The following is a 55,594-nucleotide window of genomic DNA, read 5'->3' as shown; positions in this document are numbered from 1 at the left end:
GCCCAACTCTTCCTGCACTTCACGCACGATGGCCTCGCGACTGGTTTCGCCAAACTCGATGCCACCGCCGATGGGACGGTAGAAGGTTTGGTCTGCGACCGGGTCGTGGAAGCGGTTAACCAGAATTTTGCCGTTGTGCTGAAAGACACACAGTGCAAGTGCGCGGATACGCGGTTCGGCCATGGGGTGAAGTCCGTTTGCTGGATGAAAAGCCCGGCATTAGATCACACGCAACAGAGGCGCTGCTTCAGGTAATCTGCGGTGGTTTGAAAGGGAATACAGCCAATCACGGAGTCGATTATTTGAAACGTCTAGCCTGCTATCTGCTTCTACCCCTGCTCTCGGCCTGTAGCTCGGGCCCTTACCTGAATCCGCAATCGACTGTCGGTCAGAACGCGTTGCTGATCAGAACGTGCCCCGGCCCCCACCAGGCAATGAGCTACACGACCACGTCAGAAGAGCTCGATTGGGTGCATCTGTTGGTCTATGCAGCGCTGCCGGGGACGCCGACCAGGCCTGATTATCATCACAGCACCGATACCGAAGTGCGCCTGTACGCGTATCTTTATACGCCCCCGTACATGCGTAACCTGAATACACCGGAACAGTGGAAAACCGCCTACAGCACGCCGGAACCGGCCCTGTGGATCAGCGCGGCTTCGCCGATGGCCACCGTGCAACTGGCCAATGGCAAGTCGTACCAGGTCAGCATCGAACGCTTGAAAACCGGTTTCGACCCGCGTGAAAAAGAGCTGGATCTATATTCCCCCGGAACACCCCTGGGCAGCGGCGAAATGGACGATTTCATCCTGACGCTGCCGGAGCTCTTCCTGAACGGAGAGAAAATCCCGACAGCGCCGATCCATTTCAAAAAGCATGAAGAACGTTACATGCCGGTACTCAACTGCTGATCGTCAGACCGGAGAAATCGTGGCCAGAACGCCGATCATGATGGTCAACACGAGAAAGCCGCCGAGGAAAAACGCCATCTTAGCCATGAAGGCCTCCTGAATACTGAATGTCCGGCGCACCGGGCGCTTCGGAATGAAGCTCGTCGCGTGTGGCCGAACGGCAAGGGTATTTTGGGCCTATGGCTGAGACGGTTACAGATGCAGATTCAACAGGAAAAAGCGGATCAGATGGATTTGGCCCACTCATGTGTCGACATTCAGACCGGTACAGAAGGTTTCCATTACGCCGCTTTGATCTAGAGTCATGGGCGCCGCGCAAAGAACAACAAAAAATACAGGAGTGAAACCATGTCCGAGCTGAACCTGCACCCCAACGCCGCCGAATCCCTGAACCGCTGGCACGAGATGATCCGTACCGGCAACTTGAAAGCCCTGCCCGACCTGCTCGACCCCAAAGCCGTATTCCGTTCGCCGATGGCCCACACACCCTACCCCGGCGCGCCGGTGGTCGCGATGATCCTGAACACCGTGTTCGAAGTGTTTGAAGACTTCAAATACCACCGTGAACTGGCGACGGCTGATGGTTTGAATGTGGTGCTGGAATTCAGTGCCAAGGTTGGGGCGAAAGAGCTCAAGGGCATCGACATGATCCGCTTCGATGAACAGGGGAAGATTGTCGAGTTCGAGGTGATGGTGCGGCCGTTGAGTGGGTTGCAGGCGTTGGGTGAGGAAATGGGGCGTCGGTTGGGGGTCTATCTGGCCGCTGCCAAGGCCTGAAACCCGGACACAAAAAAGCCCACTGACCGTCGCCGGTTCAGTGGGCTTTGTGTGTCAGGCGTCTGAATTACAGAGCCATGTCACGTGCAGCGTTTTCTTTCGGAGCTTTAGCCTTGTCAGCCGCTTCTGCCGCCGGAGCTGCAGCCTGGCCAATCACCGGTGGGGTTGGCAGTTGCAGGATCTTGGCGGTGTAGGCCCACTCTTCAGCCACTTTGGCTGGATCGTTGTTCAGCTGGGTGCCGTAGCTTGGAACGATCTGGTGCAGTTTGGCTTGCCACTCAGGGGTAGCGACTTTGTCTTTGAAGACTTTCTGCAGCACGCTCAGCATGATCGGTGCAGCGGTCGATGCGCCTGGCGATGCGCCCAGCAGACCGGCGATGGAGCCGTCTTTCGAAGCAACGATTTCGGTGCCCAGTTTCAGCACGCCGCCAGCGGCTTCATCACGCTTGATGATTTGCACGCGTTGGCCGGCTTGCCACAGGCGCCAGTCTTCGGCTTTGGCGTTCGGGAAGTATTCCTTCAGCGCGTTCAGACGGTCTTCATCCGACAGCATCAATTGACCGGCCAGGTACTCGACCAGCGGGTATTCCTTGATGCCGACCTTGGTCATAGGCCAGATGTTGTGGGTGGTGGTGCTGGTCAGCAGGTCCAGGTACGAACCTTCCTTCAGGAACTTGGTGCTGAAGGTTGCGAACGGGCCAAACAGGATGACGCGCTTGCCGTCCAGGACACGGGTGTCCAGGTGCGGAACGGACATCGGAGGCGCGCCAACCGAAGCCTTACCGTAGGCCTTGGCCAGGTGCTGCTCGGCGATGGCCGGGTTATCGGTCACCAGGAACGAGCCGCCTACCGGGAAGCCAGCGTATTCCTTGGCTTCTTCGATACCGGACTTCTGCAGCAGGTGCAGAGCACCGCCGCCGGCGCCGATGAACACGAACTTGGCGTCGGTTTCAGTCTTGGTGCCGTCTTTCAGGTTCTTGTAGCTGACGCGCCAGGTGCCATCGGCGTTCTTGGTGATGTCCTGTACTTCGCTCGACAGCTTCATGCTGAAGTTAGGCTTGGTCTGCAGGTAACCGGCGAACTGGCGGGTGATTTCGCCGAAGTTCATGTCGGTACCCAACGGGCTCCAGGTGGCCGCGATTTTCTGGTTCGGGTCACGCCCTTCCATCATCAGCGGTACCCACTTCTTGATCACAGCCGGGTCTTCGGAGTACTGCATGCCGGCGAACAGCGGGCTCGCTTGCAGGGCTTCGTAGCGCTTTTTCAGGAACTTGATGTTGTCATCGCCCCACACGAAGCTCATGTGCGGAGTGGTGTTGATGAACGAGCGAGGGTCCTTCAGGACGCCCTGCTGAACCTGCCAGGCCCAGAACTGACGCGAGACCTGGAACGCTTCGTTGATCTCGACGGCTTTCGGGATCGACACTTTGCCGTTCTCGTCTTCCGGGGTGTAGTTCAGTTCGGCCAGTGCGGAGTGACCAGTACCGGCGTTGTTCCAGCCGTTGGAGCTCTCCAGGGCAACGCCGTCGAGGCGCTCGACCATTTCCATCGACCAGGTCGGTTCCAGCTCATTGATCCACACACCCAGGGTGGTGCTCATGATGCCGCCGCCGATCAGCAGAACGTCGACTTTCTTTGCTTCTTCGGCATTGGCAGACGACATCCCCATCGCCAAAGCCAGCCCCAGCAAGGCTGTGTTCACTTTTTTAAACATCTGTTGCACCTATGATAAAACGCCTTCCGCCCGCCGCTGTTGTACGTATGAGTTCCCCTTGTTCGCGACACTCAGGCCAGCGTCGCGGGTTCCGGCACACTTCAATTTTGACGGGTGGGCACACAAGGCCGACAGGCTGCGTCGACCTCAGTTATATGTCCCTTCTGAACTGACTTCTTATCATTATTGGCTTCAGCTACTTGAGCGACAGGGGTTCGGTCGGCCCGCCGAAAAGCGCGCCAGACTGAATTAGGTCAAACCAAGTGGGGCGAAGAATATCACGTCAGGACAAACCCGCGCGTCTGTTCCCGACTCGATAGTCTTTATCCGTTCAAGGACTTATCGGCTGCCAGCGGCCGAACATGACCCCCATCAGCGGCTCTGGCCTGAGCCTTTCAGCCGTTTGACCGCCCCTTCCAATCCAGAATCCTGACGCTCCCTTGTTACAAATAGGGTTCCCGGCACCGCCCGACTGCGCTCTCCAGAAACCTTCACAACCGAAACCGATCCACCGACTGCGCCAGCCTACCCGCCAGGCTCGACAACTCATCTGTCGTATTCGCCGTCTCGCCGATCACTTTGCTATTGCCTTCCGACATGCCCGCGATCATCTCAACCTGATGGGCAATTTCGTTGCTGGCCTGGCTCTGTTCGCCGATGGTGCGGGTGATGTCGTTGACCAGTTGCGTAGTGTTCAGGGTAGCTTCGAGGATTTCGCGGATGGCGCGTTCGACGTCGGCGGTGACCGCCATGCCCTTGTCGACCTGAGCCACACCTGCTTCCATGCTGCTGACCGCTTCGCGCGTGCTGTTCTGGATGCGGGCGACCATCGCGGCGATTTCCTGGGTTGAAGCGCTGGTGCGGGCGGCCAGGCTGCGCACTTCATCGGCGACCACTGCAAACCCCCTGCCCTGTTCACCCGCCCGGGCTGCTTCGATGGCCGCGTTGAGCGCCAGCAGGTTGGTCTGGTCGGCGATGCTCTTGATCACCTGAATGATGTTGAAGATGCCTTCGGACTCCTGATCCAGCGTGCGGATCACCTGCGCCGATTGCTGGGCGGAACGGGCGATGTCGTCCATGTCGCTGACCACCTGATGGATCACCTGACCGCCGTTTTTCGCCAGTGACTCGGCCTGACTGGCCATGTTCAGCGCCCGTTCGGCGTGGCGGGTGATCTCCTCGATGCTGGCGGTCATCTGGCTGGCGGCGGCGGCCATGGTGCCGGCGGCGGTACTTTGCTGCTGGCTGCTGTCGGCCACCTGATGGCAGCCGTGGCTCAGTTGCTCGCTCATGCCGCTGACGCCGTGGGCATTGCGGCGTACCACGTCGATCATGTCGCGCAGATCCCGCTGCATGGTCGCCAGCGTGCGGATCAGCACGCTGGCCTCGTCCTTGCCCGAAGGCTCGGCGATCGGCTCGCTGAGGTTGCCATGGGCAATGCTTTCAGCAATGCGGCTGGCGGCTTTCAATGGCCCGGTGATGCTCAGGATCACCCAGCGCCCCTGCACCAACAGCAGCAACAGGCTGGCAATCAACACGACACCAAGGGCGATATTGGCGTTGCGGATCGCCGCTTCGGTGCCCTGGCTGGTCTGCCGGGTATTGGTTTCGATCAGTTCGCTCAGGGACGCCATCTGCTCTTCGAGCTGGCTGAACGCGGCGCTGAACGTGCCGAGTTCGTGTTGCGCCGTGTCCGGGTTGTCCAGCGCCAGCCCGACAATCCGCTCGCCGGCGTTGATGTAAGTGTCGAGACTTGGCCGGATCTGCTCCAGCGCCGCCCGGATCGTGGCGTCGAGCGGCAGTTTCAGGTTCTCGCCCAGTACCTCACGAAAATGCGCGGCATGTTCTTCGACGGAACTGCGCACCTCGTCCGCCGTGCTGGTGCTTTTGCCCAACCCTACGAGCATCGCCGAATAGACGTCGGCGCGCAGGGCGTCGTGCATCATGTCGGCTTCCATGTGGTTGCGCAGCGCGCTCATGCTGACCGCGTTGTCACTGACCGCCGAAGCCATCCGCTGGTTGCCGACGTAACTGACCAGGCTCACGATCAGCGCCGTCAGCAGACTGGTCGCAATCAGCAACACCAAACGCAGTTTGATCGACACGGTAATTTTCTCCCTGGTCGCGCCGCACAGCGCTTTCAACGCTTCAGTTAAGCCTATTTCCGCGAACCCGCCGGGTTAGAGCGTCTCAACGTGTGTCGTCACATCCGGTAAAAAAGAACACTGTGCGGCAGTTCTCGGTTTGCAGCCCCGACAACTTGTTCCGGCCCATGGAACTCCCGAGCCACGCGGCACCTCTCACATTATGTGGAACTTCCTTTTCGCTTTACGCTGCTGGAGGAACACCGTCATGCGTCGTTTATTATTCGTTTCGTCTCTTGTGCTGTGCCTGCCCTTTGGATCGGCCTTCGCCCGTGTGGATGCGGGAGATGTCGCCACATCGGCGGGTGTTTCAGCGTCGCTGTACTCCACCTTCAAGGATCACAAAATGGTGATTCCGGCCCGTGACGACCTGTCCGCCTTCGTCGCCAGCGGCGGAGCCATCCGTGGCGTGTATCTGGAGTCGGTGCTGCAACAGGTTCGCCAGGACAACCCCGGTCTGAATGCCAGCGATGAAGAGCTGGCCAACGCCATCCTGGTTCATTACGAAGGCTTGTCGCAGTAAGCCGTACGCTCGACGTCGCCAGCTCTGCACTCTGCCGATGGACGGCAGGCGGGCGACCATGGGCAAAACCGTCGAACGGCCTCTATGATGGAGGCCATGACGATTTCCGCCCCGATCCGCTCCCCCTGCCCTCCCGGTGTCTGCGACTGCGGGCGCGATCCGCTGCTGGAAAATCCTGGTGCAGATATACGCATCCTGTTGCTGACCCGGCAGGAAGAAAAACGCCTGCTGGATCGCCTGGAAAACCTGCAAAGCCTGGCCGATCTCGAACGCCTGCAAGGCAGGATGTTCGAGCAGTTGGGTATTCGCGTGGAAATCGCCCCCGGTGACAACGTGGTCAAGACCATGCTCGGGATCGATATCAGGATCGACGATCTGCCGGGCCTCTGCCGCAAGACAAAACAATCCATTCCGGCCGCCATCCGCCGCGGTCTGAAAAAGCATCCGGAAGTCGCCTTCCAATTGCTCAACGCCCACGACTTGCTGCGCGACACTTGATCATTTCTTCATGCCGACCCGTTTGCGCATTTCGGCCGTGATGCTTTGCCGGGTTTTCTTCATGTCCGCCCAGGGCTCATCACCGACCTCCGCCAGTCGTTCGTGGACGTTATGCACGTTCCATTGATTGGCGCCTTTGATCTCCTTCACTTCATCGATAAACAGCGGCACCGACACCGGCAACCCTTCGCGGGTGCGCACCGCGTAGGCGCAAATGGTGGTGGCACCGAGACCGTTGCGCAGGTAATCGATGAAGATCCGCCCCACCCGGTTCTTCGGCCCGGACACTGCTGAAAACCGTTCCGGCAACAGCTTGGCCATGTGGCTGACGATGGCATGGCTGAAATCCTTGACCTCGTCCCAACCGTGCTTGCGGATCAGCGGCACCACCAGATGAATGCCTTTGCCACCGCTGGTCTTGAGGAATGCCCGCAAACCCAGTTCATCCAGCACGGTCAGGGTCAGGGCGGTGGCTTCGACCATGCTTTTCCAGGGCAGCGCGGGGTCCGGGTCGAGGTCGAGAACAAAGCGGTCGGGCTTCTCCAGGTCCACCGTGGTGGCGTTCCAGGTGTGCAGTTCGACGGTACTCATCTGCACCGCGCCGACCAGCGCTTCGGCATTGTTGATCAACATGACCGGTTGCCCGGTGACGTCCTTGTCCAGCGTGCGGATGCCCGGGATCGCAAGGTGTTCGGCGTTTTTCTGGAAGAACAGTTCACCGGCAATGCCATCCGGCGCCCGCACCAGTGCCACGGGGCGATCCTTGAGTTGCGGCAGGATCCACTCGGCGACGCTGGCGTAATACTCGGCGAGTTGCATCTTGGTGGTGCCGCTGCTGGCGTCGATCACCCGGTCGGGGTGAGTGATGCGCACCTTGCCGCTGGCCAGGCCGGGTTCTGATTCAGACTGTTTCACCGTTTTGGCCCTCTCTTGAGTGATGTCCCGGGCCGGTTTGTCCTCACGCACGCCATGAAACACCGCATGGCGCACCGAACCGTCCTGAGTCATCTCGGCAAACGCGACTTCCGCCAACAGGCTCGGTTTCAACCAGTGCACGCCTTGGACCTCGAAGCCACTCGGCGGGTTGACCACGGCCGGTTTCTTCGCCCGCAAGGGCTTCAACTGCGCGAGCAAGCTTTTCAACGTGGCCTCATTGAAACCGGTGCCGACCTTGCCGGCATAACGCAATTCACCGCTGTCGCGATCGTGCAGACCCAGCAACAACGCACCAAACGCACTGCGCGAACCCTTCGGATCGGTGTAGCCGACAATCACGAATTCCTGACGATGCTTGCACTTGAGCTTGATCCAGTCACTGCTGCGCCGCGACACGTACGGCGAGCCGAGACGCTTGCCGATCAGGCCTTCCATCTGCATCTGGCAGGCGCTGTTGAGCAACGCTTCCGGGGTTTCGTCGAAGGCTTCGGAGAAGCGCAATAGTGGATCCTTGTGCGCCTTCAATACCGTGGCCAGCGCCGCGCGCCGCTCTTCGACCGGTACTTCGCGAAGATCGACGCCGTTGAGGTAAGGCAGGTCGAACAGGTAATAAATGATGTTCGCGCTGCGGTTGGCTTCGAACGCGTTCTGCAGCGCCTGAAAATCCGGAACACCCGCCTCGTCGGCGACGACCATTTCACCGTCAAGCCAGGCCGATTCCAGCCCCAGCGCGGCGAGCGCCTGGACTTGCTCCGGCAGTTTGTGCGTCCAGTCATGACCGTTACGGGTGAACAACTGCACGTCGTCATGATCGATGCGCGCCATGATCCGGTAGCCGTCGAACTTGATTTCGTAGCTCCAGTCTCCCGCCGGCGCACTGTCCACCAACGTGGCCAGTTGCGGTTTCAACTGCGCGGGAATCCGGGCCTTGTGTGCGCCAACAAGTTTTCCTGAGGCCGGCTTGCGCGCTGGCTTTTTGAGCGGTTTGACTTGTCTGGCGTCGAGCCTGGGTTTATCGACCAAGGTACGCTCGCTGAGCACGCTGTCCGGCTCGGCGACCAGCACGTCGTAATCGCTTTGCGGCCGGGCGGCGCTGTCCTGATGCTTGATCAGAAACCATTGCTCCTGCTTGCCCGGCATGTGGGTGCGCACCAGATTCCACACCCCGCCAAGCTTCTCGCCTTGCAGTTCGAACTTGAGTTTGCCCTTGGCGTAGGCCTTCTGCGGGTCTTCCAGCGGGATCCACACGCCGCGATCCCAAACGATTACGTCCCCGGCGCCGTAATGACCCTCGGGAATATTGCCTTCGAAGGTCGCGTAATCCAGCGGATGGTCTTCGACATGCACCGCCAGCCGCTTGACCGTGGGGTCCAGCGACGGGCCTTTGGGCACCGCCCAGCTTTTGAGCGCACCGTCGAGTTCCAGGCGAAAGTCATAATGCAGGTGCGACGCGTCGTGCTTCTGGATGCAGAACTGCAACGCGTGATCGGCATCAGCCTTCTTGCCCCGCCGCTTGACCGCCGCCGGTTCAGAGGTTGCCGAGAAGTCGCGCATGCGGTTGTAGTCGTCGAGGTTCCTGTTCATGGCGGCTCCGGCTGCAATCGGGTCCTGTTATGCAGAAGAGCGACGCTGGCGGAGAAAAATTCAATCGGCATAAAAAAGCCCCGGACGGATGGAAACGTCCGGGGCTTGGGTGATGACGTGTTTCAGGCTGTGCCTTTGGCCTGCTGCTCCAGATGCACCTGCAATTCGGGATCGATCTGCAATGCCGCCGCCAGCTCATCCAGGTAATTGCGCTCGGCGTCCTGCTGGTCGTCCACCAGCATCACGCTTGCGATATACATTTCGGCGGCCACCGCCGGATCGTTGTTGGCGGCTTGCGCGACTTCGCTGGCATCCAGCGGTTTGGCGACTTCAGCGTCGAGCCATTGCTGCAGGTTCGGATCGTCGGTGTGGCGGCCGATTTCGCTGCTGATCAGGTGTTTTTCCGAATCGTCGATCCGGCCGTCTGCCTTGGCCGCCGCGATCAGCGCGCGCAGCACGGCGTGACTGTGTTCCTCGACTTGCGGGCCGGCCAACAGGTCTGCGGTCTGCGGTGTTTGTTGCGGCGCCGCCGATGCCTGACTGCGCTGCCAGGCCTGATACGCCTGGAACGCCATCATGCCCAGCGAAGCCAGTGCCGCGTAGTTGGTGCCGCCGGAACGACTCTGCGTACCGCCGCCAAGCGCCCCGCCACCCAAGGCTCCGCCACCGAGCAATCCGCCGAGCAGCCCACCCAGGCCACCCAATCCACCGGCAGGCGAACCGCCGCCGCTGTTACCGCCGCCGCCCAGCAGGCCACCCAGCAAACCGCCGAGCCCGCCCAGGCCATCGCCGGCCGAAGCGCCACTTTGTTGTCCCGCCGAGGCCTGGCCTCGCAGCAGTTGTTCGAGCAAATCACTGGTGTTCATGACATCGTCCTCAGGCAAAGGCGTAACAGCGTCAGGCAACGATAGACCTCCGCACGCGTTGCGCCAGCACCGTTTGGCTGACGCTGCTGCGGGGAAGCGATTTCGGCGTCGAAAAATTTTCCCGGCCAGCTAAGATTCATGAAGGGTGAACCTTATCCCGGCCCGACCGGTCGATAGCTGCAAACCCGACCCGGTTGGCCGCCACCCTTGTCAATCAAGCGTGATACCCGGCTCGCTTCACTTTCTGGAGAACGCCCCTGTGATATCGACCGTCCACATCGCCAGGCTCAAGGCCTGGGGCGCCCATGGTTTCACCGCGACTGGCGTGGTCACTGCCTTTCTGGCCACCCTCGCCCTGCTGGAAAACCAGCCGACCCACTGCCTGATGTGGCTGGGTGTGGCGCTGATCGTCGACGGCCTCGACGGCGCGCTGGCGCGCAAGGTCAATGTGCAGTCGGTGCTGCCGAGTTTCGACGGATCGATCCTCGATCTGGTGATCGATTACCTGACTTATGTGTTCATTCCGGCGCTGTTCATCTATCGCTACATTCCGCTGCCCGACTACACGCTGCTGCTGACGGTGTCGCTGATTCTGGTGTCGTCGCTGTTCTGCTTCTGCAACGTCAACATGAAGAGCAAGGACAACTATTTTGTCGGTTTCCCCGCTGCCTGGAACGTGGTTGCGCTGTGCCTGTACATCATCGGCCCGGGGCCGTGGCTCACCTTCCTGACCGTGATCGGCCTGGCGTTGCTGACCATCACCCGGATGAAATTCCTGCACCCGTTCCGCGTGCGGCGCTTCATGCCGATCAATATCGCGGTGACGGCGATCTGGTTGCTGTGCAGTCTGTCGCTGGTGATCAACCACCCGGTGATCAATCCACTGGTGATGGGCCTGTGGTTGCTGGCGTCGGCGTACTTTCTCGGCATCTGCATCTGGCGCACGGCGCTGGAGTGGTTTGATGCTTCGCACCTGAAATAGAAATCCCGTGGGAGCGAGCAGGCTCGCTCCCACACGGGTTTGTGCTCAGCGTTTGGTAATCACCACCTCCAGATACTCACTGGGCACCACCATCGATTCCGGTCCTGCCCGGTTCAGCCCGTCGATCAATTGCGTCAGATCGCCTTCCAGCGCCTGCCCGCTCTCCGGCGGCAACGCCGCGAACGCCTTGTGCACCGGCCCGTACCAGTGGCGGAAGATGTCGATGAAATGCGCCGCCGAGCGATAGCGGAAGTTGAAGTGACGACGAGTCACCTGCACCTGGAACTGGCGATCATCGAACTGCGAATGCAACCAGGCTTCCGCGCCCCAGTTCGACGGAGGCTGGGCACCGGGTGGCGGTGGCAGATGGCGGCCAAGGGTCTTGAACATCTGGCCGACGAAGCCTTCCGGCGTCCAGTTGGCCAAGCCGATCCGCCCGCCACGGCGGCAGACGCGCGCCAACTCCTTCGCAGCCTTGGTCTGATCCGGTGCGAACATCACACCGAAAGTCGACAGCACCGCATCGAAACTGGAATCGGCGAATGGCAGCGCTTCGGCGTCGGCCACCTGAAAGGTCACGTCCAGGTGTTCGGCTCGCGCCCGGTCCTGGCCGCGTTCCAGCAGCGCCGCGACATAGTCGGTGGACGTCACCAGACAACCACGGCGTGCCGCAGCCAGCGTGGCATTGCCATTGCCGGCGGCGACGTCCAGCACTTCTTCGTCGCAACGCAGGTCGCAGGCTTCGGCAAGGGTTTCGCCGACGATCTGCAGGGTGGTGCCGATCACGGCGTAGTCGCCGCTGGCCCAGGCGACTTTCTGGCGTTCCTTCAGGGCAGTGAGATCAACGGGGGTACTCATGAACAGGTGCTCCACGACAGGTTGGATCAGGCGTCACTCGGCGGTCGTCGGGTCGATGATGGTCGTCACCCGGGACACGCTGTTGGCCGGGAATCCCCCTTGCCGGGCGTGTTCGCGCACCAGCTCTTCGTTGGGTGCGATGTACACGCAGTAAATCTTGTCGGCAGTGACGTAACTCTGCAGCCACTGCACCTCCGGCCCGAGTTCACGCAGCACGTTGCAAGACGTTTGCGACACTGCTTTGAGTTCTTGCTCCGACAGCTTTCCGGCCCCTGGAATCTCGCGTTCAATCACGAATTTCGGCATGGCAACCTCGCTTTTCTTATGTGTGACAGGGTTCACATCACCCTGCTCCACCACTATCGCGCCGAGGCCGCCCGGCGTCCCCTCCAATCGTCTAAAGAGCCCGTAAACCGGGCTTTCGCCGATGAATGGCGGGATTTTGTAAAGGTCCCGAAACACTGCCGGGGGTTGCCAATGCGCGAGCGGATCGGCTCTCATGCGCTCCCGACCCGAGAACGGAATCCGACCATGTCCTTGCGCCTCGAATGGCTCGCCGACCACATGCAGCACAGCGACACTTACGCCGAGTGGATCCACCGCCAGTTTCACTACGAATATGCCCATCAACCATTGGCCGAATGGCAGCGGGAATTTGCCGAAGGGCAAACCAATGGTGATTGGCGCTGCCTGATCGCACTGGACGGCGAGCACTTGCTGGGTGGCGCGGCACTGGCTCGTGCAGATCTTGCGCAACGACCGGATCTGGAGCCTTGGCTGGCCTGCGTGCTGGTCAGCCCCGAATCTCGCGGTCAGGGGCTGGCAGAAAAGTTGATCGAAGGGATTGCCGAGCAAGCAAAGAAACAAGGCCTGCCGCGTTTCTACCTGCATACGCAAAACAAACAGGACTACTACGCAAAACGCGGCTGGACAGTGCTGGAGCGTTTTCAGGCCTGGGACAACGAACAATGGCTCATGGTGCGCGACCTGTGAGCCATTGATGTTCGCGGTTCAGGCTGCAGGCGCCTTGGCCTCTTTCAGCAGCTGTTGAATCATCTGCTCCTGCGCCTCATAACGCCCCTCGCCAAAGTGGGTGTAACGCACTTGGCCCTTGGCGTCGATCAGGTAGTGCGCCGGCCAGTACTGATTGTCGAAGTTGCGCCAGATCGCGTAGTTGTTGTCGATGGCCACCGGGTAGGTGATGCCGAGTTTCTTCACCTGATCCTTGACGTTGTCGATGATCCGCTCGTAACCGTATTCCGGGGTGTGCACGCCAATCACCACAAGGCCGTCCTTGCCGTACTTTTTCTCCCAGTCCTTCACGTATGGCAGCGTGTGCTGGCAGTTGATGCAGTCGTAGGTCCAGAAGTCCACCAGCACCACTTTGCCACGCAGGGATTCGGCGCTCAGTTCCGGTGAGTTCAGCCATTGCACTGCGCCGGTCAGAGACGGCATCGCGCCTTTGCCCTGCTCCTCCGCCGTCGAATCCGCCCGCACTTTGCTGATGAAGTAGTCGACCACTTTCGGCGCATTTTCCAATACGTTTTTCTCGACGCTGGCGACGCCTTCGGACGACGTGCCGGCCAGCAAGGTTTTATCCGCGCCGGTGGAGATCACGGCCGCCGCCGCCAACACCGCAACCCCCGCCCCGCGCCGGAACCAGCCGGTGAACGGGATCGACGGTTTCAACCGGTTGACCAGGCCGCGACCGGCGAAGATCAGCGTCCCCAGCGACAACGCACTGCCCGTACCGTAGGCCAGCAGCAACAGGCTGGTTTGCGCATTGGCGCCTTGCAGCATGGCGCCGGTGAGGATCACGCCGAGGATCGGGCCGGCACACGGCGCCCATAGCAACCCCGTGGCAACGCCGATCATGATCGAGCCCATGGGGCCGGCCTTCTGCCGGGTGTCCGGATCGAGACGATTGCCGAGCAATACAAACGGCCGCGCCAGCCAGTCACCAATGCGCGCGGAAATCAGCGACAAAGCGAACAGCACCATCACCACCAGGGCGATGTGCCGACCGGTGTTGTTGGCCTGAATCACCCACTCGCTGCTGACCACCGCAAGGCTCGAAATCGCCGCGAAGGTCAGGGCCATGCCGCCGAGGGTCAGCAGGATCGAAGAACGGCTGCGGTCGACGCCCGCAAACAGGAACGGCACCACCGGCAGGATGCAGGGGCTGAGGACAGTCAACAGACCGCCCAGGAAAGCGATAAGGAACATGAGGTTCACCTCTTGAAGGATGGGCGGTCTGCCGATAAAAGAGGTGTCTGCCGATGACCGACAGACACGCTCAGGGACTTAAGCGGTCTGGCTGTCCAGCCATTGGCTCTGTGGGGTTCGGCTGGCGCCGTTTTCGGCCACCGTCTGGCCTTGCGGGGTATGACTGGAGCCGTCCGCTGCAACCATCTGTCCTTGCGGCGTGTGGCTGGCGCCGTCGGCGGCGATCAGGGCATCGCTGCCCTGCTTGGCCACCGGGCTCAGTTGAAAGCAGGTGCTGCCGGCGCAGCTATTCTGTTCGACGGCACTGTTGGCGTGCGCCGCAACACCAGCAAACGAGAAGGCAATGGCGGTCAAGAAACGCGATACGTTGTTCATGGCGGTCTTCCTTTAATTGGGGGCGGATCAGTTCTGGTTGTCGCAGCCGTCGGCGAATTTGCTGTAGTCGAGAACGCGGGTCTGACCGGCCGAATCGAGGTAAGTCATGCGGGCGTCGACGATGCCGCAGGTCATCGATTTGTCCTCTTTCATCGAGATCACTTTCTGGATGTCCAGATGCGTGCCGTAGGTGTAGGTTTGCGGAGCGGCAACCGCTTCGGCGCGGGCCGACAGGGTGCAGATGTTCAGGGCAGCAAACAGGCAGGCGGCGATTACGGATTTGTTGTTCATGGCGATTTCCTCAAGGCTTCAATGGGTAGGTCGTTGATTGAGCCGAGGCGCTGTGGTGTGCCTCGATGGAGCTCATTTAAAGCTCGCGAGGTATCCCGTCTGTGTCGGGAAACGGCAGGTATAAATCGCTACGTATCTCGCCCGCCGGGGGATACACAGCGATACAAAACCCTGAAAAAATCGTGTTTTTGCGTCCCCGTGTATCCGTCGTTGCGCCAGATACACTGCAATACAAAGGCAGGCAGGCGAGCCCGCGCGGGCTCTATAGACTGCGAGGCATTCCCCCCTTGATAGAGGTTTGGCTCCATGGATCATGTCGATCACATTCTCATCGTCGACGACGACCGCGAGATTCGCGAACTGGTTGGCAATTACCTGAAGAAGAATGGTCTGCGCACCACCGTGGTCGCCGATGGCCGGCAGATGCGCAGTTTCCTGGAAGCCAACACCGTCGACCTGATCGTGCTCGACATCATGATGCCGGGCGATGACGGCCTGCTGCTGTGCCGCGAATTGCGCGCCGGCAAACACAAGGCCACGCCGGTCCTGATGCTCACCGCCCGCAATGACGAAACCGACCGCATCATCGGCCTGGAAATGGGCGCCGACGACTACCTGACCAAGCCTTTCGCCGCCCGTGAACTGCTGGCACGGATCAACGCGGTGCTGCGCCGTACACGGATGCTGCCGCCCAACCTGGTGGTCACCGAAAGCGGCCGTTTGCTGGCGTTCGGTCGCTGGCAGCTCGACACCTCGGCCCGGCATCTGCTGGACACCGACGGCACCATGGTCGCCCTGAGCGGTGCGGAATATCGCTTGCTGCGGGTGTTCCTCGATCATCCGCAACGGGTGTTGAGCCGCGATCAGTTGCTCAACCTGACCCAGGGCCGCGACGCCGATCTGTTCGACCGTTCCATCGATCTGCTGGTCAGCCGTTTGCGCCAGCGCCTGCTGGACGACGCCCGCGAACCGGCCTACATCAAGACCGTGCGCAGTGAAGGTTATGTGTTCTCGCTACCGGTCGAAATCCTCGGAGCCCCCGCATGACGTTTGCCCTGCACTGGCCGCGTACCCTGGCCTCACGGTTGTCGCTGATTTTCCTGATCGGTTTGCTGTTGGCGCAGGCGCTGTCGTTCGGTGCGCAGTATTACGAGCGCTATGAAAGCGCGAAGAACACCATGCTCGGCAACCTGGAAACCGACGTCTCGACCTCGATTGCGATCCTCGACCGCCTGCCCGCCGACGAACGCCCGATGTGGCTCGAACGTCTGGCCAGGAACAACTACGGTTACCTGTTGAGCGAAGGCGAACCGGGCACGCCGATCGGCCCGGGTGACGTGCCGATTGCCGTCACCTCGATCACCGATGCCATCGGCGAAACCTACCCGCTGACCTTCACCGATATTCCCGGGCCGAAAAAGCACTTTCAGGGCCACCTGCGCTTGAGCGACGGCAGCCCGGTGACCATCGATGTGCGACCTTCGATGGTGCCGCTGTCGCCGTGGTTACCCGTGGTGCTGCTCGGACAACTGGCGCTGATGATCGCCTGCACCTGGCTGGCAGTTCGCATCGCCATTCGCCCGCTCACCCGCCTGGCCAACGCGGTGGAAACCCTCGACCCCAACGCCCATCCGATCAATCTGGACGAAAAAGGCCCGAACGAAGTGGCCTACGCCGCCCGTGCGTTCAACACCATGCAGGCGCGGATCGCCGCGTACCTGAAGGAACGCATGCAATTGCTGGCAGCGATTTCCCACGACCTGCAAACGCCGATCACCCGTATGAAACTGCGCGCGGAGTTCATGGACGATTCGGCGGAAAAGGACAAACTGTGGAACGACCTCGGCGAGATGGAGCATCTGGTGCGTGAAGGCGTGGCCTATGCGCGCAGCATCCACGGTTCGACCGAAGAAAGTCGGCGCACCAATCTGGATTCATTCCTCGACAGCCTGGTGTTCGACTATCAGGACATGGGCAAAGAAGTGCAATTGAGCGGCAAGAGCGATGCCGTCATCGACACCCGTCCCCACGCCTTGCGCCGGGTGCTGGTCAACCTGACCGACAACGCGCTGAAGTTCGCCGGCGCTGCCGAACTGTACGTCGAACGTAAAAACACCGAACTGTCGATCAAAGTCATGGATCGCGGGCCGGGGATTGCCGAAGAAGAACTGGCGCAGGTGATGGAGCCGTTCTACCGCGTGGAAAACTCGCGCAACCGCAGTACGGGTGGCACCGGCCTGGGACTGGCGATTGCCCAGCAACTGGCGATGGCGCTGGGTGGTTCGCTGAATCTGAGCAACCGTGACGGTGGCGGGTTGTGTGCGGAGCTGAAGTTACCGCTTCATTCGTGATGGCTGTTTAAGCGACGCCGGCCTGCGGGTGTCCGGGATGACATCGCGCGAAGTCGACGGCTACATTCTTCTCGGAAATGGCCGACTGTTATTGCCCGGTGTCGAACTCTATCGTTTGATTTCCACCGCCGCGATGAGCACCGTTGGTCGCGACTGTAAGTTCTGACAGTCGCGATCGCCAACTGATTGATGTGCGATGGCCCCTCGTACAACCGTACCATGGAGCACGCATGAATCTGCTCGAATCCGTAACCCGAACCTGTCAGCGATTGGCTCCAGGTGGCTGGCATTCGCTGTTGCTGGCGCACGGCCTGGATATTCTGGCGCCTTCACTGAAGGCAGAATTGCTCAAACCACTGATCATCGACCGGACGCTCACCGGTTTCGAGGACTTTTGCCCTGACGGCAACCGCGCCATCGAGCCTGCCCTGCCCGCACAAAGCCTGCTCTACCACGCGCTCGCTTCACCGCAAGTCACGGCTGACGAGACCGGGCAGCCTCTAGGGATTTTTCCTACCCATGCCGAAATCGAGGCGGTTCTGAACTACGTGTTCGGCATCCAGCCACCCACGCTCAACGACCTGCTGCAACAGGCTCAAGGTGCACCACTGTCGGTGGCGGTGTTCGCCAGCGAGTACCGCTGCGCCGTCGACACGGTCCACGGCCAGCATGCCGATCTGTGTTTCTCCCGCACCGGGATCGCCCGAACAGGCACCGCAGGCGCCCGCTATGACGAACGACTGCGGTGTTTCCTGCCCTTCGTCGACGATGATGTCCACGGGATTCGGGTGATGCCGGTACATTACAGCGCCTACCTTGCGGTGCAACTGAAAGGCGATGACCAACGATTCGGGCCTATGGACTTTCAGTCAGGGCTGGATGACGGGCTGGATTTCCAAGTGCCCTTGCACAAGCTCTTCAGTGGAGCGGAGTGCCTGCATGGGCTGGATCTGACCCTGACGCTGGATAACTACCAGATCAACGAAAAGATCCGTCATGTCCACTTGCGCCACAGCGGCACCGGCTGGCAAGAGCCAGAGATATCCGAGCATCCATTCATCATCACCAAGGACCTTGCAGGTTGGGCAACGCAGCCTGACCTGGGACCGGGAATTCTTTCTCCTGAGCCCAAGCCGCATCTGGTCGAGCTGGCTCATTACAAGGGACAACCACTGTCTTTCATGATGCCGGCCAACACCGGCGGCATGGTCCATGGCCGGCACAAGGTGAGAGACGATGGCCAGATCGAGGATCTGAATGATCGCGAGGGAGTTGCCGAACTGGTCAAGCAAGGTGGCTATCGTGCACTGCACTATCAGGATGGCACCGCTGACGGTTTTGTCCGGGCTATCTGCCCACCCCTGACAGACAACCTGCCTTCGAAGGCTGTCTATTCGGTCATCGGCGCCACGGATTACTTTACGTTTTGCAATCCGCGCCGGCTCCTGCACTGGGTGAAAGAGGAACCTGCCTTCTCCAGCCCCGACATCTGGCATGCGCGGCTGGAAGCCTTATCGAATGTGCGCTATTGCGCGAACCTGAGTTTGAAAGATCAGCCCTTCACGCCTGAGGATCGCGGGATCACGGCCATTGTGGCGCTGCCGCGCAAGCCGAAACCGCGTCCGGTCCCCGGAACCTGGCACCCCTCGCCCCCTCGCCCGTCTTCATTGCCGGACGCTGCCGCCGGGGTCTTCGGCCCAGGCTGGGAGGTGGGCTGGGTTCGCTTGCCAGGTCCGAACGGAACCTGGATCAATGCGCTGGCCGGTTATCAGATGGCCAGCCCCTTTTGTGAAGACAAGCGCATCTGTGCCGCGCTCGGTTCCTACTGGCCAGGCGTTGCACCGGACTCCACCCGCACCTTCGAGCCACGCGACAGCCTGCACACCTTCATCCCGCTGACCGATGCGGAAACCGGTCAGGGTGATGTGGCCTGGGACAATCATCCTGCCCCGCAGGTGATACTCGACCAAGGCAAGACCTTCGTCCGTTACCACGCCTACGAGTACAGCGACTACACGGGCACGGCCCTTGCCAACGGGTTTTCGCTGAGTCTGACCGGCCAGATCACCCAACAGGCGTATCAGGACCGCGTACTCTCGATGTACCGCGTTTACACCGTGCTTGGACCCGGCGACAACCCTGCCCTGCGCAACTATTGGCCATTGCTGTCTTTTTTCCTGGTGCAACGTCCCGATGCAGAACTCGACATCGCTCAGCAACAATCCGGTGTGACGTTGAACGGATGGGTGCATCGCTACCAGATGTACAGGCGCGGCAAAGTGATCCAGCCGGCCGCCAATTTCAAGTGGCGGGATGTTGAGGTCGAGGAACAAGTGAGCCTCCTGGTCAGCGCCAAAGTCATGCTGATCAAGTACGGCAACGCTGCCTGGCAGCTCGCACTTGAATCGGTTTGACGTGCTGGTGATCGGCGCCGGCCCCGCAGGCTGCGCGGCGGCGATCGGCTGTGCGCAGCGCGGCTTGCGGGTTGCGCTGATCGAGCAGCAACGATTTCCCAGATTCCGCCCCGGAGAAAGTCTGCACCCCGGCATCGAACCGTTGCTGGAACAGCTTGGCGTGGCTGAACAACTGTGTAACCACCATGCCTTGCGTTTCGAGGGACACTGGGTCCAGTGGAATGGTCCGCTGCAGTTCATCGGATTTGGTGGCGATGACAACGGCCCCTGGCGCGGCTTTCAGATCTCCAGGGCCAAACTGGATGCGGCGCTGCTGCAACAGGCTGCTGTTCTCGGTGTCACCGTGTACCAGCCATGCCGCGCGCAACAGGTACTCATGCGGGACGATCGCGTGATCGGCGTGAACACCGACGCCGGCCTGCTGTTTGCTCCCTACCTGATCGATGGCAGTGGTGGACCGGGATGGTTGAGTCGAAAACGACAGATCGCAGTTCGACACTACTCGCCGCCGTTGGTGGCCTGTTTCGGATATCACGAGGGCAGTCTGCCCCCCGATGAAAAGGCACCTCGATTGTCAGCCGATCCTGATGGCTGGACCTGGCTCGCGCAGGTTGAGCAGCAGCGGCTGCACTGGGCGCGCCTGACTTTCGAAAAGCAGAAGTACTCTCCAGAGATGATTCCCGAGCGTCTGCGAACACTGCCACGATCGGCTCCGATTCGCGGCGCCGACGTCACTTGGCGCCTCTGCACGGCGCCCGCCGGGCCAGGTTATTTCATGGTTGGCGATGCCGCCAGCCTGCTCGACCCTGCCTCGTCACATGGCGTACTCAAAGCGTTGATGACGGGCATGCAGGCGGCAAAAACCGTGTACGACTGTCTCCGGCAACCGGCATGGCAAGGTGCCGCGCGCCAGCAATACAGCCAATGGGTGAACGAGTGGTTCGAGCGAGACTCGGCACAACTGCGCAATTTCTACAGCCTGCATCCCCATCCACCCGAATGGCTGTTACGCGATAGCTGAACCGACTACACCACGCCCAGCACACCGTCTGCATGCATCTGCCGCAACAACGCCAACCCGCTGTCCATGAACGACGCAGTTCCCGGCAACCCGGCCTCCATCGCCAGCCCTTCCAGTTGCTCACGACCGTTCAACGCAGGGAACTCGCCAATGCGCTGCAACAACCGCCAGGCCAACGGGCTCAGCTCGGAAAACTTCACACCGAAATCCACCGCACGCCGCACCAGCAACAAGGTTGGCTGGGCCGGTGGTGTAGACGGTTGATGATCCGGACTGAGGACTTGCACCGGCCACGCATACGCCAATGGCCACGCCAGCGCCGAAACCTGCAATGGCCGCTCCACCAGCAACGCGGGATCACTTGACGGCAGCGGTTCGGCGTCGGACTGCTGCAACACCATTTCCACCCACTCGTAATGCGCCAGCTCCACCAGAAACGCCGGCCACTCGCCCGCACTCAACACGGCGGGCTCCGACGCGAGGTAACCGACAAACTCCTCGGCGATCTCACCGAATTTCGGCGTCTGCGCGCGGTAGTCCCGCAGAAAGCCGCGAATCAGTGTGCGCCAGCGCTGATCGCCGATGATCCGGATCAGCACGGGAAAGGTCCCACCCAAAAGTTGCGAGACATTGTTGAACACCAGGTCGCGATAAACGTTGACCCGCGCCGCGTTCATGGCGGCCGGGGGCGCCTCGTTCTCGGGATCGCGCAGGTAGCGAGTCAGGGCCCGTTGTTGCTGCTCAAGGTTATCCACGTTGGCCTCCCTGATTCTGCAAGCGGCGAATGGTCTGTAACTCCGCCACCAACTCGGAGAAGGCCGGGAAGTTGAAGTCGCGTTCGAGCAGGGTCGGCTGGGCGCCAAAGCGTGCATAGGCGTCCGCCAGCAGCGACCAGACCACAGGTTTCACCGACGCGCCGTGGGTGTCGATCTTCAGCGTGTCGGACTCGTCGAAATGCCCGGCCACGTGCATCCCGACCACTCGCCCCGACTCGATCCCGGTCAGAAACGTCTGCGGATCAAAACCGTGGTTGATCGAGTTGACGTAGACGTTATTGACGTCCAGCAGCAGGTCGCAATCGGCCTCGCGCAGCACAGCGTTGGTGAAGGTCACCTCGTCCATGTCCTGACGGGGCGCGGCGTAATAGGAAACGTTTTCCACTGCCAGACGCCGGCCCAGAATGTCCTGGGCCTGACGAATCCGCGCAGCCACGTGGCGCACGGCTTCTTCGGTGAACGGCAATGGCAACAGATCGTAGAGATGGCCGTCGTCGCTGCAATAGCTCAAGTGTTCGCTGTACAGCGGCACGTTGTAATGATCGAGAAACACCCGGACTTCCCGGAGAAATTCGACATCCAGCGGCGCCGACCCGCCGAGCGACAACGACAAGCCGTGACAGGACAACGGATAACGCTCGGCCAGTTCACGCAGCGCGGCACCGTGGGCACCGCCGACGCCGATCCAGTTTTCCGGGGCGACTTCGAGAAAGTCGAAATCGCCGGTGCGGGCGGCTTGAAGATCTTTCATCAAGCCGCGACGCAGGCCGAGCCCGACGCTGGCCTGCAAGGTGGGGTGGGGAGTCTGCATGGGCAAGATCTCTGCAAAAGAGCCGCCGGGCGTGGCGACTGACAGACTCAGTTAAACCGGTGGGTGTATCGCCGCTGTGTGGGCAATGCGCGGGAAATAGCGAGTTTTGTATCGGCGGCGAGCCTGTACACAATGTGATACAGAACCCGCTGACTTCTTCGTGAACGACGAGTTACTAATTCATTGACGTATCCGCCAGTTTTCGTTAGCTTTGCCCCCATCGAAGCGACTGACCAGATGAGATTGAGCGCTTCCCAGCAGCGAGAGCTGTAACCGCGCAAGGCGGTTCGTAAGTGGTGTCTGGATCTGCTTTACCGAATCGAAAAAGGCGCCTTTGGCGCCTTTTTTCGTTTCTGGTGTCAGCGTTTGGTGGAGGTCGGTTGACGAAGGTAGACCTTACCGCACAGCAGCATAAATCCCATTTTCCCGAACAGCCTGGGCGGCTTTTCAGTCTGGTGGTAAGCGCTTTCCACGACCAGATTGAGATCTTGCTGCTTCTCTTCGGCAGCGCGACGCAACTCAAAAAAGACATGGTAGGGCCCGCTCGGATCCTCAATCATGATGGAGTACGCCCAGTTTCGCATCGCCGCCGTTTCACTAACTTTCGCCTGGGGATGATTCAATCCCTTGATCACTGGCGGCAGTGACAGTGAAAGGCGGTAGCGGGTCATGCAAAAGGTACGCTGCCGCTGGGCATGGTCGAACAGGATTGGCTCCCCAGCCGGATGTAAGTCTTGATCGTATCCCTTGCTGAAACAATGATTCGAAAAAGTGACATGCACGCGTAAATCACGCTTCGCCAATTGACTCTGAATCGTGAACGTAAAGGGTTCGAGATGAGAAAAGTTGTACGTTGATCCGTCTATGCACAGCGGTGGAAAGTAGGCGGTCAATTCGCTCTCCGTTGCATCCAATGCATCATTTCATTTCTGCGCTTCGGCTCGCGTGCACTATCGGTGAGTAACCCGGCAGACGACAGAGTTCATGGCTTTTAGCGGGGATGATTTCTCGGCGGATTCGATCAGCCTGTGCGAGGAAGTGGCTTCGGACTTCACAGATAAACAAAGACTTCAGCACTCAAAAGTCCTTGCCTCGACCGAGTCGATTAAGAATATGGGATAGAGTCACGTCGAAGTTGTAGGCAAAATCTGCGTGTTGCGTGAGGAAGTGCGCCTATCGTGCTTTTCAGCAGGCGTCGTCTTGCTGGCCTCTCTTTCAGCGCTGGCGTCCCTGTCAAAAAAGCGCTGGAGCAGGCTTCCGATCTGCTGGGCCTTGTTAAAGCGTATCCACGCACCGTCGAGACATACAACGATACAAGCCTCGAAATCCACGCAGCCCGCTCCCACCGGCGCCAACAGCGGCTAGACTCAAACATTACCCAGTCGAGGGGGACGCAGGCCGCTATCGGCGCCCTGCCCGTTTCCACGACCACCGCCCGGTGGTGAATGCCTCGACCCCCAACACCACCGGACTGTGATCCTTAACAGGAGCACATGACATGGACGAGGCCAGACTCAACGAGTTCATGGGCAAACTGGTCAACGACATGGGCGGCGCGGCGATGCTGGCCAATGTCATCGTCGGCGAAGAACTTGGCTTGTACAAAGCCATGGCCGACAGCCAACCGATCTCCCCGGAAACCCTCGCCGAAAAAACCGCCTGCAACTCCCGGCTGGTCCGCGAATGGCTGAGCGCCCACGCGGCGTCCGGCTACATGGAACACCTGGACGGCAAATTCCGCCTGCCGGAAGAACAGGCGATGGCCCTGGCCAAGGAAGATTCGCCGGTCTACGTGGCCGGTGGGCTCGGCGTAGTGGCGTCGTTTTTCCACGACAAGGACAAACTGGTCAAAGCCATGCGCGGCAATGGCGCCCTGCCCTGGGGTGATCACCATCCGTGCATGTTCACCGGCACTGAACGGTTCTTCCGCCCCGGCTACAAAGGACATTTGATTGCCGAATGGCTGCCGGCGCTGGAGGGCGTTGTGGTCAAACTCGAAGAAGGCGCCAAGGTCGCCGATGTCGGCTGTGGTCATGGCGCTTCCACGGTGATCATGGCCCAGGCCTATCCCAACTCGCGTTTCGTCGGATTCGACTACCACGCACCTTCGGTCACCGTTGCCACCCAGCGTGCTGAAGAAGGCGGCGTCAGCAGCCGCGCGAAGTTTTTCCAGGGCACGGCGAAAAGCTTTCCCGGCGACGACTACGACCTGATCTGCTACTTCGACTGCCTGCACGACATGGGCGACCCGGTCGGCGCGGCGCGACATGCCTACGATTGTCTGAAGGACGACGGCACGGTGTTGCTGGTTGAGCCCTTTGCCAACGACACGCTGGACGACAATATCAACCCGGTCGGGCGGCTTTTCTATGCAGCATCGACGTTCATTTGCACGCCGAACTCACTGTCCCAGGAAGTGGGCCTGGGGCTCGGTGCGCAGGCTGGCGAGATGCGCCTGCGCAAAGTGTTCAGTGAAGCCGGGTTCAAGCAGTTCCGGCGGGCGACGCAGACGCCGTTCAACCTGATTCTGGAGGCTCGCAAGTAAACGTCGGCACCGGGCGCCTCTTTAAGAGGCGCCCGACAGTGCTAACCTGCAAGGCACTCACAGCCTGCGGAGCGCTGACCATGCTCGACCGCCCCCTCCACGAACATCTCGATTACCTGCAACAGGCCATGGCCGACGGCGATTTCGTGGTGCTGACCGGCGCCGGGATCAGCACGCCGTCGGGCATCCCGGACTACCGCGATACCAACGGCGTGCGCCGGGGCCGACAGCCGATGATGTATCAGGAGTTTCTGTCAGCACCCGAATCTCGCCGCCGCTACTGGGCCCGGGCGATGCTCGGCTGGCCCCGTGTGCGTCAGGCCCAGCCAAACGCGGCTCATGAAGCGCTGGCCAGCTTGCAAAGCCACGGCCGGATCGGCGGCCTGATCACCCAGAATGTCGACACCTTGCACGATCAGGCCGGCAGCCACGACGTCATCGAACTGCACGGCAGCCTGCATCGGGTGTTGTGCCTGGATTGCGGTCAGCGCAGCGAGCGGGACTCGATTCAGCAATTGATGGAAACGCAGAACCCGTACCTGGCGGGTGTCGACGCCGTGCAGGCGCCGGACGGCGATACCCTGCTCGACCCGGCCTTCGAGGCACGTTTCCAGGTGCCGCATTGTCCGCATTGCGAAGGCGAACGGATGAAGCCGGACGTGGTGTTTTTTGGCGAGAACGTGGCGCAACCGACGGCGGCTCGGGCCATGGCGGCAGCGGAAAATGCGGCCGGGATGCTGGTGGTTGGCTCGTCGTTGATGGCGTATTCGGCGTTTCGCCTGTGCCGGGTGATTGCGGATCGGGGCAAGCCGCTGATTGCGATCAACCTGGGGAAGACGCGAGCGGATGAGTTGCTGGATTTGAAGATTGAAGCGTCCTGCGAACAGCTATTGCCACTTCTGACACAACGCCTGACTTCGTGACCTCCGAAGGTCAGTGTTCAGCCTTGAGAATGTCAAAAAGCGCCTGCGCCGCCGCCGACAATTCATTCCCGGAATCCGTCAACACGCCAATCGCCCGCTCCACCACCGGCTCATGCAACGTCAGACACCGTGCGCCCAGCTCACGCATCTGCTCGGCGCACAACGCCGGCACCGCACTGACACCCAGCCCACTGGCGACCATCCGCCCGACCGTCGCCAGTTGATGGCTTTCAAACTCCACCGGCAGTTTCATGCCCCGGGCCTGCAAGTGTTCCTCAAGCATCACTCGCACCGTTGACGGTCGTTGCAGGGTAATGAACGGTTCCTGCAGCAAGGTCTGCCAGTCGATGTCGGTGCGCTGGGCCAGCGGCGAATCCTGTGGCACCACCGCGACGAAGCGATCCCTATAAAGAGGTGTAAACGTCAGCGACGTGTTCTGCATCGGCTCGAACGCCACGCCGAGTTCGACCTGACGATCGCGGACCATTTCCAGCACTTGCTCGTTGATCACGTCGTTGACCGTCACGTTGACGTTCGGATAGCGCGCACGGAAGGTCTTGAGGATCGGCGGCAGCAGGTTGCCGGCAAACGACGGCATCGCCGCCAGCGTCACTCGCCCCCGTTGCAGGCTGAAGCGCTGGCGCATTTCGTCTTCGGCGTTGTCCCAGTCGGCGATCAGGCGCCGGGCCAGCGGCAGCAGCGATTCCCCTTCAGGGGTCAGCGCCACGTTGCGCGTATTGCGGCTGAACAGACGCCCGCCCAACCCCTCCTCCAGCGCCTTGATGGTGAGGCTCAGCGCCGATTGCGACAGGTGCAGACGCTCACAGGCCACGGCAAAGCTCAGGCTCTGGGCCACGGCGAGAAAGGCGCGCATCTGCTTGATGGTCATGGTCGTGTCGCTCCAACGGCTAAGCTGTACATCCGCCCGCCGACGACGGCGAGCATTTCTTGATCGCTCCCACGCTCCTGCGTGGGAACAGAGAACCAAGTCTATTGTTGAGCTTTATCAATCAATCAACCTTAAAAATCAACTTAACAAATATATTCCCCGGCGAGACACTCCAACCATTCGGCTAGCCAGCCGCCCGACAAACAATAAAAGAGGTGCATATGGCAGGTTTCGACAAGCGCGTGTATTCCTACGAGGAAGCCATGGCAGGCCTTGAAGACGGCATGACCGTGATCGCCGGCGGCTTCGGCCTGTGCGGCATTCCGGAAAACCTGATCGCCGAGATCAAGCGCAAAGGCACCCGCGACCTCACCGTCGTCTCCAACAACTGCGGCGTTGATGGCTTCGGCCTCGGCGTGCTGCTGACCGATCGCCAGATCAGAAAAGTGGTCGCCTCCTACGTCGGCGAAAACAAACTGTTCGAAGAGCAACTGCTCAAAGGCGACATCGAAGTCGTCCTGACCCCGCAAGGCACCCTCGCCGAAAAAATGCGCGCAGGCGGTGCCGGCATCCCTGCGTTCTTCACCGCCACCGGCGTCGGCACCCCGGTCGCCGAAGGCAAGGAAGTGCGTGAATTCCACGGTCGCAAGTACCTGATGGAAGAGTCCATCACCGGCGACTTCGCCATCGTCAAAGGCTGGAAAGCCGACCACTTCGGCAACGTCATCTACCGCCACACCGCCCAGAACTTCAACCCACTGGCCGCCACCGCCGGCAAGATCACCGTGGTCGAAGTCGAAGAAATCGTCGAACCCGGCGAACTGGATCCGGCACACATCCACACGCCCGGCATCTACGTCGACCGGGTCATTTGCGGCACGTTCGAAAAACGTATCGAACAACGCACCATCCGCAAATAATCCAGGCTGACGGAGAACAAGAACATGGCACTTACCCGCGAACAAATGGCTCAACGCGTCGCCCGCGAAATGCAGGACGGCTACTACGTGAACCTCGGCATCGGCATCCCGACCCTGGTCGCCAACTACATCCCCGAAGGCATGGAAGTCATGCTGCAATCGGAAAACGGCCTGCTCGGCATGGGCCCGTTTCCGACTGAAGACACCATCGACGCCGACATGATCAACGCCGGCAAACAAACCGTGACTGCGCGTATCGGCGCTTCGATCTTTTCCTCGGCCGAGTCCTTCGCGATGATCCGCGGCGGTCACGTCGACCTGACCGTGCTCGGCGCCTTCGAAGTGGACGTGCAAGGCAACATCGCCTCGTGGATGATCCCCGGCAAACTGGTCAAGGGCATGGGCGGTGCGATGGACCTGGTGGCCGGCGCCGACAACATCATCGTCATCATGACCCACGCGTCCAAGGACGGTGAGTCCAAGTTGCTGAGCCAATGCAGCCTGCCGCTGACCGGCGCCGGTTGCATCAAGCGCGTGCTGACTGACCTGGCGTACCTGGAAATCGAAAATGGCGCTTTTGTCCTCAAGGAACGCGCACCTGGCGTCAGCGTCGAGGAAATCGTCGCCAAAACCGCTGGTAAACTGATCGTCCCGGATCACGTACCGGAAATGCAGTTCGCTGCCGAGTGAGGAATTCGAAAATGCAAGACGTCGTCATTGTTGCCGCCACGCGTACCGCGATCGGCAGTTTCCAGGGATCGCTGGCCACCGTCTCCGCCGTGGATCTGGGCGCAGCGGTCATCCGCCAGTTGCTTGAGCAGACCGGTCTGGACGGTGCTCAGGTCGATGAAGTGATCATGGGCCAGGTGCTGACCGCCGGCGCCGGCCAGAACCCGGCGCGCCAGTCGGCGATCAAGGCCGGCCTGCCCCACGCCGTACCTGCCATGACCCTGAACAAGGTCTGCGGCTCGGGCCTCAAGGCCCTGCACCTCGGTGCCCAGGCGATTCGTTGCGGCGATGCGGACGTGATCATCGCCGGCGGCCAGGAAAACATGAGCCTGGCCAACTATGTGATGCCGGGCGCACGCACCGGTCTGCGCATGGGTCACGCGCAAATCGTCGACACCATGATCAGCGATGGCCTGTGGGACGCGTTCAACGACTACCACATGGGCATCACCGCCGAAAACCTGGTCGAGAAGTACGATATCAGCCGTGAGCAGCAGGACGCCTTCGCCGCTGCATCGCAGCAGAAAGCAGCAGCCGCCATCGAGGCCGGCCGTTTTGTCGATGAAATCACCCCGATCCTGATCCCGCAGCGCAAAGGCGATCCGGTGGCGTTCAAGGTCGACGAGCAGCCACGCGGCGACACCACCGCCGAATCCCTGGCCAAACTGCGTCCGGCCTTCAAGAAGGACGGCAGCGTCACCGCCGGCAACGCTTCGTCGCTGAACGACGGCGCGGCTGCGGTCATTCTGATGAGCGCCGAAAAAGCCAAGGCCCTGGGCCTGCCGGTACTGGCGAAAATCGCCGCTTACGCCAATGCCGGCGTCGACCCGGCGATCATGGGCATCGGCCCGGTGTCGGCCACCCGCCGTTGCCTGGACAAGGCGGGCTGGAGCATCGGCCAGCTCGACCTGATCGAAGCCAACGAAGCCTTCGCCGCGCAATCGCTGGCAGTGGCCAAAGATCTGCAATGGGATCTGGACAAGGTCAACGTCAACGGCGGCGCCATCGCCCTCGGTCACCCGATCGGTGCATCAGGCTGCCGTGTGCTGGTGACCCTGCTACACGAAATGATCAAGCGTGATGCGAAAAAGGGTCTGGCGACCCTGTGCATCGGCGGCGGTCAAGGCGTGGCCCTGGCGCTGGAACGCGCTTAAGCGCAAAAGAGGTTCAACAGCGGGCGGCGGATCCACGACATCCACTGCCTGTTGGCAACAAACCCGGTACGACTCACGTCGCACCGGGTATTTTTTTGCCCGGCCGTCAGGCGAACTTCACCAGATTCAGCACCGGCAACGGCCCGCCCGGGAACTGCACCAGTCGCGCGCCCACGCTCAACTCGCCCAGGTCGATCCCGAAGAAGCCAAGCTGATCGATCAGCGCGCCCACTTCAGCCTTGGCCTGCGCATCATCCCCGGACAGAAACAACACGCGCTTGCCACCCTCCGACGCCGGATCCGCTTCCAGCAAACGCGCCAGCAGATGGTTGAACGCCTTGACCACCCGCGCCCCAGGCACCCATTCAGCGAACACTTCGCTGGACGGCCGCCCCTGTAAATCCACCGGTTTGAACGACGGCGCTTCAATCGAGTTGTTGGCGTCAATGACGATCCGCCCGCCGAAGTCCGGCAGCCCGGCCAGCGCCATCGGCAGTCTCGACCAGTTCACTGCGACCAGCACGATGTCCTGGGCAGCGGCTTCTTCACGGGTAACGGCGCGGGCGGTCGGGCCGAGTTCTGCGACCAGTCCGGACAAGGTCTCCGGCCCGCGACTGTTGGCGATGACCAACGGGATGCCCTGACGCGACAAGGCTTTGGCAAACGCTGAACCGATGGCGCCAGCGCCGATGATTCCGATAGTGCTCATGGTGTTCTCCAGAAAGTTGGGTAAGACTCGAAACCAATCTTGCGCTTGCCATTCCTACTTGATTAGCCGGTAATGCCTTGAATGATCTTCAAGCATCGCTATCAGGTCGAAACCATGGAAACCCTCGCCAATCTTGAATCCTTCGTCCGCAGCGCCGAGACCGGCAGCTTCTCCGCCGCCGCACGGTTGCTGGCGCTGACACCGGCAGCGGTCAGCCGCAACGTGGCGATTCTTGAACGCAACCTCGGCGTTCGGCTGTTTCAGCGCTCGACCCGCAAGCTGTCGCTGACCGAGGCCGGTGAAGGTTTTCTGGCGAGCATCGGCGGCAACCTCGACGCCTTGCAGGCAGCGATTGCGACGGTGGCGACCGAGCGCGGCGAGCCGGCGGGTGTGCTCAAGATCAGCCTGCCGCCGACGTTCGGCATCGATCACATGCTGCCGCTGCTGCCGGCGTTTCTAGCGCGCTATCCGTTGATTCGCCCGGAATGGCACTTCGAGAATCGTCAGGTGGATTTGATCGCCGAGGGTTATGACGTGGCGATTGGTGGCGGGTTCGAGCTGACGCCCGGCGTGATTTCCCGGCGACTGGCGTCCGCTGAAATACTGGCAGTGGCCTCTCCGGCGTATCTGGCCGGACGCACCCTGCCCCGGCATCCGACAGACCTCGCCGACCACCAGGGCATTGTCATGCGCGGCCTGCGCACCGGGCGCATTCGCCAATGGCAGATGCACAACGGCGCCGGCGAACAGGCCAGCGCCCTGCTCAACCCGAACATCGTGCTCAACGATCCAATGGCCATGCGCAAGGCTGCGCTGCTGGGACTCGGGATAACAATGGTGGTGCTGCCCGATGTCAGCGTGCAGATCGAGCGCGGTGAACTGGTGCGGCTGTTGCCCGACTGGCAGTGCGACGCCGGGGCGATATCGCTGTACTACCCGAGCCGCACCTTGATGCCGGCCAAGACCCGGGTGTTCATTGATTTTGTGGTGGATGCCTTCGGCCGCTAGGCGGCCAGTTGCAGAATCAGCCAGGCATTGGCGCCGCTGATCACCACAAACAGTCCCCAAGCCAGAGCCCGCGTCGGCAAGCGATTCACAAACGGCCCCATCAGCTGTTTGTCGTTGGTCATGCGGATCAACGGATACAGGGCAAACGGCAGTTGCAGGCTCAACACCACCTGGCTCAGTACCAGCAACTTGCCCACCGCGCCATCGCCCATCAGCCACACGCCGATGAACGCCGGAATCAGTGCCAGCCCACGGGTAATGAGGCGCCGCTGCCAGCAGGGAATCCGCAGGTTCAGGTAGCCTTCCATGATCACTTGCCCGGCGATGGTGCCGGTGAAGGTCGAACTCTGCCCCGACGCCAGCAGCGCCACGCCGAACAACACACTGGCCAGCGCGCCGCCTACCAGCGGATCGAGCAAGTGATAGGCGTCCTGGATGTCCACCACGTCGGAATGCCCGGTTTGATGAAAGGCTGCCGCCGCGAGAATCAGGATCGCAGCGTTGACCAGCAACGCCAGCGCCAGTGAGCCGATGGTATCGATGCGCGCCAGGTTCACTGCATCCTGCTTGCTCGCCAGGTCCTGGCCGATCAGCCGCGTCTGCACGATCGAGGTGTGCAGGTACAAGTTGTGCGGCATTACCGTCGCACCAAGGATGCCGATGGCCAGGTACAGCGGCGCCGCATCGCTGATGGCCGACAACGACGGTTTGAAGCCTTGGGCGACGTCCGGCCAGTACGGTTTGATCAGTAACAGTTCGACAAAAAAGCACACGCCGATGGTGCCCACCAGCACCAGCATGATCGCTTCCAGCCGCCGAAAACCGCGATTTTGCAAGGCCAGCACCAGAAGCGTATCGAATGCGGTCAGGGCGATGCCGAACGTCAGTGAACAACCCAGCAGCAGGTGGAACGCCAGCGCGCAGCCAAGCACTTCCGCAAGGTCGGTGGCGATGATCGAGATTTCCGCCAGCACCCATTGCAGCCGCGCCGTCGGGGTGCTGTAGCGCTCGCGGGAGAGTTGCGCCAAGTCGCGCCCGGTGGCGATGCCCAGCCGCGAACACAGGCATTGCACGACCATGCCCGCCAGACTCGCCAGCAACACCACAAACAACAGACTGTAACCGAAGCGCGAACCGGCCTCGATGGCGGTGGCCCAGTTGCCCGGATCCATGTAGCCGATCGACACCAGCAAACCGGGGCCGGCAAAGCGCAGCACGCGTTTGAAGAACGAGGCATTCGGATCCACCGGGACACTGCCGGCCACTTCCGGCGGGCAGAACGGCGCGGTGGCGATTTTGGGCAAGCTGAATTTCACGCACACATCCAGAAACAAGTCGAAAGGCGCAGCTTAGACGTTTCAGTCGGCGTGCCCAAGAGCAGACGTGCTGCGCTCAGGGTTTGGCAGTGCCGAGCAATTGCTGACGCAACTCGGGACTGCGTGTGCGGGGATCAAGCCAGATGTCGAAAAACGCCCGGGCGAACAGCGGATCGTCGATCTCGTGCTGCAACTGCTGCCCCACGAAGAACCGTGCACCCTGCCCCGGCAAGTACACCCCGGTAATCCGCGTGCCGGCCTGAACGTCGACGAACGATTGCTGCATCTGGGCCTGCCACAGTGCCAGTTGCGCCGGGCTGATGGAGGATCCGGCCAGGCGCTTGATCTCATCGACGCTGGCCTTCACCAGATCTTCGCGAGACACATTGCGCCGGTAGATCAATTCCAGGGCGAAGGGCTGTCCATCGGCCAGCGGGCGCGCGGCACTCCACAACCGGGCGTTATAAATGTCGAAACCGAACACGCTGAAATCGCCGGTGCCAATGATTTGCGCGCCGGGCACCGCGTCCTGCCAACTGGCCCAGGTCGGCGTCAGCAACAGTGCCCACAAACCGATTCCGCAGCATCCACGCAACACCTTCGGTGTTCTGCTCATCGCGGCATCGACTCCGGTAAACCCTGATAGTCAGAGCATAGTTGGCTATCCCGCCCAGCACTTTGTATACATGTTTTGCATACATATGCAGCAATCCATTAACGACAATGCTAACGTGGCCCTCATTGATCCGACGGAGACACCCGCGTGCTGATCCTCAAACTGCTGCTGATTCCCGGTTTCCTGCTGCTGATTTCCCTGGCCGGCAAGCGTTGGGGGCCCAGTGTGGCCGGGTGGCTGTCGGGGTTGCCGGTGGTGGTCGGGCCGATTCTGTTCTTCCTCGCCATCGAGCAAGGGCCGGCGTTTGCCGCGCAATCGGCGGTGGCGGCGCTGTCGGCCATGTTTGCGATGATCGCGTTTTGCGTCACGTACGCGCAGGTGGCGCAGCGGGCGAACTGGCCGTTGGCGCTGGTTGTTTCTTTATCGGTCTGGGCAATATTGGCGCTGATCCTGTCGCTGATTCCGGCGTCGCTGCCCTTCTCCATCGCCGCTGCCGCGACCGCACTCCTTGCTGCGCCGTACCTGTTTCCCAAGGTTCAACCGGTGGTCAGTGGGCCGGCGCCGAAGTCGGACAAACTGATCTGGCGGATGATTGCCGGCGCGGCGTTGACGCTGGTGGTGACGATGCTGGCCAGTACGGTGGGCGAGCGCTGGAGCGGATTGCTCGCGGTGTTCCCGGTGCTGGGCAGCGTGATGGCGGTGTTTTCCCAGCAGACGCGCGGCCCGGCGTTTACCGCTGCGTTGTTGCGAGCGACGGCGACGGGAATGTATTCGTTTTCGGCGTTTTGTCTGGTGTTGGCGCTGACAGTCCCACGCCTGGGCTCCGGCGGCTTCGTGGTGGCGGTGGCCGTTTCAGTGGCGATGCTCGGAGTCACCCGGCAGTTGCTGGCCAAACCGGCGCCTGCGCCGTCGACGAACTGATCCCGCCCGGACAAACCGCTCTGGAGTGCCGGGCATGCTCCGTGGGATGATCGCCGCCCAAGCGCGACCATCCCTCGGAGATTCGAATGTCATTGCTTAGCAAGAAAGCCGTCGTCCTGTTGCTGGCGGCGGTGACCGGTTTCGGCGCCCTCAATGCTCAGGCAGCCAAGGCCAAAGAGAAGGCTGTCACCGAGAAAGTCTCGATGCTCGAAGGCAAGCTCCGTTTTGTCCTGCCCAAAGGCTTTGTCGGTGACCCGCTGCCGGCCGGCCCGACCGGTGCCAAGGGCACGATGTTCACCAACGACGCGACCAAGACGGTGGTCATCACCGCCGAAAACCAGATTCCCGAAGGCAACAACGTCAAGGATAACGACAGCGCGTTCCTCGACGGCACCGTGTCCGATTTCATCGAAGCCCAGCGCAAGGCGCTGCCGGACTTCAACAAACTCAGCGAAAAGAGCCTGACCCAGAAAGGCAACGGCCTGGGCCTGCGTCAGGTCGACAGCACCGCGACCCAGGGCGGCGGCCAGACCCTCAACACCACGCTGATCGCAGGCTCCGGCACGCACATGGCGCTGGTCCAGGTGATTTCCCGGGCCAGCGACAAGAGCGGTCACGATGCGCTGGTAAAAACCATCCTCAGCGAAAAATGATCCTCAAGGGTTGAGTTGCTGCAACCAGTCGTTCAAGTCCCGAAGCTCGGCCGCGCTGATGCTGTGGCCGACGCCGGGATAGGCATGGAACGCCGGTTTGTAATCCAGCTTCTCCAGCAGCTCTTTGGCTGCGGTGGCGCCACTGTAAGGCACCCGGTCATCCGCCGTGCCGTGGCCGATGAAGATGTCCAGCGGCGGATGTTGTTGCTCTGACGTCAGCTCACTCTTGAGCACCGGCAACACTCGCCCGCTCAACGCGGCGATGCCACCGACCACCGCTGGCTGCCGCAGCCCCACCTCATACGTCATCATCGCGCCCTGGCTGAAACCGATCAGGTACACCTTGTCCGGTCGGGCGTGATATTTCTGCGCGGCTGCGGCGATAAAGGCTCGCAGCTTCTGGCTGGCGATCTTCAGATCATCGGTCTCGCCGTTGTAGGCACCGTCACCTTTCTTGCGAAACCACTGGAAACGCCCTTCCCCCAACGCCATCGGCGCCTGCACCGACAGGTAGTTGTACTGCTTGGGCAGCTGAAATTTCATGCCGATCAGATCGGCTTCGTTACTGCCGTAGCCGTGCAGGAAAAGCACCAGCGGACGCTGTTCGGCATCCGGGTGAACCTGGGCCAGGTAGTTGAGCGGCAGATCGGTTTGCAGCGAGGTTTGAGCATGGGCGGCGCTGGACGCCAGGAGGGTCAACAGAGCAAACACCTTCAACATAAGCCTTCCTTCACACAGTGCAGGGTTCGGGGCAGAGCCTAACACTGTGATCCGGAAGATGGGGGTCGTCAGTCGTTGATCAGCTTGCCCGCCCGAATCGGCTCGCGCCCCGCCACTTTCGCCTGCCAGGTGCCCGGCTGGGTGTAGCGTCCACGGTCGATGGCAAACAACACGCCGCTGGTGCCGGCACGCACGGTGGTCACGCGGTCCTTCAGCGGATCGACCACTTCGAACAGCGCATCACCGCGCTCCACCCATTCACCGGCATTACGCAGGAAACTCACCACGCCATGGTGCGGGGCGAACAGGTATTCGGTGCCTTCGAACGGCATGCCTTCGCAGCATTCGTCTGGCGACTTCGGCCATTCCCCGCTGATGAAGCCCTGTTCGGCGAGGAAGCCCAGAATTGCCTCGCAATTGGCCTGGGCCTGATCGACGCGGGTGTCGCCCATGCTGCCCAGTTCCAGGGTGGTGGCGAGGTTGGCCGGCGGGATCGCCGCCGCCGGGAACATCCGCGCCAGGCGCAACCACGGCGTGGAGCACGATTCATCGAACGAACTGCCGCCGGAGTCTTCACACAGCAACGCTACGCCAGCCTTCAGACGTGCAGCGAGGGATTGCCATTGCGGCCAGTGTTGCGGCAGCGCGTAAATGTGGATCGCGGCGTCGAAATCGCAATGCAGGTCCAGCGTGACATCGGCATCGCACGCGTGGCGCAGCAGCAGACGGTGCAACGCTTCCAGTTGCGAGGCCGGGGCCGGCAGCTCGTCGAGTACCTGGCCCATGCTCTGGCGAATCAAGCCGATGTTGGCCAGGGCATCGCTGCCCAACTGATCGCCGATGCGCTCGGCCACCGGGGCGCTGAGTTCGACGAAGGAACGGTTGAAGTTCTTGCCGCTCGCCAGTTCGAAACGGCCCATGTGACTGCCTTGCAGGTGTTGATCGAGACCGATCGGATTGGCCACCGGCACCAGTTCGATCACGCCCTGCAACTGGCCGTTGGTTTCCAGCTCGGCCAGGCGTTTTTTCAGTTCCCACGCGGTGCGCATGCCCGGCAGCTCATCGGCGTGCAGGCTGGCCTGGATGTAGACCTTGCGCGGGCCGGCACCGTAACGAAAGACGCTGAGGGAGCGTTCGCTGCCCAAGTGGCTCCAGGGCAGTACATGATCGATGCGTTGCATGGGGAACTCCGGAAATTCTGTAGTCGCTGCTGCACAGTGACTGCATTGAAAATGTGCTGACAGGATAAATCACAGGCGAAAAAAAAGTGGCCACCGCGTCAACGGGGCCACTTTTTTCTACGGCGTATTAATGACCGTACACGTCAAAGTCGAAGTACTTGTCCTGCACTTGCTTGTACTTGCCGTTGGCGCGGATTTCGTTGATGGCAGTGTTGAATTTTTCCGCCAGCTCGGTATCGCCTTTACGCACGGCAATACCGGCGCCGCCGCCGAAGTATTTGGCGTCTTCGTAGGTCGGGCCGACGAATTCGAAGCCTTTGCCGGCGTCGGTTTTCAGGAAGCCGTCGCTCAGGTTGACCGAGTCGGCCAGCATCGCGTCGATACGACCGGACACCATGTCGAGGTTGGCTTCCTGCTGCGAGCCGTAACGCACCAGTTCGATCCCGGCCGGCACCAGCACTTCGGTGGCGTAGCGGTCGTGGGTACTGGCGCGCAGCACGCCGACTTTCTTGCCTTTGAGCTCGGTCAGCGGATCTTTCACGCCGGAGCCTGCCTTCATCACGAAGCGCGCCGGGGTGTGGTAGTACTTGATAGTGAAATCGACGTTTTTCTTGCGATCGTCAGTGATGGTCATCGAGGACAGGATCGCGTCGATCTTCTTCACTTTCAGCGCCGGGATCAGGCCGTCGAACTCTTGCTCGACCCAGGTGCATTTGACTTTCATCTGCTCACACAGCGCATCGCCGATGTCCACGTCGAAACCGGCCAGTTTGCCGTCAGGGGTTTTCATCGAGAATGGCGGGTAACCGGCTTCGATACCGATACGGATCGGTTTGGCGTCTTCGGCCACGGCGGTCAGGGACAACATCGACAGTGCCAGGGCACCGAACATAACCAGCTTTTTCATTTATTACTCCCGTGTGCGGAGGCTTTTATTGGCAGCTTTCGATTGTCAGGTTCGGCCTTGGGCTATGGAGCGCAAAGAAACCGAAGTGGCCGGCAGTCTATGGCGGCGCGCACGGGGCAAATTGTGTTTAAGCGACAAATACTTATAGAAAATCGGCGAGTGCCATCACGTGGGAAAAGTGTGCGCCAGAGCGGTGCAAGGGTTGTAGGACAAAGCCGATAAAAGCTGCCGCCCATGGCGGCAACTCACTGGGTATCAGCAATCACAGGCAATCGGATGGGTCGCCGCTCGTGGCGCTGCGACACTCAATTCGAAGCCTTCATCGAGCCAGCCGGTGACCCCGCCAATCATCTCCTTGACCGGATAACCCAGCGCTGCCAGTTTCACCGCAGCCTTGTTGGCGCCGTTGCAGTGGGGACCGGCGCAATAAACCACGAACAGCGTGGATGTCGGGTAATCCGCCAGCCTTTCGGCTGTCAGCAAACGCCCCGGAATATTGATCGCCCCCGGTACGTGGCCGCGCTCGAAGGCCAGCGGCCCGCGCACGTCCACCAGCACGAAATCGATCTCACCGGCTTCCTGGCTGCTGAAGACGTCGGAACAATCGGTTTCGAAGGTCAGACGGTTGCTGAAGTGCATCAGGGCAATCGCCGACGGGGCGGCAGGAATTTCGCGAACCAAGCTGGGCATGTTGTGTTGCTCCTACGTCTGTGAAGGGATGAACAGACTTTATCGAGCTGCCGCTTGCCGCTACAGTGGCGCACAAGACACTCACCGGGAAGTTTCCGCCAAATGCCTGAATCACCTGGATTGGTCGCGATCCTGGCCTACGACGGCCTCTGTACGTTCGAGTTCGGCATCGCTGTGGAGATCTTCGGCCTGGCCCGGCCAGAATTCGATTTCCCGTGGTACGCGCACTGCATCGCGGCGGTCGATCAGGGCCCGATGCGTGCCATGGGCGGGATTCAGGTGCTGGCCGATGGTGGTCTGGAATTGTTGGCGGATGCGCGCACCATCATCATTCCCGGCTGGCGCGACCGCAGTGCGCCGGTGCCCGAGGCATTGCTCGAAGCATTGCGCAATGCCCATTCGCGCGGCGCACGGTTGCTGTCGATCTGCTCGGGTGTCTTTGTGCTGGCAGCCAGCGGATTGCTCGACGGGCATGGCGCGACCACCCACTGGCGCTACACCTCGGAGCTGGCCGAGCGCTTCCCGGCCATTGATGTCGACCCGGACGTGCTTTACGTCGATTCCGGCCAATTGATTACTTCGGCCGGCAGCGCGGCGGGGATCGACGCCTGCCTGCACCTGGTGGCGCGGGACTTCGGCACTCAGGTGGCCAACTCGGTGGCGCGACGGCTGGTGATGTCGCCGCAACGCACCGGCGGTCAGGCGCAATTCATTCCCACCCCGGTCAGCCCGACCCCGCGCAGCGATCTGTCGCGCGTGATGCAGTGGGCCCGCGAACGCCTGCACGAACCGCTGGAAGTGCGTGATCTGGCTAGCGAAGCGGCGATGAGCGAACGCACCTTCCTGCGCAAATTCACGGAAGCCAGCGGCCAGTCCCCCAAGGCCTGGCTGCAACACGAGCGCCTGGCCCGAGCCCGAGAGCTGCTGGAAAGCACACCGCAAAACACTGATCAGATCGCCCAGCGCTGCGGTTATCGTTCGGTGGAAAGCTTTCGTGTGGCGTTTCGCAGCGTGGTCGGGGTGCCGCCGTCGGTGTATCGCGAGCGCTTTGGTCGTGAGGTCAAGGCTTGCGCAACAGATAAGTGTCCATGATCCAGCCATGCTCGGCCCGCGCAGCCTTGCGCACCCGCTCGATCTCATCCGCCACATCCTTGAGCCGGCCGCTGATAAGGATTTCGTCCGGCGTGCCGAGGTAGGCGCCCCAGTAAATCTCTGTCTCCTGATCCGCCACCCGATGGTAGGAGTCTTCGGCGTCGAGCATCACCACCAGGCTGTCGGTATCACTCACCTGCCCCGCCGCCAGGCGTCGGCCGGTGGTGATTTCAATCGAGTGGCCGATGGTGTTCAGCGGTACCTTGTGCTGCGCCGCCAGGGCCTGAACGCTGGTGATGCCCGGGATCACGTCGAATTCAAATGTGCATCGCCCCGAAGCCAGAATCGCCTGGAGAATGCGAAGGGTGCTGTCGTACAACGCCGGATCGCCCCATACCAGAAAACCGCCGCACTGCCCGTCAGCCAATTCGTCATTGATCAGGCGCTCGAAGGTTTGCTGCTTGGCGCGGTTCAGATCATCGACGCTGGCGCTGTAGTCCACATCGCCGCGCTCGCGCTCCGGGCTGTGGGCTTCGGCGAAACGATACGTACGATCTGTGATGTAGCGTTCGCAGATTTCGCGACGCAGGTCGATCAGCTTGTCCTTGCTCTGGCCCTTGTCCATGAGGAAAAACACGTCCACCTGATTCAGCGCCTTCACCGCCTGCATCGTGATGTAGTCGGGGTTGCCGGCGCCAATGCCGATGACCAGCAAGCGTTTCATGTACGGTCTCCTTCAAGGTCGATGCCGGACAAGCGTAGCCGCCAGCGCCCGAAGAAACTCAACTCGACCACCGCCAGCGGCTCGACATCGATGCTATGGAAAGCCTGGCCTTGCATGACCTGCATCAGCGCCGCTCGAATGATGAACGGATGCGTGACGGCCACGACATGACCCTGCGTGGTTTGCAGGGTCGTCAGCCATGCGGCCACTCGCTCGCCGAGTTGCACCACCGATTCCCCGCCATGGGGCGCGGCGCCGGGATCTTCGAACCAGGCTTGCAGGGCTTCCGGTTCATCTCGCTGCAGGTCTTTGATCGACTGCCCCTGCCAACGGCCCCAGTCGCAATCGCGCAGTGCTTCATCCACCTGGGCATCGTGACCGAACCATGCGGCAGTCTGACACGTGCGCAATTCCGGGCCACAGATCAAACGGCGCGGCCTCTCGAACCGAGCGGCCAGCGAGTCAGACGCAACAGCGCTTTCTTCAACAGCTTCGTTCGTAGGAAAACGCGCCAATTTTTGTGCGACGGTTCTGGCGTGACACATCAAGGTCAAACGGGTGGCTTGCACAATGAGTCACTCGGTCAGAAGGTAAAAAACACCCGGCAACGTGCCGACAGGACGGCAATTGTGCCGTAAACCGGGCGATTCCGGGGAAGCCCTTCAATCGCCCTGTCAAAACAAAGCGGCAATGTCTGACACAACAATGGGCAATGGACTACAAGATCGATCGATAGACGTGTAGCCCTTGTTACACGGGCATCTCGCCCCATTTTGGGGCTGAAATAATTGCCTGGAAAATTCACTAGACATGTAGCGTGAGTTACATAAATACTGTTTTAACGGATTGTGAAGCGAATCCAACACCCCATCCAGCAGGAGCCCGGATGCCCCCTCTCAGAGACCTGATTACTGATCCCGGCCTGGACCTTACGCCATCAGAGCGCAAAGTCGTCCGGGCCTTGCTCGATCAGTACCCGCGCAACGGGCTCGGCCCGATGGCGCGTCTGGCCGAACACGCCGGCGTCAGCGATCCGACCATCGTGCGTCTGGTAAAAAAACTCGGTTTTGGCGGTTACGCCGAATTCCAGGACGCCCTCCTCAGCGACATGGACCATCGCCTGCGCTCGCCGCGCACGCTGTTGCAACCGCGTTCGAACCTGAATCAGGACGATGCCTGGAGCCACTATCTGGCCCACAGCCACAACCTGCTGGCCGAAACCCAGGCCCTGACCCAACCCGAAGACGTGCGGATTCTCGCGCAATGGCTGCTCGATACGCGCCATCAGGTCTACTGCTTCGGCGGGCGCTTCAGCAGCCTGATGGCCACTTACCTGCTCAATCATTTGCGTCTGCTGCGCCCCGGTTGCTTTGCGCTGGAGGACAACGCGCAACTGCCGGATCGTCTGTTCGACCTGCAGCGCCAGGACGTGGTGCTGGTGTTCGACTATCGCCGCTACCAGACCCAGGCCCTGCGCGTGGCCACTGCCGCGAAGAACAACAACGCTCGCGTCGTGCTGTTCACCGACATCTATGCCTCGCCGCTGCGCGAGCTGGCCGACATGATCATCAGCGCCCCGGTGGAGTCGGCATCGCCGTTCGACACCATGGTCCCGGCGCTGGCCCAGATTGAAGCGTTGATCGCTTGCCTGACCCTGCGCAGCCCGGACCTGGCCGATCGCCTGGAAGGCATCGATGCCCTGCGCAACGACTTCGACACCCACCTGCTGGAGGATAAATAAGGATGTTCAGCCTTCCCCACCGCTCGCCGCGGGACCTGCCGTTTGTCACCGACCACACTGCGCTTTTGCTGGTGGACATGCAGCGTGCCTGGCTTGAGCCGCAGTTCGACCCGCACCTCGAAGGCCCGGACGCCGCCTACTTCCTCAACCGCACGCGCTCGCAAGTGGTGCCGAATCAGGTGCGCCTGCTCAACGCCTTCCGCGACGCACGGCAGAACGTGCTGCACACCCTGATCGAAAGCCTCACCGCCGACGGTCGCGACCGCTCGCTGGACCACAAACTGTCGGACATGCACCTGCCCAAGGGCAGCCCGCAGGCACAGGTCATCGCCGAACTGACCCCGGCGGAAAACGAAATCGTGCTGCCGAAGACTTCTTCCGGTGTCTTCAACTCGACCAACATCGACTACGTGCTGCGCAATCTGGAAACCCGGCACCTGATCATCGCCGGCATCGTCACCGACCAGTGCGTGGACATGGCCGTGCGCGACGCCGCCGACCGGGGTTATCTGGTGACACTGGTGGCGGACGCCTGCGCGACCTACACCGAAGCACGCCACGACGCGTGCCTGAACGCGATCAAGGGCTACTGCTGGATCACCGACACTGACACCGTACTCGGTCGGTTGCAGGAGATGCAGCCATGAGCGAACGCTTGTCGCCGTTGCCGATGACCACCATCGTCACCACCGACCTGATCGGCATCACCCGTGGCCGCTCGTTTCCCAGCGATGAGCTGGAACACTATCAAGCGGCCGGTTGCGGCTGGGTGCCGGCCAACAGCGCGTTGACGCCGCAGGACATCATCGCGTCGAGCAATCCGTGGGGCGCCTATGGCGATCTGCGGTTGATTCCCGATCTGGCCAGCCGCGTCACCGTCGGCAACGGCCCGGACACCGCCGCCCCGGCGCTGGATTTCATCCACGGCGACATCCGCGAAACCGACGGCCGCCCGTGGGGCGCCTGCCCGCGCACGCTGCTGAGCGATGAAATCGAGCGGTATCGCGACCAGCTCGGCTTGCAGGTCAATGCCGCGTTCGAACACGAATTCAATCTGCACGCAGGGTTTGCCGAACACCTGGCCTTCTCTCTCGAAGCACAACGCCAGGGCGCCGAGTTCGGCGGCTGGCTGCTCAGCGCGTTGCGCGCCGGCGGCGTCGAGCCGGAAATGTTCCTGCCCGAATACGGCAAGCATCAATACGAAATCACCTGCCGCCCGACCCTCGGCGTGGCGGCGGCGGATCGCGCGGTGAATGTACGCGAGATCACCCGGGAAATTGCCCGGCAGATGGGCCTGGATTTGAGTTTTGCGCCGAAGACCGCTGCTGAAGCGGTGTGCAACGGCGTTCACCTGCACGTCAGCCTGCTCGACCTGGCCGGTCAGCCGATGCTGTACGACGCCGGCACCAGCAATGGCTTGTCGACCCTCGGCCAGCACTGGGCGGCGGGCGTGCTGCATTACTTGCCGGCGCTGTGTGCGTTCACCGCACCGACCCCGGTCTCATATGAACGTTTGCAGCCGCACCACTGGAGCGCGTCCTACGCCTGCCTCGGGCAGCAGAACCGTGAAGCGGCTCTGCGCATCTGCCCGACCGTGAGCCTGGGCAACAAACCCGTGGCAAAGCAGTACAACCTGGAATTCCGCGCCATGGACGCCACCGCTTCGCCGCACCTGGCGATGGCTGCGCTGCTGATCGCCGGCCGCCTGGGCATCGAACAGCGTCTGGCGCTGAACGCGATCACCGATGAAATCCCCGATTCACTCAACGACGAACAACGCGAGGCGCGGGGCATCGTTGCCCTGCCCGCCTCTTTGGCTCAGGCACTGGAATGCCTGCGTCGCAGCGAAGCGCTGATGGCAGCGATGCCGGCACCGTTGCTAGACACGTATTTCGCCCTTAAAACCGAGGAACTGGCGCTGACGGAACAGCTCTCGCCCGCTGACCTGTGTGAGCACTATGCACGCCTGTACTGAATCCGCCGAGCTTGGGTTGTACACCCGACCGGTCTACAACCTGATCCGTGAAGATTCGACGCACCCGCTGATCCTGGTGTGCGAGCACGCCAGCCGCTACATCCCCGACGCCCTGAACAACCTGGGCCTGGATGACACGGCTGCGCGTGAACACATTGCCTGGGACATCGGTGCGCTGGAGCTGGCCGAGCAACTGTCGGAAAAGATCGGCGCCACGCTGCTGAGCGCCAATTATTCGCGACTGTTGATCGACCTCAACCGGCCCCGACATGCCCCGGACAGCATTCCGGCGCAGAGCGAGATCTATCAGGTGCCGGGCAATCGCGAGCTCGATGAAGCCACCCGCGAATACCGTCGCCAGTGCCTGTTCAAGCCGTTTCACACCCGGCTGCAACAACTGATCGACGAACGCCTGGCCGATGGCCGGCCAGTGCGGGTGGTGGGGATTCACAGTTTCACCCCGGTGTACTACGGCCAGCCACGGGAACTGGAAGTCGGCGTGCTGTTCGGTCAGTCCAAAGCCTATGCCCAGCGCCTGCTCGACGGTCTCGACCGGCATCCGCTGAAAGTCGCCGGCAACCAGCCGTACAAGATCGACCCACTGGGCGACATGACCGTGCCGGTGCACGGCGATGCCCGTGGTCTGGAGTCGGTGTTGATCGAAGTGCGCAACGACCTGCTGCGCAACCCGGAAGCGGTGACCCGCTGGGCAAATTATCTGGCACCCCTGCTGTAAAGATTGTTGTAACCACTGCTGACGCTGTAAACGACGGACCGATATAACAACTAAAACGACCGATTGGCTGACAAGGAGTTGCGCTTCATGGAAATAGAAGAGTTCGGCTACAAACAGGAGTTGAAACGTAGCCTGACACTGACCGACCTGGTGGTGTACGGGATGATCTTCATGATCCCCATCGCCCCGTTTGGCGTGTATGGCTACGTCAACGCGGAGGCACCGGGGATGGTGCCCTTGGCGTACATCATCGGCATGGTGGCGATGGTCTTCACCGCGCTGAGCTACGGCAGCATGGCCCGGGCCTTTCCGATTGCCGGCTCGGTGTATTCCTACGCACAACGAGGTCTGAATCAACACGTCGGTTTCATCGCCGGCTGGCTGATGCTGCTCGACTATCTGCTGATTCCGCCGCTGCTCTACGTCTACGCGGCGATGGCGCTCAACCATTTGTACCCGGACATCCCGAAAGTCGGCTTCATCCTGGCGTTCCTGGTCAGCGCCACGTTCGTCAACCTGCGCGGCATCACTTTCACCGCCCGCATGAACATCGTGTTCCTGCTGGCACAGCTGGTTGTGCTGGGGATTTTCCTGTTCTACGCCTGGAATGCCCTGCACAACGGTGGCGGCAACGGCCAGTTGACCCTGGCGCCGCTGTATCACCCGGAAACCTTCAACTTCGCCCTGCTGATGCAAGCGGTGTCGATTGCGGTGCTGTCATTCCTCGGTTTCGATGCGATCTCCACGCTCGCCGAAGAGATCAAGGGCGATCCGGGCCGCAGCGTCGGCAAAGCGGCGTTGATCACCCTGGTGGTGATGGGCGCGATTTTCGTCGTACAGACCTGGATCGCCACCGACCTGGCCGCCGGTATGGGCTTCAAGTCCGCCGACACCGCGTTCTATGAAATCGCCGAAATTGCCGCCGGCAGCTGGCTCGCCACCCTGACCGGCGTTGCCACGGCCCTGGCCTGGGGCGTGGCGGTGGCGATCACTTCGCAAGCCGCCGTCTCGCGCCTGCTGTTCGGCATGGCCCGCGACGGCAAGCTGCCGAAAGTGCTGGCCAAGGTCCACCCGAAACACAACACGCCGTACCTGAGCATCTATCTGGTGGCCGTGCTGTCGCTGGTGATCTGCTACCTGTTCATCAACTCGGTGGACACCCTGACCTCGCTGGTCAACTTCGGCGCCTTGAGCGGCTTCATGCTGCTGCACCTGACCGTGATCAATTACTACTGGCGCCGGCAGAAGTCCGGCCAAGTGATCCGTCACCTGATCTGCCCGGTGATCGGCTTCATCATCGTCGCGGCCATCATGTACAACATGGGCGTCGATGCACAGAAACTCGGCCTGATCTGGATCGCCCTGGGTCTGGTGTACCTGTTCTTCCTGAACAAGCTCGGCGCCAGTACCGCGCTGCCTGACCCGAGCAATGGCTGACAAGAAAAAGAGCGGCGTCTGACAACAAATCAGGCGTCCGCCGCTTTAACGCGTGGAAACCGACAGTGATAGTCAGGTTCGGCGAATGGGCCGAACCTTTTGATACAGGAGTGCATCCATGCTGGTCTTACGCCCAGTCGAGCCAAACGACCTGCCTCAATTGCAACAACTGGCTCGCGACAGCCTGGTGGGCGTCACGTCCCTGCCGGACGACAGCCAGCGCCTGAGCGAAAAAATCGCCGCGTCCTGCGCCTCGTTCGACAGCGACGCCGCGGCTCAGGGCCCGGAGAATTACTTCTTCGTGCTGGAAGATCTGGACAGCCGCCGTCTGGTCGGCTGCTCGGAGATTCTCGCCACGGCCGGCCATAACGAGCCGTTCTACAGTCTGCGCAATCGCCATTTCACCAGCGCTTCGCGGGAACTGAACATCGAACATGGCGTTCCGGCACTGTCGCTGTGCCACGACCTCAGCGGCCACACGCTGCTGCGCGGTTTTCACATCGACACGGCGCTGGTACGCACACCCTTCTCGGAATTGCTGTCGCGGGCACGACTGCTGTTCATCGCCGCCCACGGGACACGTTTTGCCGAAGCGGTGATCACCGAAATCGTCGGCTACAGCGACGAGCAAGGCAACTCGCCGTTCTGGGACGCGCTGGGCAAACATTTCTTCGACCTGCCCTACGTCGAGGCCGAACGCCTGTGCGGCTTGCAGAGCCGTACGTTTCTTGCCGAACTGATGCCGCAATACCCGATCTACGTGCCGATGCTGCCGCTGGCGGCACAGGAGTGCATCGGTCGCATCCACCCGGACGGTCAGGAAGCCTTCGACATCCTTGAACGCGAGGGTTTTGAAACCAACAGCTACATCGACCTGTTCGATGCCGGCCCGACCTTGTATGCACGCACCGCCAACATCCGTTCGATCGCCCAGAGCCAGACCGCCACGGTTCAAACGGAACCACTGATCGATGCCCGCGGTCGTTATCTGGTGAGTAACGATGCACTGCATGGCTTTCGGGCGGTGGTCGCCGAGCTGGATTACCAGCCCGGTCAGCCCTTGGCGCTTACGCCGGCGATTTGTGCAGCACTGAATGTCAGCGCTGGCAGCAAGATCCGGGTGATTGCCCTGTGAACCGCGCCCTCACCCAACGACAGTGCCCGAGCAGGCGCGCAAAAGGAGTTGCAGCATGATTGTCCGTCCGGTCCAAGTCAGCGACCTGCCAGCGTTGATGACGCTGGTGCAACAGGCCGGGCCAGGGTTCACCACCCTGCCCGCCAACGAAGATCGCCTGGCCCACCGGGTACGCTGGGCGCAGCGCGCCTTCGCCGAGCAGGTCGAACGGGCCGATGCCGACTATCTTTTTGTGCTCGAGGACGACGAGCAGCGGGTGGTCGGGGTCAGCGCCCTGGCCGGGGCTGTCGGCCTGCGTGAGCCCTGGTACAACTATCGGGTCGGGCTGACTGTCAGCTCGGCGCCGGACCTCGGTATCCAGCGGCAGATCCCGACGCTGTTCCTCAACAATGAACTGACCGGCCAATCGGAACTGTGCTCGCTGTTCCTGCGCCACGATCAGCGCCACGGCAGCAATGGACGCCTGCTGTCATTGGGGCGTTTGCTGTTTGTCGCTGAATTCCCGCACCTGTTCGGCGAGAAGATGATCGCCGAACTGCGCGGCAGTGCCGACGAGCAAGGCTGTTCGCCGTTCTGGGACAGCCTCGGCCGGCACTTCTTCCAGATGGACTTCAGCCACGCCGACCACCTGTCCGGGCTGGGCAACAAGGCCTTCATCGCCGAACTGATGCCGCGCCAGCCGCTGTACACCTGCTTGCTCACCGAACAGGCTCAGGCCGTGATCGGTCAGGCCCACCCCAACACCGAGCCGGCACTGAAAATCCTCCAGTCCGAGGGTTTCGCCCACAAAGGCTACATCGACATCTTCGACGGCGGCCCGGTCATCGAGGCGCCGATCCGCAGTATCCGCACGGTACGCGACAGCCTGGAACTGACCCTGAGCATTGGCGCGCCGGACGATCAGGCGCCGCTGTGGCTGATCCACAACCGGCGTCTGGAAAACTGCCGCATCACCGTCGCTCCGGGGCGCCGGGTCGGCAGCACTCTGGTAATCGACCGTCTCACCGCCAAACGCCTGCAATTGCAGCCGGGCAACTCGGTGCGGGCAGTGCCGCTGCCCAATCAACAGCAGCAGGCGGTGGCGGCCTGAGCGCCTCTGCCTGCTGCAAGAAAGCCTGAACAGGTTTTTCCTGGTTAACTTCCTCGTTAATTCGTCATGATCCTTGACCCATTGGCGTGATAGCCTTTTCACCTTCGGCGTTGACACCTTTGCTCAAGCCTTTCCATTCCTTTGTATTGGTGGAACTCGTATGACCAGGCTTTCTCATCAAGATTTGCGCCGTAACTTCCGTCAGCTGCTGGCTTCCGACACCTGCTATCACACCGCCTCGGTGTTCGATCCGATGTCCGCCCGCATCGCCGCTGACCTGGGATTTGAAGTAGGGATTCTCGGTGGCTCGGTCGCCTCGTTGCAGGTTCTGGGCGCTCCGGACTTTGCCCTGATCACCCTCAGCGAATTCGCTGAACAGGCCACCCGAATCGGCCGCGTCGCCCAATTGCCGGTGATCGCCGACGCCGACCACGGCTACGGCAACGCCCTGAACGTGATGCGCACCATCGTCGAACTGGAACGCGCCGGCGTCGCCGCGCTGACCATCGAAGACACCCTGCTGCCGGCACAATTCGGCCGTAAATCCACCGACCTGATCTCGGTCGCCGAAGGCGTCGGCAAGATCCGCGCGGCACTGGAAGCCCGAGTCGACTCGGAAATGGCGATCATCGCCCGGACCAACGCCGGCATCCTGCCGAATCAGGAAATCATCAGCCGCACCCGCCAATACCAGGCCGCTGGCGCCGACGGTATCTGCATGGTCGGCATCCAGGACTTCGATCAGCTCGAGCAAATCGCCGAACACCTGACCGTCCCGTTGATGCTGGTCACCTACGGCAACCCGGCGCTACGCGACGACAAACGCCTGGCCGAACTGGGTGTGCGCGTGACCATCGACGGCCACGGTGCTTACTTCGCGGCGATCAAGGCCACTTACGACAGCCTGCGCGAACAGCGCCAGATCTTCACCCAGGCCTCGGACCTGAGCGCCACCGAACTGACCCACACCTACACCCAGCCTGAGGAATACATCCTCTGGGCCAAGGAATACATGAGCGTCAAAGAGTAACCTCGCACCCCGCTACAAAGAGGCAGAGCGGCCCGACGCCATTACGAGTCCACTCGCATGGCGCCCGCCGCGAAACCGCTAGCTGCCGTTACTGCTTCGCCAGCTCCATAATCATCCGCGACAACAGATAAATCCGCGGCGCCACACTCTCCACTTCCGCATACTCCTCCGGCGTATGAATGTTGCCGCCAACAATCCCGAACCCGTCCAGCGTCGGCGTGCCCACCCCGGCTGACAGACTCGCATCCGCCGCCCCGCCACTGCCTTCTTCGGTCAACTTGCGGCCGATTTCGCCATAAATCCCTTGGGCCATCGCCATCAAACGATCCGACTCCGCCGTCTGCGGCATCGGTGGCAAGCCGCGTTGCAGCGAAGTCTTCACTTCGGTATCGGGAATTAGCTTGTCCTGCGACACCCGCGCCAGATCCTTCTCGATCCGGTCGAACTCTTCCGGCACCGCCGCCCGCACGTCAGCCTTGGCCATGGCCTGATCCGGAATGACGTTGGTGCGGTCGCCGGCCTTGAGCACGGTGAAGTTGATCGTGGTTTTCTTGGCTTCGTCGCCGAGTTTGCCCAGTTGCAGGATCTGATGCGCCGCTTCCATCGCCGCGTTGCGCCCCAGTTCCGGCGCGACGCCGGCGTGAGCAGCCTTGCCCTTGACCTCGACCAGTGCGGTGGCGCTGCCCTTGCGCCACACCACCAAGCCATCCGCCGGGCGACCCGGTTCAAGGTTGAGGGTCACGTCGTGAAGTTTGGCGGTTTTCTTGATCAGGTCGGTGGCGACGTCCGAGCCGGTTTCTTCGCTGGCATCGAGCAGGAAGGTGATTTGCGCGTAGTCCTTGAAGTCGAGGTTCTTCAGAATTTTCAGCGCATAGATGCCGGCGACAATCCCGCCCTTGTCATCCATCACCCCCGGCCCGTAGGCGCGGCCGTCCTTGATGTGGAACGGTCGCTCGGCGGCGGAGCCTTCCTTGAACACCGTGTCCATGTGCGCCATCAGCAGGATTTTCGCCTTGCCGGTGCCTTTGAGCGTGGCGAGTACGTGGTTGGTTTTTTCCGGGGTGTTGGGCACCAACTCAATAGTGGCGCCAAGCTTTTTCAGCTCATCGATGGCGATGTCACTGACTTGTTTGAGGCCTTTTTCATCACCGGAACCGGAGTCGATATTGACCAGGCGCTCGAGCAATTTCAGGGCTTCAGGTTTGTATTGCTCGGCGTCGGCCAGCACCTGTTTGTGCGGTTCGGCGAACGCGCCAGCGGCTGCGAAAGAGAGGGTCAGGCCGAGACCGGCGGCCAGCAGGGAACGAGGGAAGTTGAACGTCATGAATCAATCCTTGTTTCGTGTCGGGTACTGAACCGTACCTGACATCGCCCCAAGGCTCTATCCCGGATGCGACACCCAATCCGTTCAAACCGAATCGAATACCTCACGCCGCGGCTTGTCATCGTTGCAGCAGATCACCCGGTTGCGCCCGCTGGCCTTGGCTTCGTAGAGCGCTTCATCGGCATCGTTCAGCCAGCGCGTTGCATCGCCGTGAGCCGGATCGAGTGCCGCCAGGCCAATGCTCAAGCTGACTTTCAGCGCCGGGCTCTGTTCGTAGACCAGAAAGGAAAAACGCTCACGCAAGGCTTCCATGGCCTGCGCTGCATTGAACAGCGGCAGGTCCGGCAGGATCACGCAAAACTCGTCGCCGCCGTAGCGCCCCGCCACATCGGCCATGCGCAGGTTCTGCTTGAGCATCTTGCTCAACTGACGCAGGACGATATCGCCGGCCACATGGCCGTAGGTGTCGTTGATCGCCTTGAAATGGTCGATGTCGATCAGCGCAATTGCCGCGCCTGTCTGCTGGCGTTTGCTGCGTTCGAATTCGATGTCCAGTTGATCCTTCCAGGCGCCGTGATTGAGCAAACCGGTCAGGCTGTCGGTACGGCTCAACGCCAGCAATTCACGCTTGTGCAGGCCAAGGGTGTAGGCCTGGCGGAAGCAGATCCAGCCCAGCGCCAGCGGATACAGCATCAACAACGGCAGGCACGCATAGAGCTGCGCCGGAGAGGTCGCGGGGATGAAGGCCGGGGCAAACACTACCAGCCCGACGCCGACGCCAAGCAACTGCGCCGCCGCCCCGGCCAGCAGAAAACGCAGGCCACCGATGGCGACATTGTTCATCGCCATCATTGAAATGGTCGTGGCACTGGGCAAGGGATTGAAGTGCATGGCGGCGACCCAGAAGCCGCCGAGAAAGGCGTCGAGCAGCAGGTTGCGGTGTTCGGCGTGGTACGGAACCTTGGCCCGTCGGGCCCATTGATACGCGAGGTGCGGCCAGACCAAGCCGTTGAACAGCATCAGCGCCCAGACCCAGGTCGGCGGATCGAGCGGGTGCATCGCAACGCTCACGCATAGAAGCCCCAGGACCAACCCGAGGGTTCGCGATGTGTAAAGCCTCCTGGCCAGTGAAAGTCCCTTTCCTCCCGTTCTTCCCATAAGGGCCTCGAGTACACCGCAAAAGGATGTGCTCGGAGTCTAACAGGGAGACGTTAAATAGCCATCACCGGCCAGCGGCCGAATACCCCGCCATTTCCATCACACGGCAGGCAAATGATTGGCTATACATGAAAGGAAGAAAATGGAAAAAAGACTCTAAGAAGGAGGCCCATGCAGACCTATCAAGTGTTGATCATCGGCAGCGGGTTTGGCGGCCAGTGCGCGGCCATCAATTTGCTCAAGGCCGGCATCGACGATTTTCGCTTGCTGGAGCGGCGGGACTTTTTCGGCGGCACCTGGTGCCAGAACACTTACCCCGGCGCGGCGGTCGATGTGCCGTCGCCCCTGTATTCACTGTCGTTCGCGCCCTACCCCTGGACGCAGATGTTCGCCGAACAGGCCGAGCTGCATCACTACACCGAACATGTGATCGAGCGTTTCGGCCTGCGCGACCGCGTGGAACTGCAAGCCAACGTCGAACGCATCGAATGGGACGAAACCGAGAAACGTTGGGCCGTACACACCGGCACAAAAGGCACGTTCTACGCACAGTTCCTGATCAACGCCACCGGGCCATTGAGCCAACCGGTCGTCCCACACTTCCCGGGACAGGATCGCTTTCAGGGCAAGACCTTTCATACAAACAGTTGGGATCACAGCTACGACTATCGCGGTAAACGCGTGGCCATCGTCGGCAGCGGCGCCAGTGCGGCGCAGGTGATACCGACGATTGCGCCGCAGGTCGAGCGACTGCACGTCTTTCAACGCACGCCGCATTGGGTGCTGCCCCGACCGGACCGCAAATTCGGGCCCTTCCAGCGTTGGCTGCTGGGTTTGAAACCGGCCTACAAACTGTTGCGCTGGATGATCTACTGGCAGTTCGAAACCCGGGTCATCGCCTTCAAATATTCGAAACCGGCGATTCACATGGTGCAGCGCCAGGCCCTGAAATTCCTCAAACACCAGGTAACGGATCCCGAACTCCAGCGAAAACTGACGCCGGACTTCACCATCGGCTGCAAACGGGTATTGGTTTCCAGCACTTATTACCCGGCGCTGACCCGGCCCAACGTCACGCTGCACAGCCGCGAGCAAGGCATCGCCAGCCTCGACGAAACCGGCATCGTCACCACGGACGGCCAGCACATCGACGTCGACCTGATCGTGTGGTCGACCGGTTACGACGCCACCGACGGCGTGATTTCCTACCCGGTCAGCGGAAAAAACGCCGTGCAACTGCGCGACGTCTGGGCGCAATACCCGCGCGCCTACCTCGGCACCAGCCTGCCGGACTTTCCCAACCTGTTTATCGTCACCGGGCCGAACACCGGCATAGGCCACACCTCGGCGCTGTTCATCATCGAATCGCAGATGAACTACATCCTCGACTGCATCCGCACCGTGCAGGCCAAAGGTCTGCGCAGCATCGAAGTTCGCCCCGAAGCAGAACGTACCTACACTCAGATGATTCACCGGGAGATGGAGCGCACGGTCTGGAAAACCGGCGGCTGCCACAGTTGGTATCAAAGCAAGAGCGGTCATGTGATCGCAATGTTCCCGGGCTTCAGTTTCAGCTATCACCGGTTGACCCGGGCGCTGAAACCGGCCGACCACATTCTGTCTTGAACAAGGAAGACGTCCGATGCTCTTGCTGTTTGTCGCCCTCGCAGTTTTCGTGGCCTGGAGCTGGTTGAGCTACCCGGCGGTCGGCCACTGGCTCTACGACCTGAGCGCGGCCCTGGAGGCCAAGCTGTACCGGTTGCACAAGATTGAAGTACCGATTGCCGAAATGACCGTGTCGACCTGGCAAGGCGGGCCCTATGAAGCGTCGAGCAGCATTCTGATGCTGCATGGCTACAGCGCGGAAAAGAACCTGTGGCTGCGCTTCGCCCGGCATTTCGTCAGTCAGTATCGAGTGATCATTCCGGACCTGGCCGGCCACGGCGAAACCGGCTTCAAGGCGGGCGGTGGCTACGACATCGCGGTGCAGGCCAAGCGCATGATCCAGTTGCTCGACGTCTGCGGGGTCGAGAAAGTCCATGTGATCGGCAACTCCATGGGCGGTTACATCGCCGCGTGGCTGGCGGCGACCTACCCCGATCGCATCGCTTCGGTGGCCTTGATCGACCCGGCCGGCGTCACGGCACCGGAGCCCAGCGACATGGAGCGCCATCTGGCACGTGGGCACAATCCGTTTTTGATCAATTCCCGGGAAGAATTCCGACGCTTCTATGCGATGACCATGGCCTCGCCGCCCTGGGTACCGGGGCTGGTGCTGGATGCCATCGCCCAGCGCTACGAACAACGCCGGGATGAACTGGAAGAGATCTTCCGGGATTTTCGCGCCAGTCCGCCGATGGAGCCGAAACTCCCGGACATCAAATGCCCGGGGCTGTTGCTCTGGGGCCGCAAGGACCGGTTGATCGATGTCAGCAGCGTGCCGGTCTGGAGCAAGGGCATCGCCAATCTGCGGGTCGATGTGTGGGACGGCGTCGGTCACATGCCGATGGTCGAGCAGCCGTCGAACACGGCACGTTTGTATCGGGAGTTCCTGGGGGAGAATTCGCGTCAGGACAGGTAAACGGTCAGTCGTTGGCAGAATGAAGTTCGTAGGATTCTTCGTTTGCCCGCGTCGGCGAAGGCTGCGATCTTTTCCCCCATCCTTTACGTGACCGTGCCAGGAATTTTTTTCATGACCGTGCAGCCTTTCGTCAGCCCCGACCTGATCCGCCAACGCTTCTCCAAAGCGATGTCCGACATGTACCGCGAAGAAGTGCCGCTGTATGGCGCCTTGATGGAACTGGTGGAACAGACCAACCTCGACGTGCTGTCGCGCGAGCCGCAGATCGCCCGTCAACTGCACAGCACCGGCGAAATCGAACGGCTGGACATGGAGCGCCATGGCGCAATCCGCGTTGGCACCGCGACCGAACTGGCCACCCTCGCCCGCCTGTTTGCGGTGATGGGCATGCAACCCGTGGGTTATTACGACCTGACCCCTGCCGGAGTGCCTGTGCACTCCACGGCGTTCCGCGCGGTGCATGAAGATGCGCTACAGGTCAGCCCGTTTCGGGTGTTCACTTCGTTGCTGCGACTGGAGTTGATCGAAGATCCCGAGCTGCGAGTCTTCGCGCAATCGGTGCTGGATCAGCGTTCGATCTTCACCCCAACCGCGTTGCGTCTGATCGAGCAGGCTGAAGCCGCTGGCGGGTTGAATGAATCCGAGGCCGGGGAATTTGTCCTGCAAGCGCTGGAGACTTTTCGCTGGCACCACAGCGCCACCGTCACCGCCGCGCAATACCAGACGCTCAGCGCCCAGCATCGTTTGATCGCCGATGTCGTCGCGTTCAAGGGCCCGCACATCAACCACCTGACACCGCGTACGCTGGACATCGACATCGTTCAGGCAAAGATGCCGCTGCACGGCATCACACCCAAAGCGGTGATCGAAGGGCCACCGCGCCGGCAGCATCCAATCCTCCTGCGCCAGACCAGTTTCAAGGCGCTGGACGAGCCGATCGCCTTCACCGACCAGACGCACACCCGCGGCAGCCACAGCGCCCGATTCGGCGAAATCGAACAACGCGGTGCAGCGCTGACCCCCAAGGGCCGGGCGCTGTACGACCGTCTGCTGAATGCGGCACGCGATGAATTGGGCGACTTCCCCAGCGAAGCCAACGCCTCACGCTACAACACGCTGATGACCCAGCACTTCAGCGAATTCCCTGACAGCCTTGAGGGCATGCGCGAGCAGGAGTTGGCGTACTTCCGTTATTTCCTGACAGACAAAGGGCTTGCGGCGGGTCGTCCGGCTGATGTTTCGCTGCAAGCGCTGTTACGCGATGGGTATGTGAAAGCCGAACCGCTGGTGTACGAAGATTTCCTGCCGGTCAGTGCGGCGGGGATTTTTCAGTCGAACCTGGGGGATGCGGCGCAGACGCACTATGGCGAGCACTCCAATCGTCAGGCGTTCGAACAGGCCTTGGGGCGTTCGACCATCGATGAATTGAGGTTGTATGCCGAGACGCAGCAGCGTTCGATAGAAGAATGCCTCACCGTGCTGACTCGGTAAGGCGACGAAGCGGCGTTTGGCCATACTGCGCAAGAAGTTGCGCAGTTGTACGTAATAAAACACCCCTTAAAACCGCTGCAAGCCACGCCGCTCATGGCCTCCAGCCAAGTGCGCAAGAAGTTGCGCAGTACTGCGCAACTT

56 protein-coding genes and 1 pseudogene (1 of these 57 cut by a window edge) are annotated in these 55,594 nt (G+C 61.2%); 31 read left to right on the top strand and 26 right to left on the bottom strand.

Features of this window, described 5'->3' with window-relative positions:
• Positions 1–183, bottom strand: partial view of an NUDIX hydrolase gene (locus AC3WRD_RS27670; protein ID WP_102619601.1) — the start only. It extends 264 nt beyond the left edge of the window; only the first 183 of its 447 coding nucleotides appear in the window; the start codon lies at positions 181–183; the stop codon falls past the left edge of the window.
• 14 nt (positions 184–197) lie between these two features.
• Between AC3WRD_RS27670 and AC3WRD_RS27665 the strand changes: the two genes are divergently transcribed.
• Together AC3WRD_RS27665 and AC3WRD_RS27660 are read left to right on the top strand one after the other, a co-directional pair.
• Complete coding sequence (locus tag AC3WRD_RS27665) at positions 198–911, top strand: hypothetical protein (RefSeq protein ID WP_256580594.1); 714 nt, start codon at positions 198–200, stop codon at positions 909–911.
• Between the two features lie 348 nt (positions 912–1,259).
• Positions 1,260–1,688 carry a nuclear transport factor 2 family protein gene (locus AC3WRD_RS27660; RefSeq protein WP_102619599.1) on the top strand — a complete coding sequence of 143 codons (429 nt, stop codon included), beginning with the start codon at positions 1,260–1,262 and terminating at the stop codon, positions 1,686–1,688.
• Positions 1,689–1,755: 67 nt separating this feature from the next.
• On the opposite strand, the gene mqo is transcribed toward AC3WRD_RS27660, so the two are convergent.
• From mqo to AC3WRD_RS27645, 3 genes and pseudogenes are all read right to left on the bottom strand, one after another.
• Positions 1,756–3,402 (bottom strand): malate dehydrogenase (quinone), encoded by a 1,647-nt coding sequence (gene mqo, locus AC3WRD_RS27655; protein ID WP_096822874.1) that lies wholly within the window; start codon positions 3,400–3,402, stop codon positions 1,756–1,758.
• A 491-nt stretch (positions 3,403–3,893) separates the two neighbouring features.
• Positions 3,894–4,619 carry a methyl-accepting chemotaxis protein gene (locus AC3WRD_RS27650; protein ID WP_371858303.1) on the bottom strand — a complete coding sequence of 242 codons (726 nt, stop codon included), beginning with the start codon at positions 4,617–4,619 and terminating at the stop codon, positions 3,894–3,896.
• Between the two features lie 129 nt (positions 4,620–4,748).
• Positions 4,749–5,507, bottom strand: a pseudogene (locus AC3WRD_RS27645) (MCP four helix bundle domain-containing protein); the annotation flags it as partial.
• A gap of 247 nt (positions 5,508–5,754) precedes the next feature.
• Here AC3WRD_RS27645 and AC3WRD_RS27640 point away from each other — a divergent pair.
• Entirely contained in the window at positions 5,755–6,069 is a 315-nt protein-coding gene (locus AC3WRD_RS27640) for a DUF2388 domain-containing protein (RefSeq protein ID WP_102619597.1), read from the top strand.
• Between the two features lie 96 nt (positions 6,070–6,165).
• Positions 6,166–6,567 carry a hypothetical protein gene (locus AC3WRD_RS27635; RefSeq protein ID WP_102619596.1) on the top strand — a complete coding sequence of 134 codons (402 nt, stop codon included), beginning with the start codon at positions 6,166–6,168 and terminating at the stop codon, positions 6,565–6,567.
• On the opposite strand, the gene ligD is transcribed toward AC3WRD_RS27635, so the two are convergent.
• Together ligD and AC3WRD_RS27625 are read right to left on the bottom strand one after the other, a co-directional pair.
• On the bottom strand, positions 6,568–9,087 hold the full coding sequence (gene ligD / locus AC3WRD_RS27630) for a DNA ligase D (RefSeq protein WP_102619595.1): 2,520 nt from the start codon (positions 9,085–9,087) through the stop codon (positions 6,568–6,570).
• A 122-nt stretch (positions 9,088–9,209) separates the two neighbouring features.
• Positions 9,210–9,953, bottom strand: coding sequence for a tellurite resistance TerB family protein (locus tag AC3WRD_RS27625; RefSeq protein ID WP_096822878.1), 744 nt, complete (start codon positions 9,951–9,953; stop codon positions 9,210–9,212).
• 259 nt (positions 9,954–10,212) lie between these two features.
• On the opposite strand from AC3WRD_RS27625, the gene pcsA reads away from it, so the two are divergent.
• Positions 10,213–10,935 (top strand): phosphatidylcholine synthase, encoded by a 723-nt coding sequence (gene pcsA, locus AC3WRD_RS27620; RefSeq protein WP_102619594.1) that lies wholly within the window; start codon positions 10,213–10,215, stop codon positions 10,933–10,935.
• A gap of 45 nt (positions 10,936–10,980) precedes the next feature.
• Here the strand turns inward: pcsA and AC3WRD_RS27615 are convergent, their stop codons facing one another.
• On the bottom strand, positions 10,981–11,793 hold the full coding sequence (locus AC3WRD_RS27615; protein ID WP_096822880.1) for a class I SAM-dependent methyltransferase: 813 nt from the start codon (positions 11,791–11,793) through the stop codon (positions 10,981–10,983).
• A gap of 33 nt (positions 11,794–11,826) precedes the next feature.
• Positions 11,827–12,099 (bottom strand): DUF4242 domain-containing protein, encoded by a 273-nt coding sequence (locus tag AC3WRD_RS27610; RefSeq protein ID WP_102619593.1) that lies wholly within the window; start codon positions 12,097–12,099, stop codon positions 11,827–11,829.
• Between the two features lie 225 nt (positions 12,100–12,324).
• Here AC3WRD_RS27610 and AC3WRD_RS27605 point away from each other — a divergent pair, with 225 nt between their 5' ends.
• Complete coding sequence (locus AC3WRD_RS27605) at positions 12,325–12,786, top strand: GNAT family N-acetyltransferase (protein WP_102619592.1); 462 nt, start codon at positions 12,325–12,327, stop codon at positions 12,784–12,786.
• Positions 12,787–12,804: 18 nt separating this feature from the next.
• On the opposite strand, the gene AC3WRD_RS27600 is transcribed toward AC3WRD_RS27605, so the two are convergent.
• From AC3WRD_RS27600 to AC3WRD_RS27590, 3 genes are all read right to left on the bottom strand, one after another.
• A complete protein-coding gene (locus tag AC3WRD_RS27600) occupies positions 12,805–14,019 on the bottom strand; it encodes a cytochrome c biogenesis protein DipZ (RefSeq protein ID WP_102619591.1) in 1,215 nt (404 codons plus the stop codon).
• Positions 14,020–14,097: 78 nt separating this feature from the next.
• On the bottom strand, positions 14,098–14,394 hold the full coding sequence (locus AC3WRD_RS27595) for a hypothetical protein (protein WP_102619590.1): 297 nt from the start codon (positions 14,392–14,394) through the stop codon (positions 14,098–14,100).
• Positions 14,395–14,421: 27 nt separating this feature from the next.
• The gene (locus AC3WRD_RS27590; RefSeq protein WP_096822885.1) at positions 14,422–14,685 is read right to left on the bottom strand and encodes a DUF2790 domain-containing protein; all 264 of its coding nucleotides are present in this window, start codon (positions 14,683–14,685) and stop codon (positions 14,422–14,424) included.
• 306 nt (positions 14,686–14,991) lie between these two features.
• On the opposite strand from AC3WRD_RS27590, the gene AC3WRD_RS27585 reads away from it, so the two are divergent.
• The 4 genes from AC3WRD_RS27585 (at position 14,992) to AC3WRD_RS27570 (ending at position 20,471) form a co-directional block, all read left to right on the top strand.
• Complete coding sequence (locus tag AC3WRD_RS27585; RefSeq protein WP_085708690.1) at positions 14,992–15,732, top strand: response regulator; 741 nt, start codon at positions 14,992–14,994, stop codon at positions 15,730–15,732.
• Positions 15,729–17,036, top strand: coding sequence for a sensor histidine kinase (locus tag AC3WRD_RS27580; RefSeq protein ID WP_102619589.1), 1,308 nt, complete (start codon positions 15,729–15,731; stop codon positions 17,034–17,036). Before AC3WRD_RS27585 ends, AC3WRD_RS27580 begins: the two co-directional genes overlap by 4 nt.
• Positions 17,037–17,266: 230 nt before the next feature.
• Complete coding sequence (locus AC3WRD_RS27575; RefSeq protein ID WP_102619588.1) at positions 17,267–19,450, top strand: hypothetical protein; 2,184 nt, start codon at positions 17,267–17,269, stop codon at positions 19,448–19,450.
• The gene (locus tag AC3WRD_RS27570; RefSeq protein ID WP_102619587.1) at positions 19,437–20,471 is read left to right on the top strand and encodes an NAD(P)/FAD-dependent oxidoreductase; all 1,035 of its coding nucleotides are present in this window, start codon (positions 19,437–19,439) and stop codon (positions 20,469–20,471) included. The genes AC3WRD_RS27575 and AC3WRD_RS27570 overlap by 14 nt, the downstream gene beginning before the upstream one ends.
• A gap of 5 nt (positions 20,472–20,476) precedes the next feature.
• Here AC3WRD_RS27570 and AC3WRD_RS27565 read toward each other — a convergent pair whose 3' ends face one another.
• The 3 genes from AC3WRD_RS27565 to AC3WRD_RS27555 form a co-directional block, all read right to left on the bottom strand.
• Positions 20,477–21,226: an HvfC family RiPP maturation protein gene (locus AC3WRD_RS27565; protein ID WP_102619586.1), complete on the bottom strand. Its 750-nt coding sequence runs from the start codon at positions 21,224–21,226 to the stop codon at positions 20,477–20,479.
• The gene (locus tag AC3WRD_RS27560) at positions 21,219–22,058 is read right to left on the bottom strand and encodes an HvfB family MNIO-type RiPP peptide maturase (protein ID WP_102619585.1); all 840 of its coding nucleotides are present in this window, start codon (positions 22,056–22,058) and stop codon (positions 21,219–21,221) included. Before AC3WRD_RS27560 ends, AC3WRD_RS27565 begins: the two co-directional genes overlap by 8 nt.
• Positions 22,059–22,417: 359 nt before the next feature.
• Positions 22,418–22,951, bottom strand: coding sequence for a YjaZ family protein (locus AC3WRD_RS27555; RefSeq protein ID WP_102619619.1), 534 nt, complete (start codon positions 22,949–22,951; stop codon positions 22,418–22,420).
• Between the two features lie 285 nt (positions 22,952–23,236).
• Between AC3WRD_RS27555 and AC3WRD_RS27550 the strand changes: the two genes are divergently transcribed.
• The 3 genes from AC3WRD_RS27550 to AC3WRD_RS27540 all read left to right on the top strand — a co-directional run bounded on the left by AC3WRD_RS27550 (position 23,237) and on the right by AC3WRD_RS27540 (position 25,526).
• Positions 23,237–23,503, top strand: a complete 267-nt coding sequence (locus AC3WRD_RS27550) for a DUF3077 domain-containing protein (protein WP_102619584.1) — start codon at positions 23,237–23,239, stop codon at positions 23,501–23,503.
• A 53-nt stretch (positions 23,504–23,556) separates the two neighbouring features.
• Positions 23,557–24,603, top strand: a complete 1,047-nt coding sequence (locus AC3WRD_RS27545; protein ID WP_102619583.1) for a class I SAM-dependent methyltransferase — start codon at positions 23,557–23,559, stop codon at positions 24,601–24,603.
• Between the two features lie 80 nt (positions 24,604–24,683).
• Positions 24,684–25,526 carry an NAD-dependent protein deacetylase gene (locus AC3WRD_RS27540; protein WP_096822890.1) on the top strand — a complete coding sequence of 281 codons (843 nt, stop codon included), beginning with the start codon at positions 24,684–24,686 and terminating at the stop codon, positions 25,524–25,526.
• A gap of 10 nt (positions 25,527–25,536) precedes the next feature.
• Here AC3WRD_RS27540 and AC3WRD_RS27535 read toward each other — a convergent pair whose 3' ends face one another.
• Positions 25,537–26,415 (bottom strand): LysR family transcriptional regulator, encoded by an 879-nt coding sequence (locus AC3WRD_RS27535; protein WP_096822891.1) that lies wholly within the window; start codon positions 26,413–26,415, stop codon positions 25,537–25,539.
• Between the two features lie 221 nt (positions 26,416–26,636).
• Between AC3WRD_RS27535 and AC3WRD_RS27530 the strand changes: the two genes are divergently transcribed.
• The 3 genes from AC3WRD_RS27530 to AC3WRD_RS27520 are packed head-to-tail and all read left to right on the top strand — an operon-like array spanning position 26,637 to position 29,218.
• Complete coding sequence (locus AC3WRD_RS27530; protein ID WP_085698663.1) at positions 26,637–27,335, top strand: CoA transferase subunit A; 699 nt, start codon at positions 26,637–26,639, stop codon at positions 27,333–27,335.
• A gap of 24 nt (positions 27,336–27,359) precedes the next feature.
• The gene (locus AC3WRD_RS27525) at positions 27,360–28,025 is read left to right on the top strand and encodes a CoA transferase subunit B (protein WP_007956272.1); all 666 of its coding nucleotides are present in this window, start codon (positions 27,360–27,362) and stop codon (positions 28,023–28,025) included.
• Between the two features lie 11 nt (positions 28,026–28,036).
• Positions 28,037–29,218 (top strand): acetyl-CoA C-acetyltransferase, encoded by a 1,182-nt coding sequence (locus tag AC3WRD_RS27520; protein WP_102619582.1) that lies wholly within the window; start codon positions 28,037–28,039, stop codon positions 29,216–29,218.
• Between the two features lie 106 nt (positions 29,219–29,324).
• Here AC3WRD_RS27520 and AC3WRD_RS27515 read toward each other — a convergent pair whose 3' ends face one another.
• Entirely contained in the window at positions 29,325–29,927 is a 603-nt protein-coding gene (locus AC3WRD_RS27515) for an NADPH-dependent F420 reductase (RefSeq protein WP_102619581.1), read from the bottom strand.
• 114 nt (positions 29,928–30,041) lie between these two features.
• On the opposite strand from AC3WRD_RS27515, the gene AC3WRD_RS27510 reads away from it, so the two are divergent.
• The gene (locus AC3WRD_RS27510) at positions 30,042–30,935 is read left to right on the top strand and encodes a LysR family transcriptional regulator (protein ID WP_102619618.1); all 894 of its coding nucleotides are present in this window, start codon (positions 30,042–30,044) and stop codon (positions 30,933–30,935) included.
• Here AC3WRD_RS27510 and AC3WRD_RS27505 read toward each other — a convergent pair.
• A complete protein-coding gene (locus tag AC3WRD_RS27505) occupies positions 30,932–32,251 on the bottom strand; it encodes an Nramp family divalent metal transporter (protein WP_102619580.1) in 1,320 nt (439 codons plus the stop codon). The genes AC3WRD_RS27510 and AC3WRD_RS27505 overlap by 4 nt on opposite strands.
• A gap of 76 nt (positions 32,252–32,327) precedes the next feature.
• Entirely contained in the window at positions 32,328–32,867 is a 540-nt protein-coding gene (locus AC3WRD_RS27500) for a chalcone isomerase family protein (RefSeq protein WP_096822894.1), read from the bottom strand.
• A gap of 147 nt (positions 32,868–33,014) precedes the next feature.
• On the opposite strand from AC3WRD_RS27500, the gene AC3WRD_RS27495 reads away from it, so the two are divergent.
• Together AC3WRD_RS27495 and AC3WRD_RS27490 are read left to right on the top strand one after the other, a co-directional pair.
• Entirely contained in the window at positions 33,015–33,788 is a 774-nt protein-coding gene (locus tag AC3WRD_RS27495; protein ID WP_102619579.1) for a hypothetical protein, read from the top strand.
• A gap of 86 nt (positions 33,789–33,874) precedes the next feature.
• Positions 33,875–34,441 carry a hypothetical protein gene (locus tag AC3WRD_RS27490; protein WP_102619578.1) on the top strand — a complete coding sequence of 189 codons (567 nt, stop codon included), beginning with the start codon at positions 33,875–33,877 and terminating at the stop codon, positions 34,439–34,441.
• Between the two features lie 3 nt (positions 34,442–34,444).
• Here the strand turns inward: AC3WRD_RS27490 and AC3WRD_RS27485 are convergent, their stop codons facing one another.
• The 4 genes from AC3WRD_RS27485 to AC3WRD_RS27470 all read right to left on the bottom strand — a co-directional run bounded on the left by AC3WRD_RS27485 (position 34,445) and on the right by AC3WRD_RS27470 (position 37,939).
• Positions 34,445–35,161, bottom strand: a complete 717-nt coding sequence (locus AC3WRD_RS27485) for an alpha/beta hydrolase (RefSeq protein ID WP_102619577.1) — start codon at positions 35,159–35,161, stop codon at positions 34,445–34,447.
• 68 nt (positions 35,162–35,229) lie between these two features.
• A complete protein-coding gene (locus tag AC3WRD_RS27480; RefSeq protein WP_102619576.1) occupies positions 35,230–36,342 on the bottom strand; it encodes a succinylglutamate desuccinylase/aspartoacylase family protein in 1,113 nt (370 codons plus the stop codon).
• 127 nt (positions 36,343–36,469) lie between these two features.
• The gene (locus tag AC3WRD_RS27475; RefSeq protein ID WP_011333505.1) at positions 36,470–37,249 is read right to left on the bottom strand and encodes an ABC transporter substrate-binding protein; all 780 of its coding nucleotides are present in this window, start codon (positions 37,247–37,249) and stop codon (positions 36,470–36,472) included.
• A 255-nt stretch (positions 37,250–37,504) separates the two neighbouring features.
• Positions 37,505–37,939 carry a rhodanese-like domain-containing protein gene (locus tag AC3WRD_RS27470; protein WP_096822899.1) on the bottom strand — a complete coding sequence of 145 codons (435 nt, stop codon included), beginning with the start codon at positions 37,937–37,939 and terminating at the stop codon, positions 37,505–37,507.
• Between the two features lie 102 nt (positions 37,940–38,041).
• Here AC3WRD_RS27470 and ftrA point away from each other — a divergent pair, with 102 nt between their 5' ends.
• The gene (gene ftrA / locus AC3WRD_RS27465) at positions 38,042–39,031 is read left to right on the top strand and encodes a transcriptional regulator FtrA (protein ID WP_096822900.1); all 990 of its coding nucleotides are present in this window, start codon (positions 38,042–38,044) and stop codon (positions 39,029–39,031) included.
• Here the strand turns inward: ftrA and cobF are convergent.
• On the bottom strand, positions 39,000–39,755 hold the full coding sequence (gene cobF / locus AC3WRD_RS27460; protein WP_102619575.1) for a precorrin-6A synthase (deacetylating): 756 nt from the start codon (positions 39,753–39,755) through the stop codon (positions 39,000–39,002). The two genes, ftrA and cobF, sit on opposite strands and share 32 nt — an antisense overlap.
• A complete protein-coding gene (locus tag AC3WRD_RS27455) occupies positions 39,752–40,324 on the bottom strand; it encodes a histidine phosphatase family protein (protein WP_102619574.1) in 573 nt (190 codons plus the stop codon). Before AC3WRD_RS27455 ends, cobF begins: the two co-directional genes overlap by 4 nt.
• Positions 40,325–40,641: 317 nt before the next feature.
• On the opposite strand from AC3WRD_RS27455, the gene AC3WRD_RS27450 reads away from it, so the two are divergent.
• From AC3WRD_RS27450 to AC3WRD_RS27415, 8 genes are all read left to right on the top strand, one after another.
• The gene (locus tag AC3WRD_RS27450) at positions 40,642–41,496 is read left to right on the top strand and encodes a MurR/RpiR family transcriptional regulator (protein WP_102619573.1); all 855 of its coding nucleotides are present in this window, start codon (positions 40,642–40,644) and stop codon (positions 41,494–41,496) included.
• Between the two features lie 2 nt (positions 41,497–41,498).
• Complete coding sequence (locus AC3WRD_RS27445; protein WP_007956245.1) at positions 41,499–42,143, top strand: cysteine hydrolase family protein; 645 nt, start codon at positions 41,499–41,501, stop codon at positions 42,141–42,143.
• Positions 42,140–43,471, top strand: a complete 1,332-nt coding sequence (locus AC3WRD_RS27440) for a type I glutamate--ammonia ligase (protein WP_102619572.1) — start codon at positions 42,140–42,142, stop codon at positions 43,469–43,471. The genes AC3WRD_RS27445 and AC3WRD_RS27440 overlap by 4 nt, the downstream gene beginning before the upstream one ends.
• Positions 43,455–44,207: an N-formylglutamate amidohydrolase gene (locus tag AC3WRD_RS27435; protein WP_102619571.1), complete on the top strand. Its 753-nt coding sequence runs from the start codon at positions 43,455–43,457 to the stop codon at positions 44,205–44,207. The genes AC3WRD_RS27440 and AC3WRD_RS27435 overlap by 17 nt, the downstream gene beginning before the upstream one ends.
• 87 nt (positions 44,208–44,294) lie before the next feature.
• Positions 44,295–45,644 carry an APC family permease gene (locus AC3WRD_RS27430; protein WP_085733174.1) on the top strand — a complete coding sequence of 450 codons (1,350 nt, stop codon included), beginning with the start codon at positions 44,295–44,297 and terminating at the stop codon, positions 45,642–45,644.
• Between the two features lie 118 nt (positions 45,645–45,762).
• Positions 45,763–46,779 carry an arginine N-succinyltransferase gene (locus tag AC3WRD_RS27425; protein ID WP_102619570.1) on the top strand — a complete coding sequence of 339 codons (1,017 nt, stop codon included), beginning with the start codon at positions 45,763–45,765 and terminating at the stop codon, positions 46,777–46,779.
• A 55-nt stretch (positions 46,780–46,834) separates the two neighbouring features.
• Entirely contained in the window at positions 46,835–47,869 is a 1,035-nt protein-coding gene (gene astA, locus AC3WRD_RS27420; RefSeq protein ID WP_096822908.1) for an arginine N-succinyltransferase, read from the top strand.
• Positions 47,870–48,029: 160 nt separating this feature from the next.
• The gene (locus AC3WRD_RS27415) at positions 48,030–48,899 is read left to right on the top strand and encodes an isocitrate lyase/PEP mutase family protein (RefSeq protein WP_096822909.1); all 870 of its coding nucleotides are present in this window, start codon (positions 48,030–48,032) and stop codon (positions 48,897–48,899) included.
• An 88-nt stretch (positions 48,900–48,987) separates the two neighbouring features.
• On the opposite strand, the gene AC3WRD_RS27410 is transcribed toward AC3WRD_RS27415, so the two are convergent.
• Together AC3WRD_RS27410 and AC3WRD_RS27405 are read right to left on the bottom strand one after the other, a co-directional pair.
• Positions 48,988–50,223, bottom strand: coding sequence for a M20/M25/M40 family metallo-hydrolase (locus tag AC3WRD_RS27410; RefSeq protein WP_102619569.1), 1,236 nt, complete (start codon positions 50,221–50,223; stop codon positions 48,988–48,990).
• Positions 50,224–50,307: 84 nt separating this feature from the next.
• Complete coding sequence (locus tag AC3WRD_RS27405) at positions 50,308–51,381, bottom strand: diguanylate cyclase (protein ID WP_102619568.1); 1,074 nt, start codon at positions 51,379–51,381, stop codon at positions 50,308–50,310.
• A gap of 171 nt (positions 51,382–51,552) precedes the next feature.
• Here AC3WRD_RS27405 and AC3WRD_RS27400 point away from each other — a divergent pair, with 171 nt between their 5' ends.
• The 3 genes from AC3WRD_RS27400 (at position 51,553) to hglS (ending at position 55,453) form a co-directional block, all read left to right on the top strand.
• Positions 51,553–53,007 carry a flavin-containing monooxygenase gene (locus tag AC3WRD_RS27400; RefSeq protein WP_102619567.1) on the top strand — a complete coding sequence of 485 codons (1,455 nt, stop codon included), beginning with the start codon at positions 51,553–51,555 and terminating at the stop codon, positions 53,005–53,007.
• A 16-nt stretch (positions 53,008–53,023) separates the two neighbouring features.
• Positions 53,024–53,962, top strand: coding sequence for an alpha/beta fold hydrolase (locus tag AC3WRD_RS27395; protein ID WP_102619566.1), 939 nt, complete (start codon positions 53,024–53,026; stop codon positions 53,960–53,962).
• A 111-nt stretch (positions 53,963–54,073) separates the two neighbouring features.
• On the top strand, positions 54,074–55,453 hold the full coding sequence (hglS, locus tag AC3WRD_RS27390; RefSeq protein ID WP_102619565.1) for a 2-oxoadipate dioxygenase/decarboxylase HglS: 1,380 nt from the start codon (positions 54,074–54,076) through the stop codon (positions 55,451–55,453).
• Positions 55,454–55,594 lie beyond the last annotated feature (141 nt).

The sequence above is a fragment of the Pseudomonas sp. FW215-R2 genome (genome assembly GCF_058789255.1).
Note: the sequence above shows the minus strand (reverse complement) of the source record. Positions and strands in the feature narration are given on the sequence as shown.

Coding starts and splice junctions, on each gene's coding strand:
- cobF (WP_102619575.1), bottom strand. CDS start 39,755: ATGAAACGCTTGCTGGTCATCGGCATTGGCGCCGGCAACCCCGACTAC.
- AC3WRD_RS27400 (WP_102619567.1), top strand. CDS start 51,553: ATGCAGACCTATCAAGTGTTGATCATCGGCAGCGGGTTTGGCGGCCAG.
- ligD (WP_102619595.1), bottom strand. CDS start 9,087: ATGAACAGGAACCTCGACGACTACAACCGCATGCGCGACTTCTCGGCA.
- AC3WRD_RS27475 (WP_011333505.1), bottom strand. CDS start 37,249: ATGAAAAAGCTGGTTATGTTCGGTGCCCTGGCACTGTCGATGTTGTCC.
- AC3WRD_RS27545 (WP_102619583.1), top strand. CDS start 23,557: ATGGACGAGGCCAGACTCAACGAGTTCATGGGCAAACTGGTCAACGAC.
- AC3WRD_RS27585 (WP_085708690.1), top strand. CDS start 14,992: ATGGATCATGTCGATCACATTCTCATCGTCGACGACGACCGCGAGATT.
- AC3WRD_RS27575 (WP_102619588.1), top strand. CDS start 17,267: ATGAATCTGCTCGAATCCGTAACCCGAACCTGTCAGCGATTGGCTCCA.
- AC3WRD_RS27595 (WP_102619590.1), bottom strand. CDS start 14,394: ATGAACAACGTATCGCGTTTCTTGACCGCCATTGCCTTCTCGTTTGCT.
- AC3WRD_RS27490 (WP_102619578.1), top strand. CDS start 33,875: ATGTCATTGCTTAGCAAGAAAGCCGTCGTCCTGTTGCTGGCGGCGGTG.
- AC3WRD_RS27500 (WP_096822894.1), bottom strand. CDS start 32,867: ATGAGCAGAACACCGAAGGTGTTGCGTGGATGCTGCGGAATCGGTTTG.
- hglS (WP_102619565.1), top strand. CDS start 54,074: ATGACCGTGCAGCCTTTCGTCAGCCCCGACCTGATCCGCCAACGCTTC.
- AC3WRD_RS27525 (WP_007956272.1), top strand. CDS start 27,360: ATGGCACTTACCCGCGAACAAATGGCTCAACGCGTCGCCCGCGAAATG.
- AC3WRD_RS27530 (WP_085698663.1), top strand. CDS start 26,637: ATGGCAGGTTTCGACAAGCGCGTGTATTCCTACGAGGAAGCCATGGCA.
- AC3WRD_RS27480 (WP_102619576.1), bottom strand. CDS start 36,342: ATGCAACGCATCGATCATGTACTGCCCTGGAGCCACTTGGGCAGCGAA.
- AC3WRD_RS27485 (WP_102619577.1), bottom strand. CDS start 35,161: ATGTTGAAGGTGTTTGCTCTGTTGACCCTCCTGGCGTCCAGCGCCGCC.
- AC3WRD_RS27395 (WP_102619566.1), top strand. CDS start 53,024: ATGCTCTTGCTGTTTGTCGCCCTCGCAGTTTTCGTGGCCTGGAGCTGG.
- AC3WRD_RS27440 (WP_102619572.1), top strand. CDS start 42,140: ATGAGCGAACGCTTGTCGCCGTTGCCGATGACCACCATCGTCACCACC.
- AC3WRD_RS27405 (WP_102619568.1), bottom strand. CDS start 51,381: ATGGGAAGAACGGGAGGAAAGGGACTTTCACTGGCCAGGAGGCTTTAC.
- ftrA (WP_096822900.1), top strand. CDS start 38,042: ATGCCTGAATCACCTGGATTGGTCGCGATCCTGGCCTACGACGGCCTC.
- AC3WRD_RS27435 (WP_102619571.1), top strand. CDS start 43,455: ATGCACGCCTGTACTGAATCCGCCGAGCTTGGGTTGTACACCCGACCG.
- AC3WRD_RS27450 (WP_102619573.1), top strand. CDS start 40,642: ATGCCCCCTCTCAGAGACCTGATTACTGATCCCGGCCTGGACCTTACG.
- AC3WRD_RS27515 (WP_102619581.1), bottom strand. CDS start 29,927: ATGAGCACTATCGGAATCATCGGCGCTGGCGCCATCGGTTCAGCGTTT.
- AC3WRD_RS27535 (WP_096822891.1), bottom strand. CDS start 26,415: ATGACCATCAAGCAGATGCGCGCCTTTCTCGCCGTGGCCCAGAGCCTG.
- AC3WRD_RS27510 (WP_102619618.1), top strand. CDS start 30,042: ATGGAAACCCTCGCCAATCTTGAATCCTTCGTCCGCAGCGCCGAGACC.
- AC3WRD_RS27635 (WP_102619596.1), top strand. CDS start 6,166: ATGACGATTTCCGCCCCGATCCGCTCCCCCTGCCCTCCCGGTGTCTGC.
- AC3WRD_RS27425 (WP_102619570.1), top strand. CDS start 45,763: ATGCTGGTCTTACGCCCAGTCGAGCCAAACGACCTGCCTCAATTGCAA.
- AC3WRD_RS27415 (WP_096822909.1), top strand. CDS start 48,030: ATGACCAGGCTTTCTCATCAAGATTTGCGCCGTAACTTCCGTCAGCTG.
- AC3WRD_RS27625 (WP_096822878.1), bottom strand. CDS start 9,953: ATGAACACCAGTGATTTGCTCGAACAACTGCTGCGAGGCCAGGCCTCG.
- AC3WRD_RS27410 (WP_102619569.1), bottom strand. CDS start 50,223: ATGACGTTCAACTTCCCTCGTTCCCTGCTGGCCGCCGGTCTCGGCCTG.
- AC3WRD_RS27610 (WP_102619593.1), bottom strand. CDS start 12,099: ATGCCGAAATTCGTGATTGAACGCGAGATTCCAGGGGCCGGAAAGCTG.
- AC3WRD_RS27640 (WP_102619597.1), top strand. CDS start 5,755: ATGCGTCGTTTATTATTCGTTTCGTCTCTTGTGCTGTGCCTGCCCTTT.
- AC3WRD_RS27660 (WP_102619599.1), top strand. CDS start 1,260: ATGTCCGAGCTGAACCTGCACCCCAACGCCGCCGAATCCCTGAACCGC.
- AC3WRD_RS27445 (WP_007956245.1), top strand. CDS start 41,499: ATGTTCAGCCTTCCCCACCGCTCGCCGCGGGACCTGCCGTTTGTCACC.
- AC3WRD_RS27600 (WP_102619591.1), bottom strand. CDS start 14,019: ATGTTCCTTATCGCTTTCCTGGGCGGTCTGTTGACTGTCCTCAGCCCC.
- AC3WRD_RS27540 (WP_096822890.1), top strand. CDS start 24,684: ATGCTCGACCGCCCCCTCCACGAACATCTCGATTACCTGCAACAGGCC.
- AC3WRD_RS27470 (WP_096822899.1), bottom strand. CDS start 37,939: ATGCCCAGCTTGGTTCGCGAAATTCCTGCCGCCCCGTCGGCGATTGCC.
- AC3WRD_RS27650 (WP_371858303.1), bottom strand. CDS start 4,619: ATGGCCGCCGCCGCCAGCCAGATGACCGCCAGCATCGAGGAGATCACC.
- AC3WRD_RS27590 (WP_096822885.1), bottom strand. CDS start 14,685: ATGAACAACAAATCCGTAATCGCCGCCTGCCTGTTTGCTGCCCTGAAC.
- AC3WRD_RS27430 (WP_085733174.1), top strand. CDS start 44,295: ATGGAAATAGAAGAGTTCGGCTACAAACAGGAGTTGAAACGTAGCCTG.
- AC3WRD_RS27605 (WP_102619592.1), top strand. CDS start 12,325: ATGTCCTTGCGCCTCGAATGGCTCGCCGACCACATGCAGCACAGCGAC.
- AC3WRD_RS27520 (WP_102619582.1), top strand. CDS start 28,037: ATGCAAGACGTCGTCATTGTTGCCGCCACGCGTACCGCGATCGGCAGT.
- mqo (WP_096822874.1), bottom strand. CDS start 3,402: ATGTTTAAAAAAGTGAACACAGCCTTGCTGGGGCTGGCTTTGGCGATG.
- astA (WP_096822908.1), top strand. CDS start 46,835: ATGATTGTCCGTCCGGTCCAAGTCAGCGACCTGCCAGCGTTGATGACG.
- AC3WRD_RS27615 (WP_096822880.1), bottom strand. CDS start 11,793: ATGAGTACCCCCGTTGATCTCACTGCCCTGAAGGAACGCCAGAAAGTC.
- AC3WRD_RS27560 (WP_102619585.1), bottom strand. CDS start 22,058: ATGCAGACTCCCCACCCCACCTTGCAGGCCAGCGTCGGGCTCGGCCTG.
- AC3WRD_RS27580 (WP_102619589.1), top strand. CDS start 15,729: ATGACGTTTGCCCTGCACTGGCCGCGTACCCTGGCCTCACGGTTGTCG.